A 53,648-nucleotide genomic window follows, 5' to 3' on the forward strand; every position below is an offset into this window, starting at 1 on the left:
CGCGCCAGCTCGCTCTCGCCGCCGAGCACCACGACCGGCGCCGCGCTGTGCCGCGCGACGTAGGCGACCTGGTCCGGGCTGAGGGTGGCGTAGGCGGTGCACGGGATCGCGGACAGGTGCGCCGCGGCGAGGTCGGCGACGATGTGGTCGGGGCAGCCGGGCGCCATGATCAGCATCCGGTCACCCGCGGTGAGGCCGAGGCCCGCCAGCCCGCGCGACACCTCGGCGATCGCGGTGCGGAACTCCGACCAGCTCAGCGTCGGCTGGCCTTCGAGGTCGAGCGAGGTGATCGCCGGCAGGTCCGGGTACTCGGCGGCGTTGCGCTGCAGCAGCCGCGGGATCGTCAGGCCTTCGGTCTGCTCGGCGACGGACGGGGTGGTCAACGCTGGCCTCCTCGGTGCTGCGGATGGCCACACTGTAGGGGCTCCGGCGCCGGGTGGATAGAGAATCGCGGCCACGTCAAACACCCCCTTTACCCGCCTTCGCGCGGTCAGCTCCCCACGACCGTCCACAGTGCACACGGGCGCCGGCGCGCGAACCGCGCTTCAATGGAAGGACTACCGACTCCGGGGGGAAGCGATGACGCGTTCGGCTCGTGCACTGCTCGACGAGATCCAGAAGGAGCTCGCGCCGCGCGACGACGACAACCGACTGGTCCCGTTGATCACCGCCGGTCGCGCGCCGCGCGCGGTGTTCGCCGCGTTGGCCGCGGAGGAGAAGCGGATCACGCTCAGCGACTGGCGGAGCTTCCACGCGCTCGCCGCCCGCGCGGACGAGCCGAACGCGCGGACCTTCTTCGGCGGCCTCGCGCCGGGGGAGCAGCAGGCGAACGGGATGCTCGACGCGTTGGTCAAGGCCGCTGGTCCGGACCACGGGAAGGAACGCCCGCGCGCGGGTTGCCAGGCGTACCCGGCGTACGTCGCCTGGCTCGCGCTGAACGGCGAGTCGTCGGCGACCGCGGCGGGGATCTACGCGAACTTCGCCGCCTTCGGCCGGTACTGCGCGGACGTCGCCAAGGGCATGCGGAAGCACTACGGCTTCGGCGACGACGCCTGCGCGTTCTTCGACTTCTTCGCGGCGGATGTGCCGGAAATTGAAGAACAAGCGCTCGCCGCGATCCAGGCCGGCCTCGACGCACACCGGCTCGACGAGCGCGAAGCGCACCTCTACGCCCGCCTCTTCCAGAGCTACGAGCTCCAGTTCTGGAACACCCTCGCCGACGAGTTCCCGGGCTGACCGTCGCGGAACCGGTACCGGGGCCGTCGAAGGTGTCTGGACCACCGCGTTCGCGGAATGGCGGGAATTCCGGCTACTCGCCCGGTGAATCCGCGGCGAAGATGTCGAACGCCGTGCATTTCCGCTTTCCGGAAGGCCGTTGGCCCGAACGAAGCGGGCATGGGGTCCCGCGCCGGCGGGCCCGTGACCTTTCTCACCGAACGATTCACCGCGTTCGTCCGTAGCGGACCCAGCGCCGGGCGGGGCGCGAACGACCGTCGGTCACAGCGTGCACCTTTGCCACGGAACGGAAGTAGCGCTGGGACGAACGTCACGACTTTCGGTGGTGGACTTTCCAAGCGCAGGCAGCAAGTGTGGAAGGGTCACCGTTCCAAGATCACGTTATCGCCACGGACTTGACGCGCCCTGGAGGGCTGCCTAACGTCGTCGCGGGCGAAGCAGACCACGGTGATGTTGATCCGGCTGGTCGGAATCCGGGTGTTGACCGCCTCGGGCGACCCGAAACCATGTACTGCCGGAAGGAAAACGGACCCAGGTGAAGCAGATTTCTCTTCGACGCAACCGGGGATCCTCGATTCGGAAGCGCGTGCTCACGATCGCGCTCATCCCCAGTGTGGCCCTGCTCCTCGTGGGCGTGGCCCTCGCCGGCTACCTCATCTACGACGCCGTCACGGGCCGTGACTACGTCAACCGGATCCGGGGCTCGGAAGCCCCGTCGATCCCGTTCTTCGGCGCGCTGCAGCAAGAGCGCCAGGCGACCCTGAGCCTGCTCGCGGGTCAGGGCAACCAGCGCGCGGTGCTCGCGGCCGTCCGCCCGAAGACGGACCAGAACGCCGCGAAGACGATCGAGTACCTGAAGGACAGCTTCGCGGGTTACGACGACACCCCGCCGAGCGTGCAGAAGAACATCGCCACGTTCTTCGGGCTCTTCCAGCAGCTGCCGCAGACGCGGCAGGCGGTCGACAGCGGCCAGATCCAGATCGGCCAGGCGTACACCTTCTACAACAAGATCATCGACCAGTTCACCGACGGCCTGGCCGGGCTCGCGCAGAACGCCCGTGGCGCGCAGAACGCGTTCGACCGGCTGACCGCGATCCCGATGTTCACCGCGGCCGAAGAGATGCAGCGCAGTGACGCGCTCGCCGCCGCCGGGCTCGCCGCGGGCGGGCTGAGCAACGAGGACTTCCGCACCTACGTCGGCCAGGTCGGCGCCTACCACGCGCAGCTCGACGCGTCGGCGCCGAAGATGATCCCCGAGGTCAAGGCGAAGTACGACCAGCTGCTGGCGAGCCAGCCGTGGCAGACGGTGACCCAGGTCGAAACCGCTTTCCTGCGCGGTGACCTGACCAAGCTGCCGGTGGCGCAGGACCAGTGGCGCACGAGCGCCCGGCTGGTCGGCGACGCCCTGTCCGGCATCTTCGTGCTGCAGAGCTCCAACGCCAGCCAGGCCGCGATCAACGACGCCGACTCGACGTTCACCGAGTCGCTGATCGCCGGTGTGATCGCCGTGCTGTTCGCGGTCTTCGTGGTGTTCGTCGCCGTCCGGCTGTCGAACCGGCTCATCGGCCGGCTGCACCGGCTGCGCGAGGACACCCTCGACGCGGCCGAGGTCCGGCTGCCCGAGCTGGTCGCCCGGGTCCGCGCGGGCGAGCCCGTCGACCTCGAAGAGGGCGGGCACTTCCTCGACCACGGCACCGACGAGATCGGCCAGGTCGCCGACGCGTTCAACAAGGCGCAGCAGACCGCCATCGCGGCCGCCATCGACGAGGCCAAGACCCGTGAGGGCACCAAGACGGTGTTCCTCAACATCGCCCACCGCAGCCAGGTCATCGTGCACCGCCAGCTCAAGGTGCTCGACCAGGCCGAGCGCAAGCAGGAGGACCCGGAGCAGCTGGACACGCTGTTCCAGCTCGACCACCTCTCCACCCGCGCCCGCCGCAACGCCGAGAACCTGATCATCCTCGGCGGCGGGCAGCCGGGCCGGCAGTGGCGCAACCCGGTCGGGCTGGCCGAGCTGGTCCGCGGCGCGTCCGCCGAGACCGAGGACTTCGCCCGGGTCAAGACGGCGGCGCTGCCGCAGATCGCCGTCCGCGGTCCCGTCGTCGGCGACCTCGTGCACCTGCTCGCCGAGCTGATCGACAACGCGACGTCGTTCTCCCCGCCGCAGTCGCGGGTCGAGGTCCGCGGCAACGTGGTCGGCAAGGGTGTCGTGATCGAGGTCGAGGACCAGGGCCTCGGGCTCGAGCCGGACCAGACCGAAGAGATCAACGTGATGCTGGCCGACCCGCCGGACTTCGGGATCATGGCGCTGTCGGACGAGCCGCGCCTGGGCCTGTTCGTGGTCGCGCGGCTGGCCGCCCGCCACGGCATCCAGGTGCACCTGCGGGAGTCGGCCTACGGCGGCACCCGGGCCATCGTGCTGGTGCGCACCGACCTGCTGGCTCCCTTGGCGGAGTCCGAGCCGGAGCAGCCGATCACCCCGCCGAAGCCGGAGCTCGTGCCGAACCCGGTCGAGGCCGACGGCAACGACGAGGTCATGCCGCTCAAGCGGCAGCCGCGCCGCCCGGCGCGCCACCGCACCGAGCCGCCGATGGCCGTCCCGCCGGCACCCGTGGCCCCGCCGGCCCCGGTGCAGCAGCCGCCGTCCGCGCCGACGCCGGTCCCGGTCGGCGTCGTCTCCGAGCCGGTGAGCCAGCCGACGCAGGCCCAGCCGACCCAGGCGCAGCCGGTGGCCCCGGTCCGGCCGCCCTCCCCGCCGTCCCGGCCCGCGCGCCCGGCGCGCCCGGCCGCGCAGCAGCCGGTGTGGCCGCCGCAGGAGCCGCGGGCCTCGGTGCCCGAAGGACGGCCGCAGCAGCCGCGCCGCCCGGAGGCGCCCGGCCGCCCGCCGCTGCCGCAACGGCGACGCCAGCAGAACCTCGTTCCTCAGTTGAAGGAAGATAGGCCCGCACAGGAACGCGAAGAGGTCAGGCTGGATTCGCCGGAGGCCGCCCGCAGCAGGCTGTCCGCCTTCCAGCAGGGCACCCGCCGGGCCCGTGACGAGGAACCCGCCGAGAACGACGACAGGTACGGAGAGCGCGAGTAATGGCCAACTCAGGCGTCAGTGAGCTCGACTGGCTGCTGGACGACCTCGTCAAACGGGTCGCCGGGGCGGATCGCGCGGTGGTCCTGTCCTCGGACGGCCTGCTCATCGGGAGGTCCGGGAACCTCTCCGAGGAGGACGCCGAGCACCTCTCGGCGGTGGCTTCGGCGTTCCAGAGCCTGGCGCGCGGCACCGGGCGGCACTTCGGCGGCGGCAACGTCCGTCAGACGATGGTCGAGATGGACCACGCGTTCCTGTTCGTGACGGCCGCGGGGCGGGGCGCCTGCCTCGCCCTCCTGGCGCGGGAAGACGCGGACATGGGCCTCGTCGCGTACGAGATGAACCTGATGGTGAAGCGGGTCGGGCAGGTACTCACCTCGGCTCCGCGGACCGGCGCCGGCGTCCAGCCCACGTCGCCATGAGCGGACGGCACGAAGCCTGGTTCGACGACGAGGCCGGCCCCCTGGTCCGGTCCTACGCGGTCACGGGCGGCCGCACGCGGTCGGACACCCTGGGGCTCGACCTCATCACGCTGGTGGTCGCGCTGCGCACGGCGCACGAAGCGGGCATGCTCGAACCGGAGTACGCGCGGATCATCGCCCTGTGCCAGCGGCCGGTGTCGGTGGCCGAGGTGGCCGCGCGGGTCGATCTCCCGCTGCCCGTGGTGAAGGTGATGCTGAGCGATCTGATCGAGCAGAACCTGGTGCTGTTCCGTACCGCGGCGCCGGCGCACGAATCCCCCAACAAACACGTACTCCAGGCGGTTCTTGATGGCATCCGGAAACTCTGATCCCCGGCGGAACCTGACCGCGACCGCGGTCAAGGTGCTCATCGCCGGCGGCTTCGGGGTCGGCAAGACCACGATGGTCGCCTCGGTGAGCGAAGTGCCGCCGCTGCGCACCGAAGAGGTCATCACCACCGCGTCCGAGGGTGTCGACGACCTGTCGGGCATCGAGCAGAAGACGACCACGACGGTCGCGCTGGACTTCGGCCGCATCACGATCAACCCCGACCTGATCCTGTACCTGTTCGGCACGCCCGGGCAGGACCGGTTCTGGTTCATGTGGGACGAGCTGGCGGAGGGCGCGCTCGGCGCCGTCGTGCTGGCCGACACCCGCCGGCTGGACAGCTGCTTCGCGGCGGTGGACTTCTTCGAGCGCCGGAACCTGCCGTTCGTCGTCGGCGTGAACTGCTTCGACGGCGCGTACCGCTACGGCACCGAGGAGGTCCGGCAGGCGCTCGACGTCGGCATGGACGTCCCGCTGCTGCTGTGCGACGCCCGCGAGCGGGAGTCGACGAAGCAGGTGCTCACCAGCCTGATGGAACACGTGATGGCGCGGTCCGACCTGGCAGCCGCCCAGGGCGGGTACTGATTGAACCTCATTCCGGTCAGGCCGGCGCTACGGATCGCAACGCGCTCGCACGTAGTGACCGTTGCGCCGGCCGACGGCTGAATGAGGTTCACAGGACCGCGCTCGGGGGTCTTCTACCGGCGACGCTTGATGAGCGTGTCGACGGCGTAGCGGCCCGGGCCGATCGCGGCGAACAGCAGGAAGATCCACGCGTAGACGGCGGCGGGCTCGCCCATGTTCTGCAGCGGCAGCAGGCCCATCGGGGCGTGCACGGTGAAGTAGGCGTAGGCCATCACACCGGACAGCAGCAGCGCGGCGGGCCTGCTGGCCAGCCCGACCAGCAGGAACAGGGCGCCGACGAGCTCGAAGACGCTGCCCCACCAGCCGGGGAACGAGCCGAACGGGACCCCGCCGCCGCCCTGGCCGTCGACGCCACCGAAGAAGCCGAATCCCTGCAGGCCGTGGAAGCCGAACAGGAACGAGATCACGATCCGGCTCGCGGAGACGACCAGGCCGGTCACCGGAGCGGTCTTGGTCTCGGTGCGGGTGGCGGCGGTCTGGGTCTTGGGGGCGATCGTGGTGGTCATTTGGGGTTCCTTCCCTGGGTTCTTCCTTGCCTTCTGCCTACGCGTCGAGTGGGTTCCCGCCGGATCGACAACCCCGCGGAACTTTTTTCGCGGGGTTTCGGCAGACTGGGTGGATGGCGGGCAAACGCAGTGCCGGGCTCCTGCTCCACCGCGGGCGGGGCGAGGCCGTCGAAGTGCTGCTCGGGCACATGGGCGGGCCGTTCTGGGCGAAGAAGGACGCGGCGGCGTGGTCGCTGCCGAAGGGCGAGCTCGAGCCGGACGAGGAGCCGCAGGCGGCCGCGCGGCGCGAGTTCGAAGAGGAGCTGGGCCTGCCCGCGCCTTCGGGTGAGTACGTGCTGTTGGGCGAGGTGAAGCAGTCGGGCGGCAAGGTCGTGACGGCGTGGGCGGTCGAGGCCGACCTCGACCCGGCGGCGGTGGTGCCCGGGACGTTCAGCATGGAGTGGCCCCCGCGCTCGGGCCGGCAGCAGGAGTTCCCCGAGGTGGACCGGGTCGAATGGTTCCCGCTCGAGGTGGCGCGCGAGAAGCTGCTGAAGGGCCAGCTGCCGTTCCTGGACCGGCTGCTCGCGCTAGCGGGTCAGTAGGTCCTCGAGCGGCTTGGCGGTGAACGACGGCAGCACGACGTCCGCCCGCCCGAAGTCGAGGCTCTCGGTGATGGCGTTCGGCACGGCGACGCAGGTCAGTCCGGCGGCCTTGGCGGCGGTGACGCCGTGCGGAGTGTCCTCGAAGGCGATGGCTTCGTTCGCGGCTGTGTCCAGTGCGGCGATCGCGGCCAGGTAGAGGTCCGGGTCGGGCTTCGCCTTGTGGCGGTCCCCGGTGAGCACGGCGTCGAAGTAGCCCGCGATGCCGAGCCGTTCGAGGTGCGGGTTCACCCAGCCCCCGGACGAGCTGGAGGCGACGGCCAGCTTGAGGCCGTGCGCCTTGGCCGAGTCGAGGTAGCTCCGGACGCCGTCGCGAGGCCCGAGGGTTTCGAGCAGCTCGAAGACCCGGGCCTTGGTCCGCGGCCGCAGCGCCTCGGTGTCGACGCCCGGAACGAGCTCGGCGAGCAGGTCGAACATCGCGGGCGTGGTGTGCTGCGTGCCGATGACGGCGTACCAGGCGTCGAGCGGCAGTTCGGTCCCGTGCGCCCGGAAGGTTTCCTGCCAGGAGCGAAGGACGGCGGACTCGGTGTCGGCGAGGGTCCCGTCGAAGTCGAAGACCAGGGCGCGGGTGGGCACGTTTGCACCCTGCCCGGTGGGTGATCGCTCAGGCAAGGGAGGTGTGACGAGCCCGAAAGGCGGCGAGGGCCGCTTCTCCGCGCAGGGCGAAGACGATCTCCTCGATCGGACCGGGCTCGGCCTCGGTGACCGTCGCCAGCGCGATCCCCGCGGCCGACTCGAGCGGCCAGCGGTAGATCCCGGTGGAGATGGCGGGGAAGGCGACCGTCTTCGCGCCGAGCTCCCCGGCGACCTTCAGCGAGTTGCGGTGGCAGTCGGCGAGGAGCCCGGAGCGGTCCTCGGAATCCGACCACACCGGGCCGACGGTGTGCACGACCCACCGGGCGGGCAGGTTCCCGGCGGTGGTCGCGACGGCCTGGCCGGTCTTGAGGCCTTTCCCGTAGTGCCCGGCCCGCAGCTTCCGGCACTCGGCGAGGATCTCGGGGCCACCCTTGCGGTGGATGGCCCCGTCGACCCCGCCGCCGCCGAGCAGCGACGAGTTGGCCGCGTTGACCACCACGTCGACCGCTAGGGTCGTGATGTCGGCGTCGACAATAAGGATGCGCACGAGATCGATCCTGCCGGACATACTGGCTCGGTGCTGCTGGATTTCATCGCGGAGCTGGCCACCGAGGAGTACCTGCTGGCTCCCGGGGATCCCCTCGCCGAAGCCCGGCAGAACACCTGGCACGTCGGGGCGTCCCCGGAGCAGCGGGCGGAGCTGCCGGGTGACCGTGTCGTCGCCGCGTTCGAAGCCGTGGCCTCGTCCCTCGGCGGGCCCGCGACTTTCTACGTCTGGCACGACGAGCAGGTCGGCGCCCTCAAGGCCTCGCTGTCGTCGCTCGGCCCCGGCGAGCTGCCCTTCGGGGCCGAGTACGAGCCGGTCGGCGAACTCGGGCCGATCGTGGAAGCTTTCCTCGCCGACCCGAGCCCCGGTTCCGTGCCGTGGAGCGCGCTCGAACCCGTGTCCACGGAGGAGCCCGAGCCGGCGCTGCCGCCCTTTCCTGTCTGGGTCCGGGTGATCGCCGGCTAGCCGAGGAAGAACTTCGCCAGGACCGGAGCCAACGCCGGGGCCTTCACGATGTGCGTCTGGCCCGGCAGTGTCCGGTACTTCGCCGACGGCAGGACCTTCGCCAGCGACGCCACGCCGTTGCGCATCCAGGCCGGGCTGCGGTCGCCGTCGATGGCCAGGGTCGGGACCTTCACCTCGGGCCAGGCCGCCGGCAGGGGGTTGCCCGACTGGTGGTCGCCCATCACCGCCGTGTCGTACGGGATCGTGTGGGCCACCTTCTTGAGCTTGCCCCAGAACGGCATGATCCGCATCGTCGCGACCGTCGCCTTGCCGAGGCCGACCCCTTCGGTCATGAACATCTTGACCGCCTTGCCGCGCTTCCCCGCGCTCAGCGCCGCGTCGAGCCGGGCCGGGTAGTCGGCCGGGACGCGGGGGCGCGTGTCGTCGACGACGAACGGGGGTTCGTACAGCGCCAGCTTCGTCACCGGGAGGCTGCGGGCCGCCTCGAGCGCGAGCCCGGCGCCGGAGGAGATGCCGAACAGGAACACCTCGCCGCCCGCCTCCTTGGCGAGCGCGGCGAGGTCCTCGACCTCACGCTCGACCGAGTACGGCCCGCCTTCGGTGCTTTCGCCCCGGCCGCGGCGGTCGTAGGTGTACACCGTGAACTGCCCGGCGAGCTCCTTCGCGAGCGCGTCGTTGGGGGACGAGCCGCGGTAGCTCATCGCGCCGTCGACGAGGACGAGCGCGGGGCCGGACCCCGTGCGGGTGTAGGCGATCTTCGTGCCGTCGGCGGAAACCGTCGTGCTCATGGGAGTTCTCCTTTCAGGCGACGGGGCGCCGGATCAGGTGGGCGGACGTCGTCGCGAGCCACGTCCAGGCGATCACGACGGCCGCCCAGAAGCCGAGGATGACGGCCGGGCTCGTCGATCCGGACGCTACGCCCGCGAAGCCTACGAGGAACGCCAACCCGCTGATCCGCGAGTACCACGCCCGGGCGGGCGTGAGGTGCGAACCGATCGCGAAACAGGCCGCGACCAGGGCGGCGAAGCCGATCCCGCCGCAGACGAAGTGCAGCGTGCCGTGCCAGCTGACCGACGCGGGCGGCCCGGCCGGCGTGCCGAGCGGGAAGCCGTCCTGCGGGTCGGCGCGGAAGGCGCCGGCGCAGATCAGGCTGACGCCGTAGACGGCGAGCAGTCTCGGCCCCCACCGGCCGGGCAGGGCCCGCCGGATCCCGGCGGCGGCCGCGAGCGTGAGCACGCCGGTGACGACGAAGTTCGTGATCTGGACCCAGCCGAGCGACCCGTTCGACAGGACGCTCGCCGGGTGCCGGGTCAGGTCGAAACCGGCCCGGGTCACGGCTTGGAGCAGTCCGGTGAGGACGAAGACGGGTCCGGCGAGGATCCCGCAGGTCAGGAGGGTGCGAGTGGTCGAAGGGGTGAGGGACTGGGGGCGGATCGCGGTGGTGGTCATGGCGGACAGCCTGGCATCCGACGATCGAAACTGTCAAGACAAAAAAACTTGTCGGTGGCGGAGTGGCCCAGAGGTGGCCTTGGCGCGTCGAGCGCCCAAGGCCACCTTCAGACGAGGTCAGGCCGCGCGCAGGGTGAGGAGCGTGATCTCGCTCGGCGCGAAGATCCGGAACGGCGGCCCCCAGAACCCGGTGCCCCGGCTGTTGTACAGCTGGGTCGGGCCGTGGCGGGTCAGGCCGGACAGCGTCGGCTGGTCGAGCCGCACCAGCAGGTGGAACGGCCAGATCTGGCCGCCGTGTGTGTGGCCGGAGATCTGCAGGTCGACCGCCGCCTCGCGGGCCTGGGTCACCTGCTTGGGCTGGTGGGCCAGGAGCACCACCGGGACGTCGGCCGGGCGGTCGGCCAGGGCGCGCTCGAGGTCGGGGCCGTGGCCGGGCAGGCCGGACGACGTGCCCGTCGGGTCGTCGATGCCGGCGAACAGGATCCGGTCGCCGCCGCGCTCGAGGAGCGTCGAGCGGTTGTGCAGCGTGTCCCAGCCGAGGCCGGCCATGTGGTCGAGCCAGGCCTGCGCCTCGCCGAAGTACTCGTGGTTGCCGGTGATGTAGAACCGCCCGAGCGCGGCCTGGACGCCGCCCAGCGGGTCGACCTGCTTGCGGCGCTTCGCCACCGCGCCGTCGGCGAGGTCGCCGGCGTGGCAGACGACGTCCGCGTCCAGGGCGTTCACCGCGGCGACGACCTTCTCCGACCACTTCGTCCGGTCGATCGGGCCGAAGTGCGTGTCCGTCAGCACCGCGACGCGCAGGCCGTCGAGGCCCGGGCCGAGCCGCGGGACGACCACGTCGGTCGCCTTCACCGGCGGCACCCGCATCGCGACGCGGTTCCCGTGCACGAGCAGGCCGGCCGCGACCAGCAGGGTCGCGCCCGCGACGATCCGCGACCGCGCCGGGTCGTCGACGCCCAGCAGCGCGACCCGCAGCACCAGGCTCAGGATCGACCAGCTGAACAGCACCCAGATCACGGCCAGCAGGGAGTCGCCGAGCCGGGCGCCGCCGTCACGCTGGCGCTTCCCGTGCCCGAAGACCATCGCGACCGGCATCGTGACCAGGCCCGCGGCCAGCACCGCGGTGCCGGCGATCGTGCCGGCGGTGCCCCAGTCCGGCGCGAGGACGAGCGTCCACCACGGCACGCCGAAGAGCAGGAGCAGCGCCAGGATCGGCACGACGACTAGTTGGCCTCTCATCGAACCAGGTTACAGCCCATCGGGCTGTTAGCACTTCGGCTACCCTGGAGCGGAGGGAAGGGGGACGGCTGCCGTGAACACGTTGCTGGAGCTGGCGTTCCCCGTCGTGGCCAGCCCGACCGCGCTGGTCGCCTTCGCCTCCCTCGCCGCCGCGAGCCTCCTGGTCGTGCTGCTGGTCGGCAGCACCCACCGCAGTGAGCTCGCCCTCTGGTCGGCGCCGGTGCGCAGCCGCGCCACCGCCCTGCGCCGCCGGGCCCGGCGCGCCGAGTCGATCCGGCTCCGCGATCCCGGCAGAGCCGGGCGAAGCAGGCCACGAGCACCCGGGTTCCGCAGCACGGCTGCGTAGGAACCTTCTTCGACGCAGCCATTCCGCGTACCCCCGTTCCTTCCACTCGTGCGGAGTGCTGCCCATGTTCGGCTTTCTCGACGTGCCCGTTTCCGGCGCGTACCACCTGATCCACTGGCTGCTCGCGGCCACGGCGTTCACCGGCCCGCTGTCCACCGCGCTGGCCATCGTCCTGTTCACCCTCGGCGTGCGGCTTCTGCTGCACCCGCTCGCCCGGTCGGCGGCCCGCGGCGAACGCGCCCGGGCCGTCCTGATGCCCGAAATCCGGGCACTCCAGGAGAAGCACGGGAAGGACCGCGAACGGCTGGCCGCGGAGATGACCAAACTGCAGCAGGAGTCCGGGACGTCGCTGTTCGTCGGCTGCCTGCCGATGCTGCTGCAGCTGCCGTTCTTCACGATCATGTACCGGCTCTTCACCACGGCGACGATCGGCGGCGAGCCCAACTCGCTGCTCGGCGCGACCTTGTTCGGGACGCCGCTGGGCGCGCACGGCCTGGCCGGCAGCCCGCTCGTGTTCGTGATCGCGGCCGGGCTCGCGGTGGTCGCGTGGTTCTCGGTGCGCTGGCAGGACCGCCACCGCGACACCACCGCCGAGGTGCCCGGCGGGAAGCTCTTGCGGCTGCTGCCCTACGGCACCGTGCTGGCGACGCTGATCGTGCCGCAGGCCGCCGGGATCTACCTGCTCACCACCACCGCGTGGAGCGCGGCCGAGCGGGCGTTGTTACGACGCGGCTCGTAGGCGTCGCCAGTTCTCGACGGCTTCCTCGGCGTCCACGAACGCCACGGTGAGCGGCGGGCCGGTGTGGTGGTTGAGGTAGGCCTGGCGGATCCGCGTGTTGAGGTCTTCGACGAGCTCCCGCACGTCCCGTTCGGTCCGCTGCCCGGCGAGCTTTTCGGGCAGGTCCTGCACTTCGCGCTTGAGCGCGAGCGCCGGCGGCAGCAACGCCTTCGTGTCGTGGCCGCCGGCGCGGACCTGCCGGAGCACCCAGTCGGTGGCGGCGTCGTTGCCGGTGGGCCTCGGCAGCGGCTTGCCGGCGCCGGGCAGGTCGTCGAACTCGCCGCGGTCGTGGGCTTCGCCGATCTGGCGGTCCACCCACCAGCGGAAGGACACCTTGGGCGGCTTGCGTCGGGTCATCTCCTCACACCCCCTCGTCCGCTTCCCAGGGTAGTCTCCCGGGCGGAGGAGCGAGGGGAACGCATGACCGCCGAACGCACTGGCGCCGACGACGTCGACCGGACGCTCGCGCTGCTCTGGCGCGCCCGGGGCGGCGCGGCCGAACCGACCCGGGGCCGCCGTCCGACGCTGACGATCGAGCGGATCGTCGCTGCCGCGATCACGGTCGCGGACGCCGACGGGCTGGCCGCCGCGTCGATGCACCGGGTCGCCAAGGAGCTCGGCGCGGGCACGATGACGCTCTACACCTACGTGCCCGGCAAGGCCGAGCTGGTCGACCTGATGGTCGACGACGTGCTCGTCGAGCGGCGGCTGCCCGGCCCGGGCGAGCCGCGGCCGCGGGACTGGCGCGAGCAGGTGGCGTTGTATGCCCGGCGGACCCGCGAGGCGTACCGGAACCACTCGTGGCTGTGCGAGGTTTCGCGCGTCCGGCCGCCTTTGGGCCCGGGTCAGCTGGCCGGACAGGAGTACCTGCTGTCCATCATGGACGAACTGGGTTTGCCGCCGCGGCAGGCAGTGGCTGCGGCCAACGGGATCGGTACGTACGTCGACGCGAACGCCGCGCTCGGCGCGGAGAACACGCGGCTGGAGCGCAGCACCGGGCAGTCGACCGAGTCCTGGTGGCACCAGCGGTCTTCGTTCTGGGAGAACTACTTCGTGGTCGACGCGCACCCGTCGATGAACCGGATCTGGCTCGGCGGCGGGTTCGACGAGAGCGCGAAGACCCAGGGCGAGTCGGCGTACGAGTTCGGCCTGAACCGCATGCTGGACGGCATCGAAGCCCTCGTGAGTGATAAGTAGGGTTCTAACCCGAATTACCACTCACGACGCTAGCGGCGGACGCGCCACCTCGACCGGCGCCGCTCCTGCCGGGGCACCGCCGGCTCCGGCAACGTCGTGTCCCCACGCAGGACGTCGCGGCAGACCGGGTCGAACCGGCCGGGCGCCTCGATCATCGGGGCGGCCAGCACCACGTGGCCGCACACCGCGCGGAACCGTCCGTCGTGCCGGCCCGCCGCGAACTCGTCCTCGGTGACGGCGTGGGTGTAACCGTCGGTGTCGCAGCGGATGTGCACGAGGAACGGCTCCACCGGGCTCACCCCGCCGGGCTCGTCGTCGTGCTGGTTTCGGTCGGCGTGCTCGCCGAGTCCGCCGGCGTGGTGGCGGTGGTGCTCGGCGGCGGGGTGGTCGTGGTGCTGGTCGCGGGCGGCGGCGTGGTGGGCGTCGTCGGCGTGGTCGGGTTCGTGGACGTCGGTTTGGTCGACGTCGGCGTGCTCGACGTCGGGCTGCTGCTACTGGTCGGCGGGGTCGACGTGCCGGGCAGCGAGCCCGGCGGCTGCGCGGTCACCGGCGGCGCCGGCGGGGCGGGGACGCCGACCGGGGCGCCCGCGGCGGCGGCGTCCGGGGCGGCGGGCGCGCCGATGGGCACCTCGCTGTCGGGGAGCTGGGCCACCCCGCCGCGGTAGGCCGCTGCCCACGCCATCACCGTGTCCACATAGGACTGGGAGTTGTTGTAGCGGCGCACGGCGATGCGCTGCCCGGCGTCGGTCGAGAGGTCGAGCCCGCCCGAGCACAGGTAACGCGCGGTGGCCAGCGCCTCGTCGTAGATGTTGTTCGGGTTCGACACGCCGTCGCCGTTGCCGTCGGAGGCGTACCCGCGCCACGTCGACGGGATGAACTGCGTCGGGCCGACCGCGCGGTCCCACACCGGGTCGCCGTCGTACTTGCCGCCGTCGGTGTCCGCGATCGCGGCGAACGCGCCGGCGCCGTTGAGCACCGGGCCGAGGATCGGCTCCAGGGTGTCGCCGTTGGCGTTGACGTACCCGCCGCGCGCGTGGTTCGACTCGATCCGGCCGATGCTGGCGATCAGCGCCCAGTCGAGGTGGCAGTTCGGCTGCTCCTTGGCGAGGATCGCGGCGGCGTTCTGGTACGCCTTGAGCATGCTCGCCGGGATGCCGACCGGCCCGGAGATGCCCGCCGAGCCGGCGCGCCCGCCCGGCACGACCAGCGGTGTCGGCAGCGGCGGCTGGGGCAGGCTGCCGTCGACGGCGATCGGCGGCATCACGATGTTCGGCTGCTGCAGCGGCGCCGCCTGGTCGGGCAGCTTGGTGCCGGCGTCGGCGATCACGACCGGCGCGGGCAGGCCCGTGGTCAGTGTGGGCAGCACGACGAGCGCCCCACCGGCGAGCGCGACGGCGGCCCGGCGGACCGTGCGCGAGCTCTTGCGACGTGGCCGGTGCTTCGGCATGGTCGTCCCACTTCCCTCGATACTCCGCTGATCGCCTCACCCGATCGGCCCCACCCACCGGTACTGGCCGGTAGGAGCAAGCTATCCGATGGAACCAAACTTTGGCGAATGGCACAGCAAAATCGGTGCGTCCAAGAGAAGTTCGTCCGGATGGCACAAAACCTTCGTCGGGAATCTGTCACATTCACCAAGACTTAACGCGTGCCTGAGGAGAGTTTGTCCAGCAGGACACCGGGCACGGTGATCCCACGGTGCGTGACGTCCGAAGAAAACCGCCGGACGAGCGAATCCGACGGCGTCGCGGTGAACGTGACGACTTCGCGGTGCAACGCCGGCTTCAGCCGCCGGAGCGCGCCGGCGAAGGTGCGGGTCAGGGCCGTCGTCGGGACCAGGGCCACGCCGAGCCCGGCCGCCGCGAGCTGAGCCGCCGTCCCCGCCTGCTTCGTCCGCATCACCGCGCCGAGCGCGCTTCCGCGCCGCGCCGCCTCCTCGTCCAGCCAGCCGCCGAGGCCGTTGTCCGGGTGGTAGTGCACCACCGGCAGCTCGGCCAGCTCCGCCATCGTCAGCGCGGTCCGCGTCGCGAGCGGGTGGTCGGCGGCCAGCGCGACGACGATCTCCTCGCGCCCCACCACTTCGGCCGGCCCGCTCCAGCGGCTCGGCCGCGGCCCGACGGCGACGTCCGCTTCCCCCGCCTCCAGGGCCCTGACCAGCGCGTCCGCGCTCGTGGTCTCCGTCAGCGTGATCACGACGTCCGGGCGGCGCCGGTGCCAGGCCCGCAGCACCGGCGCGAGCAGCCCGGCGGTCATCGTCTCCGCGCACGCGATCCGCAGGGTGCCGCCGCCCCCGCCGGCCACCGCGCGGCCGGTCCGGACCAGGCGGTCGGCGGCGGCCAGCGCGGCTCGCGCGTCTTCGACCACGGCCCGGCCCACCGCGGTCGGCCGCACCCCGCGGGGCAGCCGTTCCAGCACCGGCGCGCCCAGTTCCCGTTCGAGCGCGCCGATCTGGTGGGACAGCGCGGGCTGCGAGAGGTGCAGCCGCGCGGCCGCCTCGGTGACCGATCCCGCGTCCAGCACCGCGACCAGGCACTCGAGCGCGCGCAACGTAGGCATCAGCGGATTCTATCGCAGCCATCGAAAACATTCGGATCGTGACGGGATTGTTCCGGGGCCGCCGCGCGCTGGAACCGGGGTGCGAGACGAAAGGAGCACGGAAATGTCGTTCGAAGGAAAGCGGCTGGTGGTGGTCGGCGGGAGTTCGGGCATCGGCCGCCGGATCGCGGCGGACGCCCGCGCGGCGGGCGCCGAAGTCGTCTTGGCCGGGCGGAATCCAGCGAGTGTGCGCGAGCCCGGAATGCGCGCCGCATTCGCGGATCTCGGCGAGGAATCGTCGCTGAAAGCGCTTGCCGAAGAAGTGGGTGAACTCGACTACCTGGTCTCGCTGGCCTCGGCGCCGGCGAACGGACCGCTCACGACGCTGGACCGCGACGCGGTCACGAGGGCTTTCGACGCCAAGGTGATCGGCCCGCTGATGCTGGCGAAGCACTTCGGCCCGCGGTTCCGCGAAAACGGGGCCATGGCGCTCTTCTCCGGGTTCGCCGCCTGGCGCCCGGCCCGCGAACGCGCCGTCATGGTCACCACGAACGGCGCCGTGGCGTTCCTCGCGGAAGCGCTCGCGGTGGAGCTCGCGCCGGTCCGGGTCACCGCGATCTCGCCCGGCATCGTCGACTCCGGCGCGTGGGACCGCCTCGGGGAAGGGAAGGCCGAGCTGTTCCGCCGGACCGCGGAGACGAACCCGGCACGCCGGGTGGGCGGGCCCGCGGACATCGCGGCGGCGACCCTGCAGGCGCTGGTGAACCCGTTCGTCACGGGCACGGTCCTGCACGTGGACGGCGGCGCGCGGCTCGCTTAGGAACGCAGGGTGAACGAGCCTTTACACGAGCCCCGCCCATTCCTATGATCGGCCGACCGGACGCACCGCCGTCGTCCGGTCGGCCCAGGGTGGAGGGTTTGATGGCACGCAGGGTTTCGCGCGGCGACGCGGTCACGGTCGCCGAGCTGCTGAACCGGTCCGCGGCGGAGGACCGTGACCGGCTGCCGGGCGCGCAGGCGCGGCACCGGGAAAAGCCGCAGGTCATGCGTTCGCTGGCGCGGTTGCGGGTGTTCTCGGTGGTGGCCGGCGCGCTGGCGCTGACCGGCGGGGTCGCCACGGCGATGTCGATGCCGACGCAGCGGAGCGCGGGTGCGGTCTGGCCGCCGGTCGGACTGGAACCCGTGGCCGTCCCGCTGGTTCCTTTTCCTGGCGAAGTGACAGTTCCGCCCGCTAAGCCGACTCCGGAATCCGTGGCGCCGCCAGTGGAGCAGCACGAAATAGTTCCGGCCGCAGTGGTTCAGGAATCGAATTCCGGAGTCGCGCCCGCCCATCGCGGAAAGCTCGCGAAAGCGGTCAAGATCGTCGGGAAGGCAAAACCGAAGCAGCAGCAGCCGCCGAAGCAGGCGGCTCCGGTGCGGCACACGATCCCGGACGTCCCGGCGTGGTCGTCCGGCCGGCCCCACCAGCAGCAGCGCCACCACGGTGACCACCACGGCCGGCATCGGTGCTGACTTCGCGGACCTCAGGGGCCGAGCGGGATCTGGTACTGCATGAACCCCTTGTCGAGCGCGACCTGGTCGTACAGCCGGCGGGCGGTCGAGTTCGACGTCTGGGTGTGCCAGTAGACGCGCACACAACCCTGCTCCCGAGCCCAGTCGGCGACGGCTTCGATCAGCGCCCGGCCGACGCCGCGCCCGCGGGCCCGGGTGTCGGTGAACAGGTCCTGCAGGTAGCAGACGTCCGCCGAAGTCGTGCTGGCGTGGGTGAGGAAGTGGACGATGCCGACGAGCTCACCGTCGAGACGCGCGCCGAGCGCGTGCAGCCGCTCGCCGGTGCCGAACTCGGCCCACGCGCGGTCCATCAGCTCGGGCGCGAGCGTCCGGCCGTAGAACGTGTTGTAGCCGGCGAACAAGTTTTCCCAGGCCGGCCGGTCTTCCGCGGTGAGGCCCCCGATTCGGATCATGCGGCGAGGCTAGCCCGGCGGTTGACCGGTTCGGTGAACACACCGGACACAACTGGTGAGTAAGGTGACGGACCCGAATCCGATTCATAGAATCACCAGCCATCAGGTCCGGTCGTGAAGCAGCGGAGGTTGTTGATGGCGAGCACGGCGCACCGTGCCAGTGGCAGGCCCGTCACGGTGGGGGAGCTGATGCTCCGGCCGGACGTCCACGGCAGACGTCGGCCCGAAGACCTCGAAGTCCTCGAACTCGCCTACCGCATGCGCCGCCGGGTCGGCCCCGAGCCGGCCGCGGTCCCCGCCGTGTCGACGCGTTCCCGCGCGCTGGCCGTCGTGACCGGGCTCTGGCGGCGCAAGCCCCGGTAGCCGGTCTCCTTCCGTAGGCCACCCTCGTCGAGGGTGGCCTTTTTTGTGCCCGCGGCTGCACGTGTGCGCGCCCGCTCTGTGCAAAGTTGCTCGATACGACGATTGACGATGCACAAAACTGCACCTACCGTGACAGCTGTTGCGCACAACCGGCACGGATGGGGAGTTCATGAGCGGGACCTTCATGGCGGCGGAGATCGCCAGCCAGCCCGGCTGCTGGCGTGAGGCGGGCGGGTTCGCCGAGGCGAACGCCGGCCTGCTGCCCGCGCCGGGCGCCCGGGTGGCGATCGTCGGCTGCGGCACGTCGTGGTTCGTCGGCCAGGCGTACGCGGTGCTGCGCGAAACCGCCGGGCTCGGCGAGACCGACGCCTTCGCCGCGTCGGAGTTCCCGGTGGGGCGCGCCTACGACCACGTCCTCGCGCTCAGCCGCTCGGGGACGACGACCGAGGTGCACACGCTGCTCGCGAAGCTGCGCGGCCGCACCCGGACCACGGCCATCACCGGGGTGCCCGCCGAGATCGAGGGCGCCGCCGACACCGTCGTCGACCTGTCCGCCGTGGACGAACGGTCGGTGGTGCAGACCCGGTTCGCCACCACGGCGCTGGTGATGCTGCGCGCGCACCTGGGCGAAGACCTGACCGAGGTCGTCGCCCAGGCCGAGCAGGTGCTGGCCGAGCCGCTGCCGGAGTCGCTGGTCGGCGCCGGGCAGTTCAGCTTCCTCGGGACCGGCTGGTCGGTCGGGATCGCGAACGAGGCCGCGCTCAAGTTCCGCGAGGCGTGTCTGCTGTGGACGGAGTCCTACCCGGCGTGGGACTACCGGCACGGCCCGATCAGCATCAGCGAGCCGGGCCGGGTGACCTGGATGTTCGGCAGCGCGCCGGACGGGCTCGCCGACGACGTCCGCCGCGCGGGCGGCACCTTCGTCCAGAGCGGCCTCGACCCGCTCGCCGACCTCGTCCGGGCCCAGCTCGTGGCCGGCGCGATCGCGCGCCGCAAGGGCCTGGACCCGGACAACCCGCGCAGCCTCACGAGATCCGTCGTCCTCACATGATCGTCACCGTGACGCCGAACGCGGCGCTCGACGTCACGTACACAGTGGACAGCCTGGTGCCGGACACCGTGCACCGGGCGCGCGACGTCCGGCGCCGGGCGGGCGGCAAGGGGGTCAACGTCGCCCGCGTGCTGCACACGCTGGGCGCCGACGTCCGCGCGATCGCCACCGCCGGCGGGGCCACCGGGGCCGAGCTCGCGGCGGACCTCGGCGCCGCCGGGCTGGCCGCGGAGCTGGTGCCGATCGCCGGGGAGACGCGCCGCACGACGACCGTCCTGTCCGCCGTGGACGGTTCGGTCACCCTGCTCAACGAGCCGGGCCCGGAGCTGAGCGCGGCGGAGTGGGCGCTGCTGGCCGAGCGGGTCCGCCGCCGCGTCCCGGACGTGCTGGTCTGCTCCGGCAGCCTGCCCCCGGGCGCGCCACCGGACGGCTTCGCCCGGCTGCTCGGCGACCGGCCGTCCATCTTGGACACCTCCGGCGCCGCGCTGCTGGCCGGGCTGGCGGGCCGGCCGTCCGTCGTCAAGCCGAACGCCGACGAGCTGCGCGAGGTCACCGGCCTGAGCGACCCGGTCGCGGCGGCGCGGGAGCTGCGCCGCCGGGGCGCGGGAGCCGTCGTCGTCTCACTTGGCGCCGAGGGCCTGCTCGCGGTCACGGCGTCGGGCACCTGGCACGCGACGCCGTCCACCGTCCTCACCGGCAACAGCACCGGGGCGGGGGACGCCGTGGTCGCGGCGCTCGCGCTCGGGCTCAGCCACCGCGAGCCGTGGCCGGAGATCCTCCGCCGGGCCGTCGCGCTCTCCGGCGCGGCCGTGCTCGGGCCGCTCGCGGGGGACGTCGACCTCGAGCACTACCACCGGGAACGGGGGCTGGTCGCCGTGCGCGCCCGGCCGGAACAGGAGTTGTGATGCCTCTGGTGGGCACCGGGGAGATCGTCGCGGCCGCCGCGGCGGCCGGGCGGGGCTGTGGCGCGTTCAACGCGATCCAGCTCGAACACATCACCGCGATCGTCGAAGGCGCGGCGCTGGCGGACGCGCCGGTGATCGTCCAGCTCAGCCAGAACGCCGTGCGGTACCACGGCGCGCTGGCGCCGATCGGCGGCGCGGCGCTGGCCGTCGCGCGGGCGGCGGAAGCACGGGTCGCCGTGCACCTCGACCACGCCGAATGCCGCGACCTCGTGCGCGAAGCCGTCGCACTCGGGTTCGGGTCGGTCATGTTCGACGCGTCCAAACTGGACTACGCCGACAACGTCCGCGAGACCCGCGAGATCGCCGCGTTCTGCCACGACCACGGCGTCTGGGTGGAGGCCGAGCTCGGCGAGGTCGGCGGCAAGGACGGGGTGCACGCGCCGGGCGCGCGCACGGACCCGGCCGAGGCCGCGGAGTTCGTCGCGGCCACCGGGGTCGACGCGCTCGCCGTCGCCGTCGGCAGCTCGCATGCGATGCTGACCCGGGACGCCACTTTGGACTTCGATCTGATCGCCCGGCTGCGCGCGGAGGTGCCGGTGCCGCTGGTGCTGCACGGCTCGTCCGGGGTGCCCGACGAGGGCCTCGCCGAAGCCGTGCGGGCGGGCATGACGAAGGTCAACATCGCCACCCAGCTCAACAAGGTGTTCACCGCGGCCGCCGCGGGAGACTGGCGCGCGCACCCCGAACGGGTCGACCCGCGCAAGTACCTGGGCGCGGCCCGCGACGCGGTAGCTGGTGAAGTGCGCCGATTGTTAGGTGTCCTCATGTTGACAGATGCGTGAAAGCGAACAAAACTGCGCACTAACGCGCAGAACGAGCGCAATATTCGATCTCGATCCTGGTGGTGGCGGATGCGACGAAGCAAGGTCTTGGCGTGTGCGGCGGGGGCCTCGCTCCTCCTGGCGGGCTGTGGTGGGGGCGCTGACACGGGCAGCGGGACCGGCGAGAACGCGCTGCCCGGGGTGGAGCAGTACCTCAACGCGCCGTGTCCGGAAGCGGCGGTGAAACCGGCTTCGGACAAGGAGTTCACGTACTGGGCGATGTGGACGGCCGACGAGCCGCAGGGCAAGGTCCTCCAGAAGGCGTTCAAGTGCTTCCAGGACAAGACCGGCGTCAAGGTGAACGTCCAGTGGCTCGGCCGCAAGGCCTACACACAGAACCTGGTGCCCGCGCTCAACACCGACGCCGTGCCGGACCTGTTCGACCAGGACGTCAGCAAGGTCGGCGCGGCCATCGCGACGCCGGGCGGCACGCAGAGCGTCGACGACGTCTTCGCGTTGAAGGTCGGCGAGGGGGACAAGACCGTCAAGGACGTGCTGTCGGCGAGCTCGTACGACTTCCCGCAGAACAAGGACCGCGAGGGCCACAACTTCATGGTCCCCTACACCGTCCAGTCCAGCGCCTGGTGGTTCAACAAGGACACCGCCGGCGACGTCCAGCAGCCGAAGTCGATGGACGACCTCGTCGCGCTGTTCGACAAGGCGAAGACCGACGGCAAGGCGGCGATCAGCCAGGACGGCGACATCCCGTTCTACAACATGTACTTCTTCACCCAGCTCGCCGAGCGGTACGTCGGCGCGGGCGGGCTGAACAAGGCGGCGTCGGACAAGACCGGCCAGGCGTGGAAGACCGACCCGGGCTTCCTCAAGGCCGCGACTGAAACCGCGAAGCTGCCGAAGTACTTCATCGACGGCTGGGACGCGGCGAAGTTCCCGCAGGTGCAGCAGCGCTGGGCCGACGGCGACTCGCGCTACCTCTACGTCGGCACCTGGGCGCCGAGCGAGACGCGCGAGTACCTGGACAAGCAGGGCGCCGGGACGAAGATCAACTACGGCTCGTTCCAGTTCCCGATGCCCGCCGGCGCCACGCACGACACCGTCGAGCAGATGTCGATCGGGTTCGCCGTGACCAAGAAGGCCAAGCACGCCGAGGCGGCCAAGGCGTTCATCGCCTACTTCCTCAACAAGGACATCCTCTCGGGCATCCCGGCGGTGGCCGACAACCTCGTGCCGCGCGCCGACCTCGCCGTGCCGGACGACCTCAAGCAGGTCAAGGCCGCGATGGACGACCCGAAGAAGGAGCACGTCCTGCAGTACGACGGGATCGACGGCATCGCCGGCGGCAAGTGGCAGACCGACGTCTTCGACCCGGCCGACACCGCGCTGCTCAAGGGCCAGCTGAGCCCGCAGCAGTTCGTGGACCAGCTGGCCGCGAAGGGCGCCGAGTTCTGGAAGAACCAGAGCTGATGGCCACACTCACGTCAGCGCCGGCGTCGCGGGTTTCGGAGACCCGCGACGCCGGCGGTGCGCACCTGCGCCGCAAGAAGCGGCTGTTCTGGCCGTTCGCCGCGCCGGCTTTGGTGCTGTACCTGGCTTTCCTCGTGCTGCCGACGCTCGCGACCGTGGTGCTGAGCTTCACCAGCTGGGCCGGCGCGGGGGACACCCCGAAGCCCAACGGTGTCACGAACTACACGCAGATGTGGGCGAGCGACTCGTTCCAGTACGCCTTCCGCAACACGCTGGTGTACGTCTTCCTCGGCGGCATCGGCACGTTCGCGCTGGCGTTCCTGTTCACGATGGTGCTGCGGGACATGCGCGGCGGCAAGGTCGTCCGCGCGATCCTGTTCTTCCCGAACATCGTCGCGCCGGTCGCGCTCGGGATGTTCCTCGGGTTCGTGTTCAAGTACCAGCCGGGCAAACAGGGGCTGGCGAACTACGTGCTGGAGCACGTCGGCGCGGACGCGGCGAAGTTCCTGGCACCGTCCAATGTGACCGGTGTGGTGACGGCGTCGCTGATCTGGGCCAGCTCGGGCTTCTACATCACGATCCTGATGGCCGCGGTCGATCGGATCCCGCCGTACCTCTACGAGGACGCCGAGCTGGGCGGCGCGTCGCCGTGGCAGAAGTTCCGCAACATCACGCTGCCGATGACGTGGGACGTCGTCGGGGTCGCCGGTGTGCTGTGGACGATCAACGCGCTGAAGATCTTCGAGCTGGTGTTCGTACTGGCCGGGCCGGGTACCTACGCGCCGCCGAACCAGGCGTGGACGCTCGGGGTCTACGTGTTCGACCGGACCTTCGGTTCGAACGGCACCCCGGACTTCGGGGCCGCCTGTGCCTGCGCGGTGGCGATGATCGTGCTGGTGTCCGTGCTCGTCGTGCTCCTGAGGCGGTTGATGCGTCGTGACGCTATCCAGTTCTGAGGTCCGCGTGCGCCGCGTGCCGCGCAAGCCGCGGCCGGCGCCGGGGTCACGCCGCCTGAGCCCGTTGCGCCTGCTGGGTTCGGTGATCGTCTGGGCGTTCACCGCCGGCAACGTGCTGGTGCTGTACTGGCTGGTCACGGCCGCGTTCAAGACGCCGGTGGAGATCTTCACCAAGCCGTTCGCGCTGCCCTACCAGTGGTTCCACCTCGGCAAGCCGTTCCGCAACTTCGTCTACGCGTGGAACAACGCCGGGTTCGGCGACGCCGTGCTGACGACCGTGGTGCTGGTCGGGCTCGCGACGGTGGCCACGGTCGCCGTGTCCGCGCCCTGCGCGTACGCCCTGACCCGGCTCGGGGTGCGCGGGTCCGGGCCGATGACCAACGTCGTCGCGATCGGCATGGGCGTGCCGTTCCAGACGGTGATCATCCCGCTGTTCGTGGTGCTGAGCCGCGTCCACCTGGACAACGAGTACGGGCTGTTCCTGCTGTACGTCGCGTTGTCGATCCCGTTCACGGTGTTCCTCCTGACGGGGTTCTTCCGGTCGTTGCCGGACGAGCTGGAGGAAGCGGCGGCCCTGGACGGCGCGTCGCCGACCCGGACGTTCTTCTCGGTGATGCTGCCGCTCGCGCGCGGCGGCCTGATCACGGCGTTGACGCTGAACGCGATCGGCCTGTGGAACGAGACGCTGCTGGCGATCGTGTTCCTCAAGGACCAGGCGCACTTCACGCTGTCCCGCGCGCTGTTCACCTTCTACGGCGCGGCGAGCTACCAGTCGGAGTACGGCGGCCTGATCGCCGGCGTGGCGATCGTGGTGCTCCCGATGCTCGTGCTGTACCTCGTGCTCGCCCGCCGGATCATCACCGGCCTGACCCTCGGCGCCGGAAAGTAGGACCTGATGGCCACGGTGACCTTCACCGACACAACCCGCTTCTACGCCGGAGTGGACCGCCCGGCGGTCGACGGCCTCGACCTTTCGGTGGCCGACGGCGAGTTCCTCGTGCTGGTCGGCCCGTCCGGTTGCGGCAAGTCGACCACGCTGCGGATGCTCGCCGGGCTCGAGGGCGTCGACGACGGGGCGATCCACATCGGACCGCGCGACGTCACCGCGTTGCCGCCCAAGGACCGCGACATCGCGATGGTGTTCCAGAACTACGCGCTGTACCCGCACATGACGGTCGGGGAGAACATCGGCTTCCACCTGAAGCTGGCCCGGGTGCCCGTGGACGAGCGGCGCAAGCGGGTCGCCGAAGCCGCGGCGCTGCTGGACCTGACCGAGTACCTGGACCGGAAGCCCGCCCGGCTCTCGGGCGGGCAACGCCAGCGCGTCGCGATGGGCCGGGCGATCGTGCGTGAGCCGAGTGTGTTCCTGATGGACGAACCACTGTCCAACCTGGACGCCAAGCTGCGGGTCCAGACGCGCACGCAGATCGCGTCGCTGCAACGCCGGCTGGGTGTCACGACGTTGTACGTCACGCACGACCAGGTCGAGGCGATGACGATGGGCGACCGGGTGGCGGTCCTCAAGGACGGGATCCTGCAGCAGGTCGACACGCCGATCGGCCTGTTCGCGCGGCCGGTGAACGTGTTCGTGGCGGGGTTCATCGGCTCCCCGGCGATGAACCTGCTGGAGACCACAGTGGACGGTCCGTGGTCGGTCCCGCTCACGCCGGCCCAGCGGTCGGCGCTGACCGGCCCGGGCCTGGTGGTCGGGGTGCGCCCGGAGGGCTGGACGATCGGCTCTGGTGTCGACGCCGTGGTCGAGGTGGTGGAGGAGCTGGGCAGCGACCAGTACCTGTATTGCCGGACGGACTCGCAGGTGCTGACCGTGCGCACGCCGGGGATGTCGCCGTGGCAGCGCGGGGAGCGGATCAAGCTGGCCCCGCAGCCGGACGCGGTCCACCTGTTCGACGCGGCCACCGGTGACCGGCTGCCGTGACGCGCCTGTACCGCACGTCGGTGGAGCTGCCGGCGGCTTCCCTCGGGCCCGAGAACCCGCTGCCCCCGCTGGCCGCGCCGCCGGTGTCCTCGGTGTCCAATGTGGACGAGCTGCCGCCGGACCTGGCGCAGGGGATCGGTTACGGACGGCTGGACACCGTGCTGCCCTGTCTCCTGCAGGACGGCTACACGCGTGACCGCACCCCGGCGTCCGTTCCGGCGTTGGTGCTGGAGAACGACCACGTGCGCGCGACCGTGCTCCCGTCCCTGGGCGGCCGGCTGTACTCGCTGGTCCACCGCGGCCGTGAGCTGCTGTACCGCAACCCGGTGTTCCAGCCGGCCAACCTGGCCCTGCGCGACGCGTGGTTCGCCGGCGGCGTCGAATGGAACCTGGGCAGCACGGGCCACACGACGCTGACGTGCGCGCCGATGTTCGCGGCCGCGGTCGAGGGCCCGGACGGCTCCCCGGTGCTGCGGCTGTGGGAGTGGGAGCGCACGCGGGACCTGCCGTTCCAGCTGGACTTCTGGCTGCCGGACGGCTCGGAGCACCTGCTGGTGGGCGTCCGCCTGCGCAACCCGCACCCGCACGACGTCCCGGCGTACTGGTGGTCGAACATCGCCGTGCCGCAGACGCCGGACACACGGGTGCTGGCGCCGGCTTCGCAGGCCTGGCACTACGGGTATTCGGGCCGGCTGGACCTGGTGGACGTCACTCCCGAGCTGACGTACCCGGCGCGTTCCCCGGCGGCTGCGGACTACTTCTTCGAGTGCTCGTCGCCGTGGATCGCGGCGGTCTCGGCGTCCGGGCACGGCCTGGTGCAGCTCTCGACGTCGCGGCTGCGGGGCCGGAAGCTGTTCGTCTGGGGCGAGTCGCGGGGCGGCCGCCGCTGGCAGGAGTGGCTGGCGCCGGGCGCGGGCGGCTACCTGGAGATCCAGGCGGGCCTGGCCCGCACGCAGCTGGAGCACCTGCGCCTCCCGGCGGGCGAGTCGTGGGACTGGCTGGAGGCGTACGGCCCGGTCTCGGCCGATCCGGCGGTCGTCCACGGGACGGACTGGGCGGCGGCGACGTCGGCGATCGAGTCCGGCCTGCCGTCGTTGGCGGATCACCACTCGGCGCTGCGGTCGATTCTCGACTCCGAGCCTGGTCCGTTGCTGTTTTCGGGCTCGGGTTGGGGCGCGCTGGAGGCGCGTCGGACGCCGATGTGCTTGCCGGGAACGCCGTTCCCGCCATCTTCGCTGGGGGCGTCGCAGGAGCCTTGGCTTTCGCTGCTGGACGGCCTTTCGCCTGCTGGGGACCCGCTTCTGTTACCGCCGCCGACGCTGGTCAACCGGTACTGGGCGGACTTGCTGGAGCACACGGCGGACAACTGGCTGACGTGGTACCACCGGGGTGTCGCCCGCTGGGCGGCCGGGCGTCGCGCGGAGGCGGTCGCTGCGTGGGATTCGTCTTTGCTGGCAGCCGAGAATCCGTGGGCGTTGCGGTGTTTGGCGGCGGTGTCACAGGATCCGCCGGAGTCGGCTCGGTTGTATCTGCGGGCTTGTGCGCTGGCGCCGTCGGTGCGTCCGTTGGTGCTGGAGGCGGTGTCGGCTCAGCTGGCGGCGGAAGAGCCTTCGGCGGCGGCTTCGTTGCTGGCCGGGTTGCCGGTTGACGGGCGCGTGGCCTTGCTGACGGCCCGGACCCGGCTCGCGCTGGGCGATCGTGCCGGCGCGCGGGCGGTGTTCGAGGAGGGATTCGAGGTGGCGAACGTCCGGGAGGGCGAGACGTCGTTGTCGGACGTGTGGGCGGCGGTGTCGGATGATCCGCTGCCGGCGCGGTACGACTTCCGGATGACGTGAACCGGCGTGCCGCGTGCGGCGGACACCGGCGATGCAGCATACTGCTCGAAACGGTGGCCAACAGTGCAACGTCATGCGCGCTGGGCCGCCGAGAGCAAGCTAGGGAGTACCGCCGATGGCCCGGCACGAACGGTTGAGCACCCTGCTGGACATGCTGGGGCAGCGGGAAAAGATCGACGTCGAGGACGTGGCCGCGGAGCTGGACGTCTCCGCGGCCACGATCCGGCGCGACCTGGACCACCTGGCCGAGCAGCAGCTGCTCACGCGCACCCGCGGCGGTGCGGTCGCGAACGACCTCGCCTACGACCTGCCGCTGCGCTACAAGACGGCCCGGCACGTGCCGGAGAAGCAGCGGATCAGCGCCGCGGCGGCCGCGTTCGCCGCGAAGGGCATGGTCGTCGGCCTGAACGGCGGCACGACGACAGCGGGCGTCGCGCGGGCGCTCGCGATGCGGTCGGACCTGGCCACGCGGGGCGACGGGCCAGGCATCACCGTGGTGACCAACGCGCTGAACATCGCCCACGAGCTCGCGGTGCGGCCGAACGTCAAGATCGTCGTCACCGGCGGGGTCGCGCGGCCGCAGTCGTTCGAGCTGAGCGGGCCGCTGGCGACGCGGGTGCTCAGCGAGCTGACCATCGACCTGCTGTTCCTCGGGGTGGACGCCTTCGACCCGGAGGCCGGCGCGTTCGCCCACCACGAAGGTGAGGCCAGCATCAACCGGTTGATGGTGGAACGCGCCGAGCGGGTGGTCGCCGTCGCGGACGGCTCCAAACTGGGCCGCCGCGCGTTCGCCCGGATCTGCGAGACGACCCAGGTGCACGCGCTGGTCACGGACACCGACGCCGACCCGGAGGCGTTGCGCGCCTTTGAGGCGGCGGGTGTCGAGGTCAACGCCGTCTGACGTCGCAGCCGCCCGACGGCAGCTTGACCAGCAGGCCGGCCGCGCACGGGTCGCCGCCCGTGCGCAGGGACGCCAGGCGGAACGGGCCGGTGCAGTGGTCCGGTGTGGTGTTCTGGCAGAGGACCATGTCGTTCGCGCCGATGGTCAGCGTGACCAGGCGGGTGTCGCGGTGGCTTCGCAGCTACCGCACCGCATAGTCGGCCTGGCGCCGGGGTAGGCGGTGTGCAACGGATAGGCCTCCCGGTAGCCGTTGCTCGGCAAACATGCTCCCTTCGCGGGCCGGAACCGGTTGTGCTCGGTCCCGGCCCGCGGTGGAAGCCTCAGAAACCGATCGTCGACGGCGGTTTCGGCCCGGCGATGCGGGCTTCGGCGCTGCCCGGCTCGACGGCCGCGCAGTGTGTGCCCTTGGCCGGGAGCTTGCCGGTGATCAGGTAGTCGTCGGTCGCCTTGGTCACGCACGGGCTGTTCTTGAAGTACGCGCCGTGGCCCCAGCCGTCGTAGGTGAGCAGCGTGCTGCCGCTCTGGCGGGCGGCGGCCTGCGACCACGCGTACGGTGTCGCCGGGTCGTGCCTGCTGCTCACCATCAGCAGCGGCGGCGCGCCGTGCACCTGCAGCGGGTGCTGCGGGTTGCTCGCCTTGTTCGGCCAGCCGATGCAGCCGGTGACGGCCTGCCAGCCGAGGGAGTTGACCTTCACGTCCGGCGCGAGCGCCGCGGCCGTCCGCCGGTAGGCCTCGAGCTCGGCGAAGTTGTGCACCGGCAGCCGCCAGTCGTCGCAGAAGACGCTCTGGAACACCGTGTTGACCGGGACGTCTTCCTTGAGCTGGGCCGACGCGGCCGGCTTGGTGCCGTCCGCGAGCGACTTGAGCCGCGTGGCGAGCGCGTCCCAGGAAGGCCCGTAGAACGCGCCCTGGAACATCGAGGCGAGCGACAGCGGCGTGATCGGCTCACCGCTCGTCGGGTCCTTCAGCTCCCCGCGCGCGGCCTTGTCCTGCAGCGCACGCGTGAGCTTCGAGACGTCCCGGCCGTGCAGCGCGCAGGTCGGCGTCCGGTCGCACCAGGCCGCGAACTGGCCGAACTCCGCCTGCACCGACTGCGTTTCGCTGTTCAGGAACTCCCATGCCGTGTGCTGCGAGTGGTCCATGTTGCTGTCGAGCACGAGCGCGCGGACCTTGTCCGGGAACAGCTCGGCGTACTGCTGGCCCATCAGCGTGCCGTACGAAACGCCGTAGTAGGTCAGCTTCTTTTCACCGAGCGCGACGCGGATCGCGTCCATGTCACGCGCGACGCTCTTGGTGTCGGCCAGCTGCCCCAGCGGCCCGCTGAGCCGGTTGCAGCTTTCGCCCAGCTTGCGGTTGTACTCCGCGAGCTGCTCGAACTCGGCCTGGTTGCGCGGCACTTGCGGGTGGTCGGCGATCACTTCGTCGAGCCCGCACTTGATCTGGGTGCTGTCGCCGACGCCGCGCGGGTCGAAGCCGACGGTGTCGAACCGCTTGGTGACCTCGGGCGAGAGCGTCCAGCCCTCCTTGACCTGGCCCGCGCCCGGGCCGCCGGGGCCGCCCGGGTCCATCAGCACCGACCCGATGCGGGCGGCCGGGTCGGTCGCCTTGCGCCGCGCGAGCGCGATGGACGTGGTGCCCTGGTCCGGATGGGCCCAGTCGAGCGGCACGGTGACCGTGCCGCAGTCGACACCGGGCGCGTCCGCGCACGGTTTCCAGTCGACGCCTGCCGCGGCCGAAGCCGGCGCCGCCGTCAGGATGCTCCCCAGTACGGCCGTCGCCGCCGCGGCCGTCACCAGCCGCCTCGATACCCCCGACATTGCCAGCCCTTCCCCTTACCGACAGTGTTTGCTCGGCTCCAGGTAATCACCAATCCGGTGATCGCGCCAGGTTCCCTGGTGGATCAGGCCGTGGTGTCCACTGTGGAGGATCGCTCCGCGCGGCGGAGCCACGCCGCGGCCGCCGTGCCGAGCACGCAGAGCGCGCCGAGCACCCCGAAAGCCCAGCCGAAGCCGGTCGCCGCGTCCACGGAGAGGCCGCGCGACAACACGATCACGCACGCCGCGCCGCCGACCGCGCCACCCAGACGCAGCACGATGTTCACCAGCGCGGTCGCGTGCCCGAGCTCGCCGGCGGAGACCGACGCGTACGCCGCCGTCGACGCGGGGATGATCGACAGCCCGAGTCCCGCGCCGCGGACGACGAGCAGCGCCTGGATCAGCACCATCGGCGTCTCCGGGCCGAGCCACGGCAGCGGCACGGTGCTCGCCAGCACCACCAGTGACCCGGTGAGCGCGATGGCGCCGCCGCCGTAGCGGTCGGTGAGCCGGCCGGCCACGAGCACGAACACCGTCGTGGCCAGCCCCATCGGCGCGAGCAGGACCCCGGCTTCGGCCGGCCCGGCGCCGAGCCGGACCTGGAACCACAACGGCAGCAGCAGGACCGCGCCGAACATCCCGGCGCCGGCGAGCAGGACCGCCGCCAGCGCCGAGCCCATCACCGGCCGGGCGGCCAGCCGCAGCTGCAGCACGGGGTGCCGGGCGCGCAACGACCACCACGTGAACAGCACGAGCAGCGCGGCGCCGGCGGCCGCGAACCCGCCGTTGAGCTCGGTCAGCGCGTACACCAGCAGCGGCAGGCCGAGCGACACCATGACCAGGCCCGGCCAGTCCACCGGCGGCGGCTGTTCCCGGTCGCCGCGCGGCACGTACTTCAGCGCCAGCGCGAAGGCGGCCAGCCCGATCGGCAGGTTCAGCCAGAACAGCACCGGCCACGAGAAGTGCGCCAGCAGCAGCCCGCCGACACTCGGCCCGATCACGGGCGCCAGCCCGACCACCAGGCCCAGCGTGCCCATGGTCCGGCCGAGCCGTTCGGGCCCGACGGCCAGCCCGATCACCGTCTGCCCGGCGGCGACCATGACCCCGGCGGCCATGCCCTGAACGGCCCGGACGCCGATCAGCGTCCCGGCGTCCGGAGCGAGCGCGCACGCCACCGACGTCACCAGGAAGGCCCCGAGCGACCACAGCCAAAGCCGCCCGGCCCCGAGCCGCTTCACCAGCCACGGCGTGAGGGGGAGCGCGGCGGAGAGGCCGAGCAGGAAAGCGGTCGCGACCCACTGGATTTCGATGAGGCTGACCCCCAGGCGCAGCCTCATCGACTCCAGCCCGACCGCGACGATCGAGCCGTCCATGTTGCCGAGGAAACCGCCGAGCGCCATGACGCCGGAGGCGATCCAGACGGTGCGGGGGATCGGAGGAGCTGTCATGGTGGCGACGGTAAAAGCTGAAGCAAGGTTGAAGTCAACCGCGTGCTCAGCGGCCTTCGGCTTTCGCGCTGGGGCGTGTCTGGCGGCCTTGGTCCAAGATGACCGCGGCTTCCGGGACGTCCGCGCGAGCCGCGGCGCTTGCGGTGTCGGGCCTGATCGGTCGGCGCGGGCTGATGCGCCCGCGCGATCGTGGAATCGGCCAGGCCGCCAAGCCCGCAGCGTCAACTCGGCCTGAGCAGCCCCCGGTTTCCACGCTAGCCGCAGGCACCGACAGTCCCCTCAGCCGCGGGTGAACTCGTCCAGGGTGATCCCCAGCAGCTCGCACACCCCGCGCAGCTCGGCCCGGTGGTCACCGGGAACCGCATGGATATGGTTCGCCCCGAACCTCGAGAGAAACGTCGACGCCGGCGCGTCGAGCCGGGCGAACGCGTGCGGCCATTCCGGAGTGGACTGAGCCTCGAGCGCGGAAGTCGTTTCCTCGTCGTAGTTTTCGAACTCACCCAGCATCAGCTGCAGCCGGTACCGCCCGTCCAGCCGCGTCAGCCTGGCGAGCGTCATCCGCCCCGGCGCGGCGATGTGGTGCACCGACGCTCCACCCGCCGGGAAGAAGAACACCTCCGGGTGGAGCGTCACGCGGGCCAGGTTCTCCGCCGGGTCGTCGCTGCGGGCGGCGAACCACGTTGCGTGCTGGCCCGAGTTGCAGAGATCCCACATATCCCGGGAAGCGTGGTAGTGCCGGACGTCGGCGAACAGCACCGGTGTCCCCGACAGGTGCTTCATCAGCTGCATCGTGAGCGCGCCGTCCATGTCGGCCTCGGTCGCGCACACGTGCGTCTCCTTGGGCCCGTTCCAGTCGTACGGGTCGTTGAGGAACGCCTCGGCGACGTCCATCGTCGCGAAGTGCTGCGTCAGCTCGGGCTGGCCCTTGATGCCGGTGAAGTCCAGGTGCCACTCGTCGATCAGGGACCGCATCGCGACGTACGAGCCGACCTGCCGTTCCAGCAGCTCCGGCGTCAGCTTGACGCCGTCGTAGCGGACGGTCGCGTGCTGCTCCAGCCACTCACGCGCCTTCCGCTTCTCCGCCGGGTCGGCGGCCTCCGCGCGCCGGACGATCTCCCACTGGTCGATCTCCTCGACGTCGACCCCGAACTGCCGCTGCCACTGGTCGGTGTTGGCGACCGCGGTGTTCATCCCCATCGGGCGGCCGCCGATCCGGCCGAACGTGCTGCCGCGCAGCTTCGCGACAGCCCCCGCCGCGCGGGCCCGGACGCCGATCGCCGCGATCAGCCCGCCGTCCGACGGGTCACCCCAGAGCCGCGTGTGCGCCCGTCCGATCTGGTCGAGCGCGCCGCCCGCGGCGAGCATCCCGACCATCCCGGGCTGCACCGGATCGACGTTGGCCACCAGCACCAGCGGTCCGCTCAGCGCGCCGGCGGCCAGCATCGTGAAGTGCGGGAACGCCCAGACGCAGTAGTGCAGCACGGTCAGGTCCACCCCGGCCGCCTCGATCTCCCGGGCGACCGAGGTGGCCAGCCTGCTGTCCGACACCGGCGCCGAAGCCCGGACGACGTCGTGGCCCGCTTCGGCGAGAGCCGCGACCAGACGGTCCTCAGTGTCCCGGATGAAGTCCGAGATTCCGTTGTGGACGTAGTCACGGCCGTCGGAGAGGTTGATGACGCCGATGCGTGCCATGGCGGATCCCTTCAGCGGTTGGCCTTCGTGTACACCTCGGCGGCGTTCGCCTGGGTGACGAGCTGCGTCTGCAGCCTCACCGTCTTCTCCGGCTTGGCGCAGTCGACGAGGATGCTCTTCGCGGACGCCACGGCCTCGCGCCCGCCGGTCGGGTAGACGAACGTCGCCGCGAGCCGCCCGGCCTCGACCGCCTTGATGCCGCCGGACGGGATCGGCAGGCCGTCGATGCCGAGGAACTTCACCTTCCGGTCCAGGCCCGCGGCCTTCGCGGCGAGGTAGGCGCCTTCGGCCATCGGGTCGTTCTGGGCGTAGACGGCCTGGATCTCCGGGTGGGCCTTGAAGATCGCGTCCGCCTGCTGCTGGCCCTTCTCGCGCAGCCAGTCACCGTCCACAGTGGTCACGATGTCGATGCCGCGGCCCTCGATGCCCTTCGCGAAGCCGTCCTGGCGCTCCTTGGCCGGCGTCGACCCGGCGAGCCCGCGGATCTCGGCGATCTTCCCGCCCTGCGGCAGCACCTTGTCGGCGAGGTACTGCCCGGCCTGCCGGCCGATGTCGACGTTGTCCGCGCCGATGAACTGCGTGTACGCGTCCCCGTCGACCTTCCGGTCGAGCACCAGCACCGGGATGCCCTTGTCGTAGGCCTTCTTGACGACCGCGGTCAAGGGCGTGGCCTCGTTCGGGCTGATGACCAGCAGGTCGATCCGCTGGGTCAGGAAGTTCTCGACGTCGGCGACCTGCTTGGCGTTGTCCTGCTGGGCGTCCGCGAAGTTCACCGTGAACTGCGGAACCGTCTTGGCGGCTTTCGCGATGTCGTCGTCCATCTGCTTGCGGTAGGGCTCGCCGACGTTGGCCTGGCTGACCCCGATGGTGAACTTGCCGCCCGCCCCCTTGCAGGCGGCCGCGGGTGTCGACGTGCCCTGCCCCGAGTTTTCGTGCGTCGTGCCGCAGGCGGCCGCGGTCAGGACGAGGGCGAGCGCGGGTATCACGAAGTGCTTGCCGGACATTTCTCTTCTTCCCCTCTTCGGCGGTTCACGGTGTGGGCCGCAGCCGCTGCAGGCCCGCGGCGACCACGATGACCAGGCCCTTGATCAGGAGCTGCACGTTGGGGTCGACGCTGTTGAGCGCCAGGATGTTGTTGAGCACGCCCAGCAGCAGCGCGCCGGCGACGGTGCCGGACACCGAGCCGCGCCCGCCCGCGAGCGCGGTGCCGCCGATCACGACCGCGGCGATGGCGTCGAGCTCGTACCCGCTGCCGTCGTTGGGGCTGCCCTGGTTGAGCTGGCCGGCGTGGATGATCCCGGCCAGCGCGGCGAGCAGCCCGCTCAGTCCGTAGACCAGCACCTTGACCCGGGTGACGGCGATGCCGGAGAGCCGCGCGGCCTTCTCGTTGCCGCCGATCGCGTAGACGTAGCGGGCGAACGCGCTGGTGCGCAGGAACACGATCGCGGCGACGGCGACCACGGCGAAGATCACCGCCGGGACCGGCACCAGGCCGTTGAACGTGCGTTCGCCGAGCAGGGAGAACGCGACCGGCGCTTCGCCGGGGCCGTCGCCGTAGGAGATCTGGACCCCTTGGCCGCCGGACCAGATCCGCGCGAGCCCGCGGGCGACCTGCAGCCCGGCGAGGGTGACGATGAACGCCTGGATGCCGAACACCGCCGACGCAACGCCCTGCAGCAGCCCGAAGAGCAGGCCCGCGGCGAGCACGAGGAGCACGGCGGGCAGCACCCCGAAGCCGTTTTCGACGAGCAGCACGGCCGAGCCGACGGCGGCGAGCCCGAGCACGGCCCCGACCGACAGGTCGATCCCGCCGACCAGGATCACGAACGTCATGCCGACGGCGATGATGCCGATCTCCGAGATGGCGCGCACGACGTTGAACAGGTTCTCGCTGTCGAGGAAGAGCAGGTCACCGTCGTGCGACGGCGAGAACACGACCGCCGCGACCAGCACCAGCGCGAGGCCGAACAGGCTCTGGAAGCGGAACAGCGTGTCCACGACGGCGGCACGCCGGGTCGGGATGAACTCCGTGGTGGTCATCGTGTTTCCCCCATCGCCGCGGCGAGCAGCTCGGCCTCGCCGGCGTCATGCGTGTCGAGCTCGCGGCCGGTGCGGCCGTCCTGCAGGACGACGACCCGGTCGCACAGCCCGACCAGCTCGGCGGGCTCGGACGACGCGAGCAGGACCCCGATGCCGCGGGCGGCCGCGGCGGCCAGCAGCTGGTAGATCTCCGCCTTCGCGCCGACGTCGACCCCGCGGGTCGGCTCGTCGAGCAGCAGCAGCGCCGGTTCGGTGAGCAACGCCCGGCCGAGCACGACCTTCTGCTGGTTACCGCCGGAAAGCGTGCCGACCGCGGCGGCCGGCGCGCCCTTCACCTTCAGCTCGCCGAGGATCTTCGCGACGGTGGTGTTCTCACGCCGTCGGGTCACCACACCGGCCGTCGCCAGCCGGTCCACAATGGACAACACGGCGTTCGCGCGGACGGAATGGTCCAGCGCCAGCCCGCCGATCCGGCGGTCTTCCGGCACCAGCGCGAGCCCGAGCTTGACGGCGTGCCGGGGCCGCGCGGCCGGATTTCCTTTCCCCGCAGGAAGATCCGCCCGTGCCACCGCCCGGGTGTCCCGGCGCCGAAGAGCGTCTCCAGCAGCTCGGTGCGGCCCGAGCCGAGCAACCCGCCGACCCCGACGATCTCCCCGGCGCGGACGGTGAGCGAGATGCCCGCGGGCTCGCGGCGGCCGGGCCGTTGCCGCCTCGGGCGCAGCGCGAAGTCGTCGAGGCGGAGCAGCTCGTCCCCGGTTTCGCCGTGTTTGAGGCGGAAGAGCGCTTGGACCGGCCGGCCGATCATCGCCTCGGTGACCTGCCCGACGGTCAGGTCGCGCGCGGCGAACCCGGCGGCGACCCGGCCGTTGCGCAGCACGGTGGCCCGGTCGGCGATCCGCCCGATCTCCTCGAGCCGGTGGGAGATGTAGACGATGCCGGCGCCCGCGTCCCGCAGTTCGGTGATCACCTCGAACATCCGCTCGACCTCGGCGCCGGTGAGCGCGGACGTCGGCTCGTCCATGACCAGCACGCGGGCGTCGAGCGCGAGTGCCTTGGTGATGGCGACGAGCTGCTGCTCACCGGTGCGCAGCTCGCCGACGGCGCGTCTCGGGTCGAGCGTGATCCCGATGCGGGCCAGCAGTTCGCGCGTCTCGCGGTGCATCCGCTGCCGCGCGAGCGTGCCGGCCCGGGTGCGCGGCTCGCGGCCGAGGAAGACGTTGGCGGCCACCGAAAGCCCGGGCACGAGGTCGAGCTCCTGCGGGATCATCACGATCCCGCGGCGTTGCGCGTCGGCGGGGCCGCCGAAGACGACCGGCTCACCGTCGACGGCGATGGTGCCGCGGTGCCCGGTGACGTCGCCGGAGAGGATCCGCATCAGCGTCGACTTGCCGGCGCCGTTTTCCCCGAGCAGCGCGTGCACCTCCCCGCGGCGCACGGTGAAGTCGACGTGGTCGCAGGCGAGCGTGCCGCCGTACGCCTTGCTGACACCGGTCAGCTCGACCAGCGGGGTGCCCGGCTCTTCCATGACACCCCTCGCGTCGGCGGAAGCTGGGAGTAATCGATTACTCGACGCTAGGGGCGGAGCCGGGGTGTGTCAAGCGTCACTTCGGGCGGTCTCCGGGGCGGAAACCCCGAGCTTTCACGTGAAAGCTCGGGCTCTCATCGGGTGGAGCTGCCCCGGATCACGAGCTGGGCCGCCATCGTCGTGGTCGACGCCGGGCGCGTGCCGCCGTCCCCGATGCGGTCCAGCAGCAGGCGCGCCGCGAGCTGGCCCATCGCGTGGGCGGGCTGGGCGACCACCGTCAGCGCCGGCGAGATCAGCGTGGCCCACGGCGCGTCGTCGAACGACACGATGCCGACGTCACGGCCCGAGCGCAGGCCCAGCTCGGCCATCGCCTGCAGCACACCGACGGACATCGTGCTGCTGGACACCAGGAGCGCGTCCGGCGGCTCGGGCTTCGCCAGCAGCTGCGTGGCGGCCTCGTGCCCGCCGGACTCGCGGAATTCGCAGCGGCGCACCAGTTTTGCCGAGTATTTCCGGCCCGCGTCGCGGAGTCCGTCGCGGTAACCGTCGAGCCGCTCGTCGGCCGTGGTGATGCCCTGCGGGCCGGCGATGCAGCCGATGCGGTCGTACCCCTGGGAAACCAGGTGCCGCACGGCTTCCCGGGCGGCGGCGCGGGAGTCGACGAGAACGGCGTCGCAGTCGGCCGAGCCGAGCCGCCGGTCGACCGTCACGATCGGGGTGCGGTGCGCGGTCAGCGGCCGGACGTCGCTGTCGCCGGTGGTCGGCGACATGATCACGCCCGCGAGCCGTTCCTGCGCCGCGACCTCGACGTACCGGCGCTCCTTGGCCGTGTTCTCGTCGGAGTTGCAGAGCATCACCGAGAACCCCGCGGCCTGCGCGGTGTCCTCGACCCCGCGCGCGATCGCCGTGAAGAACGGGTTTTCGACGTCGGAGATGATCAGCGCCAGCACCGCGGTTTCCCGGCGGCGCAGGCTGCGCGCGAGGCCGTTCGGCGTGTAGCCGAGCTCGGCCACCGCCCTGGCCACCCGTTCGGCCAGCACCGGGTCCACAGTGGACTTGCCGTTGAGCGCCCTCGACACGGTCGCGGTCGAGACCCCGGCCAGCGCCGCCACGTCGGAGATCGTCGCCACCCGCGTCCTCGTTCTCTCGGTCGTTGACAGTGCCCCCGGCACACCATAGCGTGGTGGTAATCGATTTCCCGCAGGGTGAGTCCGTGGAGGGGCGGATGACGGGACTGCTGCTCGGCGTGGACATCGGCACGGCCAGCTCCAAGGGTGTGCTGGTGGACCCCGGTGGCGCGGTCCTCGCCCGGTCGGTTCGTGAGCACACCGTCTCGACTCCGCGGCCCGGCTGGTTCGAGCACGACGCCGAAACGGTCTGGTGGGCCGACTTCACCGGGATCGTCGCGGACCTGCTGCGCGCCGCCGGTGGCCGGCCGCTCGCCGGGCCCGGGATCAGCGGCATCGGGCCGTGCCTGCTCCCGGCGTCCGCCTCGGGCGAGCCGCTGCGACCGGCCATCCTCTACGGCGTCGACACGCGCGCGGCCGCCGAAATCGCGGAGCTGACCGAGGAGTTCGGCGCGGCCGAGATCCTGGCGCGCGGGGGTTCACCGCTGACCAGCCAGGCGGTCGGGCCGAAGGTGCGCTGGCTGGCCCGGCACGAGCCGGACGTCTACGCGCGCACGGAGAAGCTCCTGATGGCGAGCTCGTTCCTGGTGCACCGGCTGACCGGCCGGTACGTCCTGGACCACCACTCGGCGAGCCAGTGCACCCCGCTCTACGACCTCGTCGCCGGCGAGTGGGCGAAGGACTGGGCCGAGCGGGTCGCGCCCGGGCTGCCGCTGCCCGAGCTGCTGTGGCCGACGGAGGTCGCGGGTGAGGTCACCGCGGCCGCCGCTGCGCGGACCGGGCTGCCCGAGGGGTTGCCGGTCACCGCCGGGACGGTCGACGCGTGGGCCGAGGCCGCGAGTGTCGGCGTTCGCGAGCCGGGTGACGTGATGGTCATGTACGGCAGCACGATGTTCCTGGTCGAAGTGGTCACCGAGCCGCGGCCGCACCCCGGCCTGTGGGGGACACGCGGAGTCGTCCCGGGCAGTTTCACGCTCGCGGCCGGCATGGCGACGTCCGGCGCGGTCACCGACTGGCTGCGCACGCTGACCGGCGCGTCCTACGAGGACCTGGTCGCCGAGGCGGCGTCGGTGCCGGCGGGCAGCCGGGGACTCCTGCTGCTGCCGTACTTCGCGGGGGAGCGGACGCCGCTGTTCGACCCGGACGCGCGGGGTGTCCTCGCGGGGCTGACCACCGCACACGGGCGCGCCGAGGTCTACCGCGCGGCGCTCGAGGGCATCGCTTACGGCGTCCGGCACAACCTGGAGGCGATGGCTTCGGCGGGCGGCGCGGCGCGGCGGCTGGTGGCGGTCGGCGGCGGGACGAAGGGCGGCCTGTGGACGCAGATCGTGTCGGACGTGACGGGGCTGCCGCAGCAGATTCCGGCCGAGACGATCGGGGCCTGCCTCGGTGACGCGCTGCTGGCGGCGGAGGCGACGGGGGTGGCGGTCGATCCGGCGCGGGGCAACCCGATCGCGACGACGGTGACGCCGGATCCGGCGGCCGGCAAGCGGTACGACGAGTTCTACCGGCACTACCGGGCGCTGTACGAAGCGACGAAGGAGACGGCGCACTTCCTGGCGGCGCAGCACCACGCGTCGGCATCCTGAGTGAGACCGGGCGCTCGCCCTGGTGTCAGTCGGCCGACCGGCGCCTGGCCGGACTCCGCTTCCGGCGGCCCGCCGTCCGGCTCCGGTAGTGCTCCAGGGCCGCCACCGACTCCGTGACCTGCTCGAAGCTCGGCAACGCCCGCACGTTGGCCACCAGCGTCATGTCCTTGCGGGGGATCTCGACGAAGCACACCTCGACGCCCGCCCGCGCGGCGTGGGCGGCCACCTGGGCCTGCCACGTGGCGAGGTCGTGGTCGTCGCCGAGCCATTCGTGCAGGTAGACGCACCACTTGCCGCGTTGGAGCTCACCCGCGATGGCTTCCTGGCCGACCAGGTACGGCTCGTTCACCCGGTCGGCCACGGCTGTTCCCCGGAACACCAAAGCACTGCTTCCCTCCTGCACTCCGGTGGCGACCCAACCACCGGAAAGCGCTATCTCGGACAGTCACCTCCCCGCTTCCGCCGAGCAGCGCGAACCCCGGCGACCGATGGTGGAGCGCCTGGGACGCCGCCAACATACAGCGGCTTACCTTTCCCAGCAACCGTTTGCCCGGCGGCGGAGGTGCGGATGACGTGTGCAGGGATCGCGTGCGGATGCACGTGCCCACCGAGCGTGTTGTTCACCTGAACAGTTGCCGGAATAGAACGGGGAAATGTCTGGAACGGAAACGGAGAACGGTAGCGGAAATTCCCGGAGTGTGCACAGTGGACGGTTTCGGTGATCGAACGGGCGCGCAGCGTGAGCCCCGACGGAAGTCGGGAGCCGGGGCTTCTGAACCGGTTCGGCGGGTGACAGTGCGCAAAACCTGCGCTATACAGAGCCCGTCATGCGTGTTCATGCGCGAAAGGTGTCTCTAATGAGCAGAGTTGCGCAGTCGCTCGGCTGTCTGGCTGCTGTTGCCGTGCTCGGGCTGTCGCCCGCCGTCGCCCAGGCCGCGGCGCCGTCCGGCCGGCTCGGCGACCTGACCGGGATCTCCGCCGACGGCCCGACGGTGACGCTGGAGTCGGGAGCCGCCGCCGTGCGCGTGAGCTTCCCCGCCGACGGCGCCGTCCGGGTCTGGCTCGCCCCCGACGGAACCTTCACCGACCCGGCCGGCGACAAGATCGTCCGGCCGAAGACCACGCCCCCGGCCACGCCGAAACGCGTGGATAAGGGCTCCTACTGGGCCATTTCGACCCCCAAGGCGACCCTGCGGGCCTACAAGCACCCGCTGAAGTTCGCCCTCTACGACGGCGCGGACCGCAAGCAGCTCTGGGCGGAGTCCGCGCCGCTGTCCTGGACCGGCACCACGACCACGCAGAGCCTGGCCAGGACCGCGACCGAGCAGTTCGTCGGCGGGGGTGAGCAGAACGGCCGGTTCAGCCACCGCGACCAGACGATCAAGATCTTCGCCGACGACAACTGGAACGACGGCGGCGCGCCGAACTCGCAGCCGTTCTACGCCTCCACCGCTGGTTACGGCGTTTTGCGCAACACCTTCGCGCCGGGCAGCTACTCGTTCACCAGCCCGGTCGAGACCACCCACGACGAACGCCGGTTCGACGCGACCTACGTCGTCGGCGCGAGTCTCAAGGACGTCGTCTCCGGGTACACCGACCTGGTCGGGAAACCGTTCCTGCCGCCGATCTACGGGCTGGAAACGGGGGATTCGGATTGCTATCTGCATAATGCAAATCGCGGGGAACGGCACACGCTCGACGCGGTGAAGGTCGCCGACGGCTACACCGAGAACGGCATGCCGAACGGCTGGATGCTGGTCAACGACGGTTACGGCTGCGGGTACGAGAACCTGCAGCAGACCGGTGAGGGCCTCCGGAAGAACAGCATGCAGCTCGGGCTCTGGACCGAGGACGGCGTCCCGAACCAGTCCGACGAGGTCAAGGCGGGTGTGCGGGTCCGCAAGCTGGACGTCGCCTGGGTCGGCCCCGGCTACCAGTTCGCGCTCGACGCGTGCGACACCGCGTACAAGGGCATCGAGGACAACAGCGACGCGCGCGGGTTCGTCTGGCAGCCGGTGAGCTGGGCCGGCGCCCAGCGCTGCGGCGTGCTGTGGAGCGGTGACCAGTCCGGCTCGTACGACTACATCAAGTGGCAGATCCCGACGTACGCCGGCGCGACGACGTCCGGCATCGCCTACAACACCGGCGACATCGACGGCATCTTCGGCGGCAGCCCGCAGACCTACGTCCGCGACCTGCAGTGGAAGGCCTTCCTGCCGACGGCGATGACGATGGACGGCTGGGCGTCGTCGGACAAGCAGCCGTGGCGCCAGGGTGAGCCGTACACCTCGATCAACCGCAAGTACCTGCTGCTCAAGGAGCGGCTGCTGCCCTACACCTACAGCTACTCGGCGCAGGCGCACCGGACCGGCGTCGGCCAGGTGCGGCCGCTGGCGCTGGAGTACCCGGACGACCCGAACGTCTGGACCGACAAGGCGAAGTACGAGTTCCTGTCCGGAACGGACTTCCTGGTCGCGCCCGTCTACGAGAAGTCCAACGTGCGCAACGGGATCTACCTGCCCAAGGGCACCTGGGTGGACTACTGGAGCGGGAAGACCTACACCGGGCCGACCACAGTGGACGGTTACGACGCGCCGCTCGACACGCTCCCGCTGTTCGTCCGCGCCGGGGCGGTTGTGCCGATGTGGGCCGAGGGCACGACGTCGTGGCAGACGCGGGACAAGTCCCTTTTGGACCTGGACGTCTACCCGCAGGGCAAGGGCAGCTTCACCCTCACCGAGGACGACGGCGTCACCCGCGGTTACCAGCGTGGTGAGCAGGCGAACCAGACGTTCACCGTCGACGCGCCGAAGTCCGGGCCGGGGACGGTGACCGTCGGGATCGGCGCGAGCACCGGCACGTACCCGGGGAAGCCCGCGGCGCGGAACTACCAGCTGTCCGTCCACACGGGAGCGAAGCCCGCCGTCGTCCAGGCGGGAACCGGGATCCTCCGGCAGTACGGGAGCAAGGCCGAGCTGGACAAGGCGGCGTCGGGCTGGTGGTACGACACGGCCGCGCAAGGCGTGGTGCGGGTGAAGACCGGCCAGGTCGGCGCGGGTGACCGGCAGGACGTCCGGCTCTTCGGGGCGAGCGCGGTCGGCGGGTTCTTCCCCGAGGACAACAACGGCACTGCCACCCTGACGCTGCCGTCGCTGGCCGCGCCGGGCCAGGCCACCGCGGGAACGGTGAGCTTCACCAACGGCACGCCGTTGCCGGTGCGGGACGTGAAGATCTCGTTGCAGGGCAACGGCTTCCACGTGAACGCCCCCGCCGTGCCGAAGCTGGTGTGGCCCGGTCAGACGGTGCAGGCGCCGGTGACGCTGACCCCGGACGCCGGGCTGAAGCCCGCGGACTACCAGGTCACGGCCACGGCGACGTACCAAGCCCGGCTCGGCACGCACCAGGCCGCCGACTCCTCGACGGTCACCGTCCCGTACGCCTCCTTGGCCGCGGCGTACGGGAACGTCGGGGTCACGGACGCGGCCCACGTCACGGCCGGGAACCTCGACGGCGGTGGCAGCAGCTTCCGCGCCGAGGGACTCGCCGAGCAGGGGCTGAAACCGGGGGCCGAGTTCACCGCCGCCGGGGCCCGGCTGACCTGGCCCGCGGCCGGGGACGGCAAGCCGGACAACGTCGTCGCCGCCGGGCAGACGGTGGCCGTGCGCGGGACCGGCTCGAAGCTCGTGCTGGCCGGCACCGGCACCGGGACGGCGAAGGGCGCCGTTGTCGTCCAGTACGCCGACGGCAGCACCAGCCAGGCGGACCTCGGCCTGCCGAACTGGTGCTGCGCCGATCCCGCCCAGTACGGCGCGACGACCGTGGCGACCGTCCTGGGCAAGAACACCCAGGCCGGCCCGGCCTACCCGACCACGCCGTACCGCGTGTTCGCGAACTCCGTGCCGCTGACCGCGGGCAAGGAGGTCGTCGCGGTGACGTTGCCGGCGAACTCGGCACTGCACGTGTTCGCCGCGAGCGTCGCCTGAAGGAGGTTCGGCGACCCGCCGAAGTAGGCGCCGTCCGTGACGTACAGCGTGTCGTCACGGACGGCGACCGCGGTCGGGTTGGCGAGTCCGTCCGAAGTGGACAGAATGGTCCGGACGCCGTCGCGGCCGATCGTGACCACGCGGTTCTCCTGGTTGACCGCGGCGACCACGGTGCCGCCGTGGAACGCGAAGTCGTCGACCGGCCCGAGCCCGGACACCACGACCCGGCCGGGGCCGCCGCCCAGCGGGAACCGGACCAGGGTGCCGCGGTCCAGGTTGGACACCCAGACCGCGCCGTCGTGGACCTTGATCCCGTTGGCGCCGAACCCGCCCGCCGGCGCGAGCAGCTCGCCGGTGGCGAAGGCGGTGACGCGCCCCCGTGGCGTGACCCGCCAGACCGTCGAACCGAAGGAGTCGGCGACCAGGAGGTCACCGGTGGCGGGGTCGCGGGCGACGCCGTTCTGGAAGCCGGCCGGCGGCAGGGCGGCGACCCGGACCGGCGCCGATCCGGGCCGGACCCGGTAGAGGCCGGTGGCCGGGGTGCCGGTCGAGACGGCGACGTACAGGTCGCCGCCGGGCGCCCGCACGATGCCGCCGAGGAACAGTCTCTTGTGGACGACCGGGACGTCGCCGTCGTCCGGCACCGGGATCCGGGCGATGACGTGGACGCGGCCGTCGGGGGTGACCCGGCCGATTTCGCCGGTGTAGGCGAAGGCGAGGTCGGCGGAGCCGTCCGGCTCCAGGGTGATGTTCTCGGGCTGCTGCCCGGCGGCGGGGGGCACGATCCTCGACGCCGCCTGGGCGGGCGTGGCCGTCAGGGCGAGGGCGGCCGCGGCCAGCACAACGCCGATCTGCTTGAGACGCAAGGGAAAACTCCGGTTCGTGAGGGAACGGCGAAAAGAACCCCAGATCGCCGTGTCCTCGACGGTAGGCCCGGTGCGCCTCCGGTCACCAATAGCTCAGCCTTGGCCTGCCATCGGAAATCCGATAGCTACAGGTCGCGGGCGAAACAGAGTGAGATCGCTTCGCCGATATACGGACCGTAGGCGTCGATCGGCTCGTAGCCTTCGCGCTGGTAGAAGCGGATCGCGTCCGGCTGCCCGGCGCCGGTTTCCAGCAGCAGCCGCTTGATGCCGAGGTCGCGCGCGTGGTCCTCGAGGGCGCGCAGCAAGGCGGTCGCGACGCCGGTGCCGCGGGCCGCCGGCTCGACGTACATGCGCTTGACCTCGCCGGACCCCGGGCCGAGCGGCCGGAGCCCGCCGCAGCCGAGAGCGACCCCGTCGGCGTCGCGCGCGACGAGGAAGACCGCGACGGTGTCGGCGGTCGGGGGTGCGCCGGGTTCGTGGTTGTCGGTGCCGTAGCGCGCGTCCAGTTCGGTGCGCTGGGCTTCGCGCAGGCGGACGGCGTCGGGATCGTCCCAGCTCACCGGGGTGATCGCGAACGTGCAGTCGAGCATGGGAAGGTACCCCCGTTTCGTAACAAGCGTTACCGTAGCACCTGTTACGCTTCCGGGGAAGGAGGTTTTGTGCCGAGACAGCGTGACGTGGGGGCGCAGCGGGAGCTGCTGTCCAACGCGGTGTGGCAGGTGCTCGCGGAGCACGGCCTGCCGGGGCTGACGCTGCGCGCGGTCGCCGAGCGCGCCGGCTGCACGACGGGCCTGGTGCTGCACGCGTTCCCGACGAAGAAGGCGCTGCTGCTGCACGCGCGCGACCTGCTCTACGACCGCACGGCCGCCCGCGCCGACGCCGCGGAAGCCGCGGCCACCGACCCCGCCGAGGCGCTGACGGCGGTCCTCGGCTGCGCGGTGGACCAGCTGCACGGCCATTACGAGGAGTCCCGCGTCTGGGTGGGCTTCCTGGCGGCGGCCCTGGCCGACGACGACCTGGCCGAGCGCCACCGAGCGGCGAACCACTCGTTCCTGGCCCGCGTCCGGCGCCTGGTGGCGGTCTGCCGTCCCGAGTGGACGGACGAGCGCCTCGAGCTGACGACGAAGAGCCTGGTGGGCCTGGTCGAGGGACTCAACGTACTGGCCGCGGCCGACCCGGCGGCCTACTCGGTGGCGGTGCAGCGGGATGCCCTCACGAGGGCACTCGCCGAGGTGGCACCCGCGCCGGCATGACGTCGAGGTCCGCCATGGCGCGGACCGCGCCGAGTGCGAGCAGGCCACCGACGGCGCCGACCACCGCGATCGTGGTGCCGATCGAGCCGGTGCCGAGCAGCGCCTGGCCGACCGCGAGACCGGTGCTGCCGCCGAGCTGCTTGAGCAGGTTCAGCCCGGCCGTCGCCGCGCCGGTGTCCCGCCGGTCGACCGACATCTGCGCGGCGATGGCGATCCCGCCCATCGCCGGCGCCGACCCGAGCCCGATCAGTCCGGCGCAGGTGATGGTCAGCCACACCGGCAGCGCGTCGATCGCCGCCAGGGACGCGGAAGCCGCGGACATCAGCACGGCGCCGCCGGTGAGCAGGCCTTTCACGTGCCCGGTCCGGAGCACGACCAGTGCCGTGAGGCGGTTGCCCGCCAGCATCCCGGCCATCAGCGGGAGGACCATGAGCCCGGACGCGGTCGCGTCGTACCCGCGTACCTGCTGGAAGTAGAGGCCGAAGAGCAGCCCGGCGGGCATGGTCGCGGCGGTGAACAGGAACCCGGCGACGGTCACGGCGCTGAACGTCCGGCTGCCGAACAGGCGCAACGGCACGATCGGCACGTCGGCGCGCCGTTCGACGAGCACGAACGCGGCCAGCAGGGCGAGTCCGGCCGGGAGCAGCGCGTTCGAACGCCCGGTGCCGAGGCCGACGAGGATCAGGGAGATCGCGGCGGTGAGCAGCAGGACGCCCGCGACGTCGAACCGGCCGGTGTCGCGCTCCTCGGGGCGCCGGTGCGGGACCAGTGCCGCCACGACGGCGATCGCGGCGGCGCCGACGGGCAGGTTGACCAGGAAGATCCAGCGCCAGCCGGCGTGGTCGGTGAGCAGGCCGCCTTCGAGCGGGCCGCCGATGAAGCTGACCACCATCAGGCCGGCCATCAGCGACTGCATGCGGGCCATGCCGGTGGAGCGCTCGGGCGGGTAGAGGTCGCGGACGAGCGTCATGCCGACGGTCATCAGCGCGCCCGCGCCGATGCCCTGGACCGTGCGGAACGTGATGAGCTGCGGCATGTCCCTGGCGAGCGCGCACAGTGCGGAGCCGACCAGGAAGAGCGTCATGCCGGTCAGCAACGGGAGCCTGCGGCCGTGCAGGTCGGCGAACCGGCCGTAGACCGGGATCGTGACGGTCGAGGCCAGCAGGTACGCGGTGGTCACCCAGGTCAGGCTCCCCGCGCCGTGCAGCTGTTCGGCGATCTTCGGCATGGCCGTGCTGGTGGCGGTGCCGTCGAGCGCGCCGAGCAGGACGCCGGCGAGGGTGGCCAAGAGGATCAGGAGCCTTCGGCGCTCAGTCATAGGTCAAGTTTGACCGGTAAGGTTAGACCTGTCAAAGATGACGAGCATGTCGCTGCGCCACGCCGTCCTCGCCACGCTCCTGCCGGGGCCGCAGAGCGGCTACGACCTGGCCAAGAAGTTCGACGACGTCATGCGCGGCGTCTGGTACGCCCGCCGCAACCAGATGTACGGCGAGCTGGCGAAGCTGACCGAAGCGGGCTTCGCGGAGGAGGTCGCCGAGGGCCCGCGCGGCCGGCGGACCTACCAGGTCACCCCGGCCGGCCGCGCGGAGCTGCGCCGCTGGCTGGTGGACGTCGAGCCCGACCGGACGGTGCGCGACGAGTCCACGCTCCGCGCCCTCCTGGTGTCCACTTTGGAGCGTGCGGACGCGCTTTCGGTGCTGGCCAGGGAAGAGCGTGTCCTGACGGCGGAGCTGCGGCCGTTGCGCACGTACCTGAAAGAGCTGGCGAAGACGGAGCACCCGACCGACCCGCAGGCGATGGGCCTGGAACTGCGGGCCCGGATGCTGGAGGCGATGCTCGGCTGGATCGCCGACGCCCGCGACCGGGTCGAGGCCTCCTAGGCCGCCGGGCCGAAGCGGCGGCGGTAGGCGCTCGGGCTCAACCCCGTGTGCCGCCTCAGCTGCTGCCGCAGGTTCGCCGCCGTGCCGAAGCCGCTGGCCGATGCCACCCGGTCCAGCCGGAGCTCGCCGCGCTCGATCAGGCGGCAGGCCAGCGTCACGCGTTCCGTGGTCAGCCACGCCAGCGGTGTCGTGCCCAGCTCCGCGCGGAACTTCCGGTGCAGCGTCGCCGGGCTGGTCGCGGCGCGGGCCGCCAGGTCGGCGACCGTCAGCGGCTCGTCCAGCCGGCCCAGCGCCCACGCCAGTACCGGTGCGAGCGACGTGTCCGGCACCGCCGGCACCGGGCGCGCGATGAACTGCTGCTGCCCGCCGTCGCGGTGGCCGGTGAACACCAGCCGGCGGCTGACGGCGTTGACCACCTCGGCGCCGTGGTCGCGCTGGATGAGGTGCAGGCCGAGGTCGAGCGACGCCGCGCTGCCGGCCGCCGTGAGGACGTCACCCTCGTCGACGAACAGGACGTCCGGCTGCCAGCGCACCGCCGGGAAGCGCGCGGCGAACTCGGCGGCCCACTGCCAGTGCGTGGTCGCGCGTCGCCCGTCCAGCACGCCGGCCTCGGCCAACGCGAACGCGCCGGTGCAGAAGCTGACGAGCCGGGCGCCCCGGGAGGCCGCGCGGCGGATCGCCGCGATGATCGCCGGGTCCGTGGGCACGCCGGTGTCCGGTCGGGCCGGCGCGATCAGCGTGTCCGCCGTGTCGGCGGCCTCGAGCCCGGCGACCCCGGTGAGGGTGAACATGCCGAGGTTCATCCGCACGTCCGGGGTCGCTGCGCAAAGCGTGAAGTCGTACCAGGGCCGATCCAGCTCAGGCCGCCGCAGCCCGAACAGCTCGGTTGCGACCCCCATCTCGAACGGGTTCGACTCCGCCGTCACGATCGCCACGACCCGGTGCGAGAATTCTTGCGGCATGTGCGATTCCTAGCACTCCCGCGACCGGAACACCAGGTCGACGATGGTGAGCATGAACCCGATCGACCTGAACGAAGTCCTCGCGAGCTTCGACGCCGCGTGGAGCCCGCGGATCGTCACCCGCGTCAACGACTACGACATCCGGCTCGCGCGGTTCGACGGCGAGCACGTCTGGCACGTCCACGAGGACACCGACGAGTTCTTCCTGGTCCTCGACGGCGAGATCGAGATCGGCCTGCGCGACCCGGACGAGCGGGTCGTGACGCTGGCCCGCGGCCAGGTGTTCGTGGTGCCGAAGGGCACGTTCCACAAGCCGTCGTCGAAGGCGGGTGCGAGTGTGCTCCTGGTGGAACCGGCCGGGACGCTCTCGGTCGGCGACGAGCACGACGAGGTGCCGGACCACGTCGACGTGACCACCGGCCACCTGGTCTAACGTCGGAGGATGCTGACTGTCGTACCGGTCGACCAGGCGTCCTGGGCGGACCTGCAGGCGATCTTCGGCGACCGCGGCGACCCGGCCCGCTGCCGCTGCCAGTACTTCAAGGACACCCCCGCGCAGTGGAAGTCGGGGACGGCCGAGGAGCGCGCAGAACGTCTCCGCGAGCAGACGGCCGGCCACGCGACCGGGCTCGTCGCCTTCGTCGACGGCGAGCCCGCCGGCTGGTGCGCGGTCGAACCGCGCACCGCTTACCGGCGGCTGCTCGGCAGCCGCGTCGTCTGGGACGGCCGGGACGAGGACAAGCAGGACGACGGCGTCTGGGCCGTGACGTGTTTTGTCACCCGCAAGGGGTTCCGGCGGCGCGGGGTGAGCGCCGCGTTGGCGAAGGCCGCCGGGGACTTCGCCCGCGAGCGGGGCGCCCGCGCGGTCGAGGGTTATCCGATCGTCGTCGAGCCCGGGCAGCCGGTCGCCTGGCCCGGTGAGCTGTTCGTCGGCACCACCGGCGTCTTCGCCGCCGCGGGGTTCACGGAGGTGAGCCGTCCGACCGCGCGGCGGGTCGTCATGCGGCTGACCTGCTGAGTCCTTCTGGAAAACGGGGTACTCTCGGCCGCATGAAACGGACCTCGTTCGCGCAGTGGCCGTGCTCGATCGCGCGCACCATGGACCTGCTGGGGGACTGGTGGACCCCGCTGGTCCTGCGAGACGCCTTCTACGGCGTACGCCGCTTCGACGAGTTCCAGGAGGCGCTCGGCATCGCGCGCAACACCCTCGCCGACCGGCTGAAGCGGCTGGTCGAAGAAGGGCTGCTGGAGAAGGTCGCCTACCAGACCGAGCCGGTGCGCTACGACTACGTGCTCACCGACAAGGGCCGCGACTTCTACCCGGTGCTGCTCGCGATGACCCGCTGGGGCGACAAGTGGCTGGCGGGCGAGGCCGGCCCGCCGATCACCGTGCACCACACGGCCTGCGGACACGACACGCACGCCGAGATCGTCTGCGCGGAGTGCCGTGAGCCGATGACACCGGACGACACCCGGATGCGCCGTGGCCCCGGCTTCCCGCCGCGGCTGGCGCAGCGCCCGGACGTCGAGGCTCGGTTCGCGCGGCAGGAGTGACGTTGACAGCTTAGGTCTATCTACGCAACTATCGTGGTCAGAGGCTCACTGAGAGGGGTGCGACCACGATGGAGTGGACCGGCGCGCGGTACGCGGACAAGCCGACGGCCGAGGTCTCGACCTGGATCGACGCCGCGCCGGAGGTGGTCTGGCCGGTCGTCTCGGACATCGCGGTGATGCCGTCCCTGAGTGCCGAACTGCAGTCCGTCGAATGGCGTGAGGTCGGCCGGACGTTCGTCGGCAAGAGCAAGCACGACGCGTTCGGCGAATGGGAGACGACGTCGTACGTCGTCGAGTGCGAAGCCCCGCGCGTGTTCGCCTGGGCCGTCGCGGACCCGGCCGAGCCGAGCGCGATCTGGAAGTTCACCCTCGAAGCCGACAACGGCGGCACCCGGCTCTCGCAGTGGATGCAGATGGGCCCGGGGCGCTCCGGGCTGTCGTTCGCCATCGACCGGATGCCCGAGAAGGAGCAGAAGATCGTCTTCGTGCGCCTGCGGGAGTTCGAAACCGCGATGACCGGCAACCTCGCCGCGATCAAGGAGCGGGTGGAAGGCCGGTGAAGACCGCGACGACGGTCGAGTTCTCGCAGGACTCCCGCACGACGCTGGACTTCGTGCTGGAGGCGGAAAAGCTCGGCCTCGACGTCTGCTGGGTCGCCGAGGCGTGGGGCTCGGACGCGCCGTCCGCGCTCGGGTACCTCGCCGCCCGCACCGACCGGATCCGGCTCGGCTCCGGCATCATCCAGCTCGGCACGCGCACGCCGGTCGCGATCGCGCAGGCCGCCCTGACGCTGGCCGACCTCTCCGGCGGGCGGTTCTCCCTGGGGCTGGGCCCGTCCGGGCCGCAGGTGATCGAAGGCCTGCACGGCGTCCCGTTCGCGAAGCCGTTGACGCGCATGCGCGAGACCGTCGAGATCATCCGCCGGGCGTTCGCCGGCGAGAAGGTTTTGTTCTCCGGCAAAACGTTCGAGATCCCGCTGCCCGGCGAGGCACGCCCGATGCGGCTGTCCACGGCGCCGAACCCGGACATCCCGATCTACCTCGCGACGCTGTCGCCGAAGCTGCTGGAGCTCACCGGCGAGGTCGCGGACGGCTGGCTCGGCACCAGCTTCGTCCCCGAAGGCGCCGACGCGTACTTCGGGCCGCTCGACGCCGGGCTCGCGAAGGCGGGGCGCACGCGTGAGGACATCGACGTCTGCCAGGGCGCCGAAGTCGCCTTCGCCGACAACGAAGACGAGCTGCGCGTGATGGTCGGCGGCCGCAAGAAGGAGCTCGCCTTCAGCCTCGGCGGGATGGGCTCGGCCACCACGAACTTCTACAACAACGCCTACAGCCGCCAGGGCTGGGCGGACGTCGCCGCCGAGGTCCGCGAACGCTGGCAGGCCGGCGACCGCGACGGCGCGACCGCGCTCGTCACCGACGAGATGGTGCTGGCCACGACGCTGATCGGCACCGAAGAGATGGTGCGCGAACGGCTGCGCGTCTGGCGCGACACCGGGATCGACACGGTCCGGCTGTACCCGGCAGGCGAAACGCTGGAAGCGCGCCTGACGACCTTGGGCCGCGCGCTCGACCTCCTGTGAGTGACCGTCGCGAGTGGACGGTCCGGGCCGGTTGCCGGTTTATAGTGGCCCATGCGCAAGATTGTTTCGAACCTGTTCATCTCGCTCGACGGCGTGGTGGAGGCGCCGGACCAGTGGTCGCTGCGGTACTGGACCGACGAGATCGGCCGGGCCGTCGGCAGCGGGATGGCCGCCGCCGACGCCATGCTGCTCGGCCGCGTCACCTACGAAGGGTTCGCCGAGGCGTGGCCCGGGCGGACCGCCGAGGACGACGAGGGTGCCGAGTTCATGAACAACGTCCGGAAATACGTGCTTTCGTCGACCTTGTCCGAGGTCGGCTGGAAGAACTCGACGCTGCTGACCGGTGACCCGGCCGAGGCGGTCCGGGCGCTGAAGGCGTCCGCCGGCGGCGACATCATGACCAGTGGCAGCACGACCGCGGTGCGCTGGCTGCTGACCGAGGGGCTGGTCGACGAGCTGAACCTGCTGCTCTACCCGGTCGTCGTGGGCCGGGGCAAACGGTTGTTCCCCACTGACGGGCCCGGGTTTCCGCTGGTGCTCAAGAAGTCCTCGACGTTCGGCAACGGCGTCGTCCAGCTGACCTACACGCCCGCATGAGCACGCCGTTCCGGATCGAGGTCCCCGAGGCCGAGCTCGAGGACCTGCGCGCGCGGCTGCGCCGGACCCGCTGGCCGGAGGCCGAGCCGGTGGACGACTGGAGCCAGGGCACGCCGCTGGCCTACCTGCGTTCCCTGTGCGACTACTGGGCTTCCGGCTACGACTGGCGTGCCGTGGAAGCCCGGATGAACCGGTTTCCGCAGTATCGCACGGAAATCGACGGCCTGGGCATCCACTACCTGCACGTGCGGTCGCCGCGTCCGTCCGCCCTCCCGCTGCTGCTCACGCACGGCTGGCCGGGCTCGTTCCTCGAGTTCGGCAAGGTGATCGAGCCGCTCGCCGAGGAGTTCCACCTGGTGATCCCGTCACTGCCGGGCTACGGCTTCAGCGACAAACCGGCGTCGCCGGGCTGGGGCATCGAGCGCATCGCGGCGGCGTGGGCGACGCTGATGGCCCGCCTGGGCTATTCCCGCTACGGCGCCCAAGGCGGCGACTGGGGGACGTCGATCACGACGTCACTGGCCCAGCAGGACGCGGCCCACCTGGCGGGCATCCACCTGAACCCGCCGATCGCGGCGCCGGACCCGTCGACGTTCGACGACCTGACGCCCGCCGAGCGAGCGTCACTGGCGGCGTTGGAGCACGCGCAGCGCTGGGAGGACGGTTACTCGGTGCTGCAGTCGACGCGCCCGCAGACGGTGGGTTACGGGCTGCTGGACTCCCCGGCGGGCCTGTGCGGCTGGCTGGTCGAGAAGTTCCACGCCTGGTCCGACGGCTTCCCGTTCACCCGCGACGAGCTCCTCGACGACGTGACGCTGTACTGGCTGACGGGCACGGCGACGTCGTCGGCGCGGTTGTACTGGGAGAGCATCCGGAAGGTGCAGCGCTGGTTCTCGGAGGCGACGGACGACACGGTGGACGTGCCGGTGGGGTGTTCGATCTTCCCTGGCGAGATGCCACGACCGTCCCGTCGCTGGGCGGCGCGGCGGTACACGGACATCCGGCATTGGAACGAGCTGGACCGAGGCGGCCATTTCGCGGCTTACGAGCAGCCTGAGTTGTTCGTCGACGAGGTGCGGACGTTTTTCCGGATGGTCGCTTAGTGGACCTCCAGGGTGTGGCGGGCCGGACGGTCGCCACGGTGTGGGAGATCCTCAACCGCGACGGCGAGCCCGCGGAGCTGCAGGTGACCTTCGCGGACGGGTCCTGCCTCGCCTTTACTGTGTGGACGGACTGGTCCCTGCGCGCCGAGCTTCGAGCTGAGCCTGGCTTGCCCGGCTACTTGTGGCCCCCGGCCGACCACACGCGGCGGGAAGTGAAGATCCCGGCGTCGGCGATCGACCGGCTGTCCGAGCTGCACAACGAGGTCGGCGAGCGCAACGGCGCCGACCTGGAGATCGGCGGCACCGTCCTCGCGCTGCGGTCCTCCGGCGGAAGCCTCGTCGTCACGAAGACGACCGTCTGAAGCCCTTCGGGTCGGCGAGGTACCGGTCCA

At 71.5% G+C, this 53,648-nt stretch carries 60 protein-coding genes (2 of these 60 running past the window's edge); 34 read left to right on the top strand and 26 right to left on the bottom strand.

Going from position 1 to position 53,648, the window contains the following annotated elements; all coding sequences use genetic code 11:
• Positions 1–383 carry the 5' portion of an AMP-dependent synthetase/ligase gene (locus tag ACZ63J_RS27765; RefSeq protein WP_465402149.1) on the bottom strand. Its footprint begins 1,474 nt before the window's first position, so 383 of the gene's 1,857 nt are visible here — the first part of the coding sequence; it begins with the start codon at positions 381–383; its stop codon lies beyond the left edge, outside the window.
• A gap of 196 nt (positions 384–579) precedes the next feature.
• Between ACZ63J_RS27765 and ACZ63J_RS27770 the strand changes: the two genes are divergently transcribed.
• The 5 genes from ACZ63J_RS27770 (at position 580) to ACZ63J_RS27790 (ending at position 5,688) form a co-directional block, all read left to right on the top strand.
• Complete coding sequence (locus ACZ63J_RS27770) at positions 580–1,236, top strand: transcriptional regulator (RefSeq protein ID WP_465402147.1); 657 nt, start codon at positions 580–582, stop codon at positions 1,234–1,236.
• A 586-nt stretch (positions 1,237–1,822) separates the two neighbouring features.
• Positions 1,823–4,318 (top strand): sensor histidine kinase, encoded by a 2,496-nt coding sequence (locus ACZ63J_RS27775; protein ID WP_465402146.1) that lies wholly within the window; start codon positions 1,823–1,825, stop codon positions 4,316–4,318.
• On the top strand, positions 4,318–4,737 hold the full coding sequence (locus ACZ63J_RS27780) for a roadblock/LC7 domain-containing protein (RefSeq protein ID WP_395925796.1): 420 nt from the start codon (positions 4,318–4,320) through the stop codon (positions 4,735–4,737). The genes ACZ63J_RS27775 and ACZ63J_RS27780 overlap by 1 nt, the downstream gene beginning before the upstream one ends.
• Positions 4,734–5,105, top strand: a complete 372-nt coding sequence (locus tag ACZ63J_RS27785) for a DUF742 domain-containing protein (RefSeq protein ID WP_465303095.1) — start codon at positions 4,734–4,736, stop codon at positions 5,103–5,105. Before ACZ63J_RS27780 ends, ACZ63J_RS27785 begins: the two co-directional genes overlap by 4 nt.
• Entirely contained in the window at positions 5,086–5,688 is a 603-nt protein-coding gene (locus ACZ63J_RS27790) for a GTP-binding protein (protein ID WP_465303097.1), read from the top strand. The genes ACZ63J_RS27785 and ACZ63J_RS27790 overlap by 20 nt, the downstream gene beginning before the upstream one ends.
• Before the next feature lie 113 nt (positions 5,689–5,801).
• On the opposite strand, the gene ACZ63J_RS27795 is transcribed toward ACZ63J_RS27790, so the two are convergent.
• Positions 5,802–6,254 carry a DoxX family protein gene (locus ACZ63J_RS27795; RefSeq protein ID WP_465439661.1) on the bottom strand — a complete coding sequence of 151 codons (453 nt, stop codon included), beginning with the start codon at positions 6,252–6,254 and terminating at the stop codon, positions 5,802–5,804.
• Positions 6,255–6,367: 113 nt separating this feature from the next.
• On the opposite strand from ACZ63J_RS27795, the gene ACZ63J_RS27800 reads away from it, so the two are divergent.
• Complete coding sequence (locus ACZ63J_RS27800) at positions 6,368–6,835, top strand: NUDIX hydrolase (RefSeq protein ID WP_465402142.1); 468 nt, start codon at positions 6,368–6,370, stop codon at positions 6,833–6,835.
• On the opposite strand, the gene ACZ63J_RS27805 is transcribed toward ACZ63J_RS27800, so the two are convergent.
• Positions 6,821–7,468, bottom strand: a complete 648-nt coding sequence (locus ACZ63J_RS27805) for an HAD family hydrolase (protein ID WP_465402140.1) — start codon at positions 7,466–7,468, stop codon at positions 6,821–6,823. The genes ACZ63J_RS27800 and ACZ63J_RS27805 overlap by 15 nt on opposite strands.
• Before the next feature lie 28 nt (positions 7,469–7,496).
• Positions 7,497–8,036 carry an O-acetyl-ADP-ribose deacetylase gene (locus ACZ63J_RS27810; protein ID WP_465402138.1) on the bottom strand — a complete coding sequence of 180 codons (540 nt, stop codon included), beginning with the start codon at positions 8,034–8,036 and terminating at the stop codon, positions 7,497–7,499.
• Positions 8,037–8,045: 9 nt separating this feature from the next.
• Here ACZ63J_RS27810 and ACZ63J_RS27815 point away from each other — a divergent pair, with 9 nt between their 5' ends.
• Positions 8,046–8,480, top strand: coding sequence for a hypothetical protein (locus ACZ63J_RS27815; protein WP_465402136.1), 435 nt, complete (start codon positions 8,046–8,048; stop codon positions 8,478–8,480).
• Here the strand turns inward: ACZ63J_RS27815 and ACZ63J_RS27820 are convergent.
• From ACZ63J_RS27820 to ACZ63J_RS27830, 3 genes are all read right to left on the bottom strand, one after another.
• Positions 8,477–9,268: an alpha/beta fold hydrolase gene (locus ACZ63J_RS27820; RefSeq protein ID WP_465402134.1), complete on the bottom strand. Its 792-nt coding sequence runs from the start codon at positions 9,266–9,268 to the stop codon at positions 8,477–8,479. The genes ACZ63J_RS27815 and ACZ63J_RS27820 overlap by 4 nt on opposite strands.
• A gap of 13 nt (positions 9,269–9,281) precedes the next feature.
• Positions 9,282–9,929 (bottom strand): DUF998 domain-containing protein, encoded by a 648-nt coding sequence (locus tag ACZ63J_RS27825; RefSeq protein WP_465402132.1) that lies wholly within the window; start codon positions 9,927–9,929, stop codon positions 9,282–9,284.
• A gap of 117 nt (positions 9,930–10,046) precedes the next feature.
• A complete protein-coding gene (locus ACZ63J_RS27830) occupies positions 10,047–11,168 on the bottom strand; it encodes a metallophosphoesterase (RefSeq protein WP_465402131.1) in 1,122 nt (373 codons plus the stop codon).
• A 73-nt stretch (positions 11,169–11,241) separates the two neighbouring features.
• Between ACZ63J_RS27830 and ACZ63J_RS27835 the strand changes: the two genes are divergently transcribed.
• Together ACZ63J_RS27835 and ACZ63J_RS27840 are read left to right on the top strand one after the other, a co-directional pair.
• The gene (locus ACZ63J_RS27835; RefSeq protein WP_465402129.1) at positions 11,242–11,514 is read left to right on the top strand and encodes a DUF6412 domain-containing protein; all 273 of its coding nucleotides are present in this window, start codon (positions 11,242–11,244) and stop codon (positions 11,512–11,514) included.
• Between the two features lie 64 nt (positions 11,515–11,578).
• Positions 11,579–12,253 (top strand): YidC/Oxa1 family membrane protein insertase, encoded by a 675-nt coding sequence (locus ACZ63J_RS27840; RefSeq protein ID WP_465402128.1) that lies wholly within the window; start codon positions 11,579–11,581, stop codon positions 12,251–12,253.
• Here ACZ63J_RS27840 and ACZ63J_RS27845 read toward each other — a convergent pair.
• The gene (locus ACZ63J_RS27845) at positions 12,236–12,649 is read right to left on the bottom strand and encodes a DnaJ family domain-containing protein (RefSeq protein WP_465402126.1); all 414 of its coding nucleotides are present in this window, start codon (positions 12,647–12,649) and stop codon (positions 12,236–12,238) included. The two genes, ACZ63J_RS27840 and ACZ63J_RS27845, sit on opposite strands and share 18 nt — an antisense overlap.
• Before the next feature lie 63 nt (positions 12,650–12,712).
• Between ACZ63J_RS27845 and ACZ63J_RS27850 the strand changes: the two genes are divergently transcribed.
• Positions 12,713–13,489 carry a TetR/AcrR family transcriptional regulator gene (locus ACZ63J_RS27850; protein WP_465402124.1) on the top strand — a complete coding sequence of 259 codons (777 nt, stop codon included), beginning with the start codon at positions 12,713–12,715 and terminating at the stop codon, positions 13,487–13,489.
• 29 nt (positions 13,490–13,518) lie between these two features.
• Here the strand turns inward: ACZ63J_RS27850 and ACZ63J_RS27855 are convergent, their stop codons facing one another.
• From ACZ63J_RS27855 to ACZ63J_RS27865, 3 genes are all read right to left on the bottom strand, one after another.
• The gene (locus tag ACZ63J_RS27855) at positions 13,519–13,779 is read right to left on the bottom strand and encodes a hypothetical protein (protein WP_465336464.1); all 261 of its coding nucleotides are present in this window, start codon (positions 13,777–13,779) and stop codon (positions 13,519–13,521) included.
• Positions 13,780–13,784: 5 nt separating this feature from the next.
• Complete coding sequence (locus ACZ63J_RS27860) at positions 13,785–14,936, bottom strand: lytic transglycosylase domain-containing protein (RefSeq protein WP_465402123.1); 1,152 nt, start codon at positions 14,934–14,936, stop codon at positions 13,785–13,787.
• Between the two features lie 194 nt (positions 14,937–15,130).
• Positions 15,131–16,045, bottom strand: a complete 915-nt coding sequence (locus tag ACZ63J_RS27865; RefSeq protein ID WP_465402122.1) for a LysR family transcriptional regulator — start codon at positions 16,043–16,045, stop codon at positions 15,131–15,133.
• 103 nt (positions 16,046–16,148) lie between these two features.
• Between ACZ63J_RS27865 and ACZ63J_RS27870 the strand changes: the two genes are divergently transcribed.
• Positions 16,149–16,844 (top strand): SDR family oxidoreductase, encoded by a 696-nt coding sequence (locus ACZ63J_RS27870; protein ID WP_465402120.1) that lies wholly within the window; start codon positions 16,149–16,151, stop codon positions 16,842–16,844.
• Positions 16,845–16,945: 101 nt separating this feature from the next.
• Positions 16,946–17,536 (top strand): hypothetical protein, encoded by a 591-nt coding sequence (locus ACZ63J_RS27875; protein ID WP_465402118.1) that lies wholly within the window; start codon positions 16,946–16,948, stop codon positions 17,534–17,536.
• Between the two features lie 11 nt (positions 17,537–17,547).
• Here ACZ63J_RS27875 and ACZ63J_RS27880 read toward each other — a convergent pair whose 3' ends face one another.
• Positions 17,548–17,988, bottom strand: a complete 441-nt coding sequence (locus tag ACZ63J_RS27880; RefSeq protein WP_465402117.1) for a GNAT family N-acetyltransferase — start codon at positions 17,986–17,988, stop codon at positions 17,548–17,550.
• Between the two features lie 135 nt (positions 17,989–18,123).
• Between ACZ63J_RS27880 and ACZ63J_RS27885 the strand changes: the two genes are divergently transcribed.
• From ACZ63J_RS27885 to ACZ63J_RS27930, 10 genes are all read left to right on the top strand, one after another.
• Positions 18,124–18,351, top strand: coding sequence for a hypothetical protein (locus ACZ63J_RS27885; protein ID WP_465402115.1), 228 nt, complete (start codon positions 18,124–18,126; stop codon positions 18,349–18,351).
• Between the two features lie 169 nt (positions 18,352–18,520).
• Complete coding sequence (locus tag ACZ63J_RS27890; RefSeq protein ID WP_465402113.1) at positions 18,521–19,402, top strand: SIS domain-containing protein; 882 nt, start codon at positions 18,521–18,523, stop codon at positions 19,400–19,402.
• Positions 19,399–20,307: a 1-phosphofructokinase family hexose kinase gene (locus ACZ63J_RS27895; RefSeq protein WP_465402111.1), complete on the top strand. Its 909-nt coding sequence runs from the start codon at positions 19,399–19,401 to the stop codon at positions 20,305–20,307. The genes ACZ63J_RS27890 and ACZ63J_RS27895 overlap by 4 nt, the downstream gene beginning before the upstream one ends.
• Positions 20,307–21,149 carry a class II fructose-bisphosphate aldolase gene (locus tag ACZ63J_RS27900; protein WP_465402109.1) on the top strand — a complete coding sequence of 281 codons (843 nt, stop codon included), beginning with the start codon at positions 20,307–20,309 and terminating at the stop codon, positions 21,147–21,149. The genes ACZ63J_RS27895 and ACZ63J_RS27900 overlap by 1 nt, the downstream gene beginning before the upstream one ends.
• Positions 21,150–21,218: 69 nt before the next feature.
• Entirely contained in the window at positions 21,219–22,613 is a 1,395-nt protein-coding gene (locus ACZ63J_RS27905; RefSeq protein ID WP_465402107.1) for an ABC transporter substrate-binding protein, read from the top strand.
• Positions 22,613–23,569: a carbohydrate ABC transporter permease gene (locus ACZ63J_RS27910; RefSeq protein ID WP_465303141.1), complete on the top strand. Its 957-nt coding sequence runs from the start codon at positions 22,613–22,615 to the stop codon at positions 23,567–23,569. Before ACZ63J_RS27905 ends, ACZ63J_RS27910 begins: the two co-directional genes overlap by 1 nt.
• Positions 23,570–23,576: 7 nt before the next feature.
• Entirely contained in the window at positions 23,577–24,458 is an 882-nt protein-coding gene (locus ACZ63J_RS27915; protein ID WP_465439663.1) for a carbohydrate ABC transporter permease, read from the top strand.
• A gap of 6 nt (positions 24,459–24,464) precedes the next feature.
• Positions 24,465–25,505: an ABC transporter ATP-binding protein gene (locus tag ACZ63J_RS27920; protein WP_465402106.1), complete on the top strand. Its 1,041-nt coding sequence runs from the start codon at positions 24,465–24,467 to the stop codon at positions 25,503–25,505.
• The gene (locus ACZ63J_RS27925; RefSeq protein ID WP_465402104.1) at positions 25,502–27,340 is read left to right on the top strand and encodes a DUF5107 domain-containing protein; all 1,839 of its coding nucleotides are present in this window, start codon (positions 25,502–25,504) and stop codon (positions 27,338–27,340) included. Before ACZ63J_RS27920 ends, ACZ63J_RS27925 begins: the two co-directional genes overlap by 4 nt.
• 115 nt (positions 27,341–27,455) lie before the next feature.
• Positions 27,456–28,241 carry a DeoR/GlpR family DNA-binding transcription regulator gene (locus tag ACZ63J_RS27930; protein ID WP_465402102.1) on the top strand — a complete coding sequence of 262 codons (786 nt, stop codon included), beginning with the start codon at positions 27,456–27,458 and terminating at the stop codon, positions 28,239–28,241.
• On the opposite strand, the gene ACZ63J_RS27935 is transcribed toward ACZ63J_RS27930, so the two are convergent.
• From ACZ63J_RS27935 to ACZ63J_RS27975, 9 genes are all read right to left on the bottom strand, one after another.
• Complete coding sequence (locus ACZ63J_RS27935) at positions 28,228–28,368, bottom strand: hypothetical protein (protein WP_465402100.1); 141 nt, start codon at positions 28,366–28,368, stop codon at positions 28,228–28,230. The two genes, ACZ63J_RS27930 and ACZ63J_RS27935, sit on opposite strands and share 14 nt — an antisense overlap.
• Positions 28,369–28,561: 193 nt before the next feature.
• A complete protein-coding gene (locus tag ACZ63J_RS27940; protein WP_465402098.1) occupies positions 28,562–30,058 on the bottom strand; it encodes an alpha/beta hydrolase in 1,497 nt (498 codons plus the stop codon).
• An 83-nt stretch (positions 30,059–30,141) separates the two neighbouring features.
• The gene (locus ACZ63J_RS27945) at positions 30,142–31,503 is read right to left on the bottom strand and encodes a DHA2 family efflux MFS transporter permease subunit (protein WP_465402096.1); all 1,362 of its coding nucleotides are present in this window, start codon (positions 31,501–31,503) and stop codon (positions 30,142–30,144) included.
• Between the two features lie 279 nt (positions 31,504–31,782).
• Positions 31,783–33,195 (bottom strand): L-fucose/L-arabinose isomerase family protein, encoded by a 1,413-nt coding sequence (locus ACZ63J_RS27950; protein WP_465402095.1) that lies wholly within the window; start codon positions 33,193–33,195, stop codon positions 31,783–31,785.
• Positions 33,196–33,206: 11 nt separating this feature from the next.
• Entirely contained in the window at positions 33,207–34,199 is a 993-nt protein-coding gene (locus ACZ63J_RS27955; protein ID WP_465402093.1) for a substrate-binding domain-containing protein, read from the bottom strand.
• Positions 34,200–34,224: 25 nt separating this feature from the next.
• A complete protein-coding gene (locus ACZ63J_RS27960; RefSeq protein WP_465402091.1) occupies positions 34,225–35,235 on the bottom strand; it encodes an ABC transporter permease in 1,011 nt (336 codons plus the stop codon).
• A complete protein-coding gene (locus ACZ63J_RS27965) occupies positions 35,232–35,624 on the bottom strand; it encodes an ATP-binding cassette domain-containing protein (protein WP_465402089.1) in 393 nt (130 codons plus the stop codon). The genes ACZ63J_RS27960 and ACZ63J_RS27965 overlap by 4 nt, the downstream gene beginning before the upstream one ends.
• On the bottom strand, positions 35,621–36,760 hold the full coding sequence (locus ACZ63J_RS27970) for an ATP-binding cassette domain-containing protein (RefSeq protein ID WP_465402087.1): 1,140 nt from the start codon (positions 36,758–36,760) through the stop codon (positions 35,621–35,623). Before ACZ63J_RS27970 ends, ACZ63J_RS27965 begins: the two co-directional genes overlap by 4 nt.
• A gap of 134 nt (positions 36,761–36,894) precedes the next feature.
• Positions 36,895–37,890 (bottom strand): LacI family DNA-binding transcriptional regulator, encoded by a 996-nt coding sequence (locus tag ACZ63J_RS27975; protein WP_465402085.1) that lies wholly within the window; start codon positions 37,888–37,890, stop codon positions 36,895–36,897.
• Between the two features lie 95 nt (positions 37,891–37,985).
• Here ACZ63J_RS27975 and ACZ63J_RS27980 point away from each other — a divergent pair, with 95 nt between their 5' ends.
• On the top strand, positions 37,986–39,476 hold the full coding sequence (locus tag ACZ63J_RS27980; RefSeq protein WP_465402083.1) for an FGGY-family carbohydrate kinase: 1,491 nt from the start codon (positions 37,986–37,988) through the stop codon (positions 39,474–39,476).
• A gap of 25 nt (positions 39,477–39,501) precedes the next feature.
• On the opposite strand, the gene ACZ63J_RS27985 is transcribed toward ACZ63J_RS27980, so the two are convergent.
• Positions 39,502–39,837, bottom strand: coding sequence for a hypothetical protein (locus ACZ63J_RS27985; protein ID WP_465336489.1), 336 nt, complete (start codon positions 39,835–39,837; stop codon positions 39,502–39,504).
• A 496-nt stretch (positions 39,838–40,333) separates the two neighbouring features.
• Here ACZ63J_RS27985 and ACZ63J_RS27990 point away from each other — a divergent pair, with 496 nt between their 5' ends.
• Complete coding sequence (locus ACZ63J_RS27990; protein WP_465402081.1) at positions 40,334–43,459, top strand: glycoside hydrolase family 31 protein; 3,126 nt, start codon at positions 40,334–40,336, stop codon at positions 43,457–43,459.
• Positions 43,460–44,450: 991 nt separating this feature from the next.
• Here the strand turns inward: ACZ63J_RS27990 and ACZ63J_RS27995 are convergent.
• Positions 44,451–44,915, bottom strand: a complete 465-nt coding sequence (locus ACZ63J_RS27995) for a GNAT family N-acetyltransferase (RefSeq protein WP_465402080.1) — start codon at positions 44,913–44,915, stop codon at positions 44,451–44,453.
• Between the two features lie 69 nt (positions 44,916–44,984).
• Here ACZ63J_RS27995 and ACZ63J_RS28000 point away from each other — a divergent pair, with 69 nt between their 5' ends.
• A complete protein-coding gene (locus ACZ63J_RS28000; RefSeq protein WP_465402078.1) occupies positions 44,985–45,578 on the top strand; it encodes a TetR/AcrR family transcriptional regulator in 594 nt (197 codons plus the stop codon).
• Here the strand turns inward: ACZ63J_RS28000 and ACZ63J_RS28005 are convergent.
• Positions 45,538–46,896 (bottom strand): MFS transporter, encoded by a 1,359-nt coding sequence (locus ACZ63J_RS28005; RefSeq protein WP_465402076.1) that lies wholly within the window; start codon positions 46,894–46,896, stop codon positions 45,538–45,540. The genes ACZ63J_RS28000 and ACZ63J_RS28005 overlap by 41 nt on opposite strands.
• A gap of 37 nt (positions 46,897–46,933) precedes the next feature.
• Between ACZ63J_RS28005 and ACZ63J_RS28010 the strand changes: the two genes are divergently transcribed.
• Positions 46,934–47,458, top strand: a complete 525-nt coding sequence (locus tag ACZ63J_RS28010; protein ID WP_465402075.1) for a helix-turn-helix transcriptional regulator — start codon at positions 46,934–46,936, stop codon at positions 47,456–47,458.
• On the opposite strand, the gene ACZ63J_RS28015 is transcribed toward ACZ63J_RS28010, so the two are convergent.
• Positions 47,455–48,420 (bottom strand): helix-turn-helix domain-containing protein, encoded by a 966-nt coding sequence (locus ACZ63J_RS28015; protein WP_465402073.1) that lies wholly within the window; start codon positions 48,418–48,420, stop codon positions 47,455–47,457. The genes ACZ63J_RS28010 and ACZ63J_RS28015 overlap by 4 nt on opposite strands.
• Positions 48,421–48,463: 43 nt before the next feature.
• On the opposite strand from ACZ63J_RS28015, the gene ACZ63J_RS28020 reads away from it, so the two are divergent.
• From ACZ63J_RS28020 to ACZ63J_RS28055, 8 genes are all read left to right on the top strand, one after another.
• Positions 48,464–48,853, top strand: a complete 390-nt coding sequence (locus ACZ63J_RS28020; protein ID WP_465303179.1) for a cupin domain-containing protein — start codon at positions 48,464–48,466, stop codon at positions 48,851–48,853.
• A gap of 9 nt (positions 48,854–48,862) precedes the next feature.
• The gene (locus ACZ63J_RS28025) at positions 48,863–49,438 is read left to right on the top strand and encodes a GNAT family N-acetyltransferase (RefSeq protein ID WP_465402071.1); all 576 of its coding nucleotides are present in this window, start codon (positions 48,863–48,865) and stop codon (positions 49,436–49,438) included.
• A 32-nt stretch (positions 49,439–49,470) separates the two neighbouring features.
• Positions 49,471–49,974 carry a winged helix-turn-helix transcriptional regulator gene (locus ACZ63J_RS28030; RefSeq protein ID WP_465402069.1) on the top strand — a complete coding sequence of 168 codons (504 nt, stop codon included), beginning with the start codon at positions 49,471–49,473 and terminating at the stop codon, positions 49,972–49,974.
• A 68-nt stretch (positions 49,975–50,042) separates the two neighbouring features.
• Positions 50,043–50,534 (top strand): SRPBCC family protein, encoded by a 492-nt coding sequence (locus ACZ63J_RS28035; protein WP_465402067.1) that lies wholly within the window; start codon positions 50,043–50,045, stop codon positions 50,532–50,534.
• Positions 50,531–51,556, top strand: coding sequence for an LLM class flavin-dependent oxidoreductase (locus ACZ63J_RS28040; protein WP_465336498.1), 1,026 nt, complete (start codon positions 50,531–50,533; stop codon positions 51,554–51,556). The genes ACZ63J_RS28035 and ACZ63J_RS28040 overlap by 4 nt, the downstream gene beginning before the upstream one ends.
• 51 nt (positions 51,557–51,607) lie before the next feature.
• A complete protein-coding gene (locus tag ACZ63J_RS28045; RefSeq protein WP_465402065.1) occupies positions 51,608–52,153 on the top strand; it encodes a dihydrofolate reductase family protein in 546 nt (181 codons plus the stop codon).
• Positions 52,150–53,256 (top strand): epoxide hydrolase family protein, encoded by a 1,107-nt coding sequence (locus tag ACZ63J_RS28050; protein ID WP_465402063.1) that lies wholly within the window; start codon positions 52,150–52,152, stop codon positions 53,254–53,256. The genes ACZ63J_RS28045 and ACZ63J_RS28050 overlap by 4 nt, the downstream gene beginning before the upstream one ends.
• Positions 53,256–53,618 carry a hypothetical protein gene (locus ACZ63J_RS28055; RefSeq protein ID WP_465402061.1) on the top strand — a complete coding sequence of 121 codons (363 nt, stop codon included), beginning with the start codon at positions 53,256–53,258 and terminating at the stop codon, positions 53,616–53,618. Before ACZ63J_RS28050 ends, ACZ63J_RS28055 begins: the two co-directional genes overlap by 1 nt.
• On the opposite strand, the gene ACZ63J_RS28060 is transcribed toward ACZ63J_RS28055, so the two are convergent.
• Positions 53,599–53,648 carry the end of a hypothetical protein gene (locus ACZ63J_RS28060; RefSeq protein WP_465402059.1) on the bottom strand. The gene runs 205 nt beyond the window's last position, so 50 of the gene's 255 nt are visible here — the last part of the coding sequence; its start codon lies beyond the right edge, outside the window; it ends in the stop codon at positions 53,599–53,601. The two genes, ACZ63J_RS28055 and ACZ63J_RS28060, sit on opposite strands and share 20 nt — an antisense overlap.

The organism is Amycolatopsis sp. NPDC104863 (assembly GCF_055582965.1).

What these genes read in the sequence shown, in the direction of transcription:
- ACZ63J_RS27940 (WP_465402098.1), bottom strand. Translation starts at nt 30,058, where the DNA reads ATGTCGGGGGTATCGAGGCGGCTGGTGACGGCCGCGGCGGCGACGGCC.
- ACZ63J_RS27825 (WP_465402132.1), bottom strand. Translation starts at nt 9,929, where the DNA reads ATGACCACCACCGCGATCCGCCCCCAGTCCCTCACCCCTTCGACCACT.
- ACZ63J_RS28050 (WP_465402063.1), top strand. Translation starts at nt 52,150, where the DNA reads ATGAGCACGCCGTTCCGGATCGAGGTCCCCGAGGCCGAGCTCGAGGAC.
- ACZ63J_RS27895 (WP_465402111.1), top strand. Translation starts at nt 19,399, where the DNA reads ATGATCGTCACCGTGACGCCGAACGCGGCGCTCGACGTCACGTACACA.
- ACZ63J_RS28025 (WP_465402071.1), top strand. Translation starts at nt 48,863, where the DNA reads ATGCTGACTGTCGTACCGGTCGACCAGGCGTCCTGGGCGGACCTGCAG.
- ACZ63J_RS27880 (WP_465402117.1), bottom strand. Translation starts at nt 17,988, where the DNA reads ATGATCCGAATCGGGGGCCTCACCGCGGAAGACCGGCCGGCCTGGGAA.
- ACZ63J_RS28035 (WP_465402067.1), top strand. Translation starts at nt 50,043, where the DNA reads ATGGAGTGGACCGGCGCGCGGTACGCGGACAAGCCGACGGCCGAGGTC.
- ACZ63J_RS27840 (WP_465402128.1), top strand. Translation starts at nt 11,579, where the DNA reads ATGTTCGGCTTTCTCGACGTGCCCGTTTCCGGCGCGTACCACCTGATC.
- ACZ63J_RS27960 (WP_465402091.1), bottom strand. Translation starts at nt 35,235, where the DNA reads ATGACCACCACGGAGTTCATCCCGACCCGGCGTGCCGCCGTCGTGGAC.
- ACZ63J_RS27780 (WP_395925796.1), top strand. Translation starts at nt 4,318, where the DNA reads ATGGCCAACTCAGGCGTCAGTGAGCTCGACTGGCTGCTGGACGACCTC.
- ACZ63J_RS27800 (WP_465402142.1), top strand. Translation starts at nt 6,368, where the DNA reads ATGGCGGGCAAACGCAGTGCCGGGCTCCTGCTCCACCGCGGGCGGGGC.
- ACZ63J_RS27980 (WP_465402083.1), top strand. Translation starts at nt 37,986, where the DNA reads ATGACGGGACTGCTGCTCGGCGTGGACATCGGCACGGCCAGCTCCAAG.
- ACZ63J_RS27790 (WP_465303097.1), top strand. Translation starts at nt 5,086, where the DNA reads ATGGCATCCGGAAACTCTGATCCCCGGCGGAACCTGACCGCGACCGCG.
- ACZ63J_RS27905 (WP_465402107.1), top strand. Translation starts at nt 21,219, where the DNA reads ATGCGACGAAGCAAGGTCTTGGCGTGTGCGGCGGGGGCCTCGCTCCTC.
- ACZ63J_RS28030 (WP_465402069.1), top strand. Translation starts at nt 49,471, where the DNA reads ATGAAACGGACCTCGTTCGCGCAGTGGCCGTGCTCGATCGCGCGCACC.
- ACZ63J_RS27885 (WP_465402115.1), top strand. Translation starts at nt 18,124, where the DNA reads ATGGCGAGCACGGCGCACCGTGCCAGTGGCAGGCCCGTCACGGTGGGG.
- ACZ63J_RS28005 (WP_465402076.1), bottom strand. Translation starts at nt 46,896, where the DNA reads ATGACTGAGCGCCGAAGGCTCCTGATCCTCTTGGCCACCCTCGCCGGC.
- ACZ63J_RS27850 (WP_465402124.1), top strand. Translation starts at nt 12,713, where the DNA reads ATGACCGCCGAACGCACTGGCGCCGACGACGTCGACCGGACGCTCGCG.
- ACZ63J_RS27770 (WP_465402147.1), top strand. Translation starts at nt 580, where the DNA reads ATGACGCGTTCGGCTCGTGCACTGCTCGACGAGATCCAGAAGGAGCTC.
- ACZ63J_RS27955 (WP_465402093.1), bottom strand. Translation starts at nt 34,199, where the DNA reads ATGTCCGGCAAGCACTTCGTGATACCCGCGCTCGCCCTCGTCCTGACC.
- ACZ63J_RS27830 (WP_465402131.1), bottom strand. Translation starts at nt 11,168, where the DNA reads ATGAGAGGCCAACTAGTCGTCGTGCCGATCCTGGCGCTGCTCCTGCTC.
- ACZ63J_RS27865 (WP_465402122.1), bottom strand. Translation starts at nt 16,045, where the DNA reads ATGCCTACGTTGCGCGCGCTCGAGTGCCTGGTCGCGGTGCTGGACGCG.
- ACZ63J_RS27970 (WP_465402087.1), bottom strand. Translation starts at nt 36,760, where the DNA reads ATGGAAGAGCCGGGCACCCCGCTGGTCGAGCTGACCGGTGTCAGCAAG.
- ACZ63J_RS28015 (WP_465402073.1), bottom strand. Translation starts at nt 48,420, where the DNA reads ATGCCGCAAGAATTCTCGCACCGGGTCGTGGCGATCGTGACGGCGGAG.
- ACZ63J_RS27875 (WP_465402118.1), top strand. Translation starts at nt 16,946, where the DNA reads ATGGCACGCAGGGTTTCGCGCGGCGACGCGGTCACGGTCGCCGAGCTG.
- ACZ63J_RS27810 (WP_465402138.1), bottom strand. Translation starts at nt 8,036, where the DNA reads ATGTCCGGCAGGATCGATCTCGTGCGCATCCTTATTGTCGACGCCGAC.
- ACZ63J_RS27870 (WP_465402120.1), top strand. Translation starts at nt 16,149, where the DNA reads ATGTCGTTCGAAGGAAAGCGGCTGGTGGTGGTCGGCGGGAGTTCGGGC.
- ACZ63J_RS27845 (WP_465402126.1), bottom strand. Translation starts at nt 12,649, where the DNA reads ATGACCCGACGCAAGCCGCCCAAGGTGTCCTTCCGCTGGTGGGTGGAC.
- ACZ63J_RS27860 (WP_465402123.1), bottom strand. Translation starts at nt 14,936, where the DNA reads ATGCCGAAGCACCGGCCACGTCGCAAGAGCTCGCGCACGGTCCGCCGG.
- ACZ63J_RS27930 (WP_465402102.1), top strand. Translation starts at nt 27,456, where the DNA reads ATGGCCCGGCACGAACGGTTGAGCACCCTGCTGGACATGCTGGGGCAG.
- ACZ63J_RS27950 (WP_465402095.1), bottom strand. Translation starts at nt 33,195, where the DNA reads ATGGCACGCATCGGCGTCATCAACCTCTCCGACGGCCGTGACTACGTC.
- ACZ63J_RS27945 (WP_465402096.1), bottom strand. Translation starts at nt 31,503, where the DNA reads ATGACAGCTCCTCCGATCCCCCGCACCGTCTGGATCGCCTCCGGCGTC.
- ACZ63J_RS27935 (WP_465402100.1), bottom strand. Translation starts at nt 28,368, where the DNA reads ATGGTCCTCTGCCAGAACACCACACCGGACCACTGCACCGGCCCGTTC.
- ACZ63J_RS27890 (WP_465402113.1), top strand. Translation starts at nt 18,521, where the DNA reads ATGAGCGGGACCTTCATGGCGGCGGAGATCGCCAGCCAGCCCGGCTGC.
- ACZ63J_RS27900 (WP_465402109.1), top strand. Translation starts at nt 20,307, where the DNA reads ATGCCTCTGGTGGGCACCGGGGAGATCGTCGCGGCCGCCGCGGCGGCC.
- ACZ63J_RS28045 (WP_465402065.1), top strand. Translation starts at nt 51,608, where the DNA reads ATGCGCAAGATTGTTTCGAACCTGTTCATCTCGCTCGACGGCGTGGTG.
- ACZ63J_RS27785 (WP_465303095.1), top strand. Translation starts at nt 4,734, where the DNA reads ATGAGCGGACGGCACGAAGCCTGGTTCGACGACGAGGCCGGCCCCCTG.
- ACZ63J_RS27910 (WP_465303141.1), top strand. Translation starts at nt 22,613, where the DNA reads ATGGCCACACTCACGTCAGCGCCGGCGTCGCGGGTTTCGGAGACCCGC.
- ACZ63J_RS28010 (WP_465402075.1), top strand. Translation starts at nt 46,934, where the DNA reads ATGACGAGCATGTCGCTGCGCCACGCCGTCCTCGCCACGCTCCTGCCG.
- ACZ63J_RS27995 (WP_465402080.1), bottom strand. Translation starts at nt 44,915, where the DNA reads ATGCTCGACTGCACGTTCGCGATCACCCCGGTGAGCTGGGACGATCCC.
- ACZ63J_RS28020 (WP_465303179.1), top strand. Translation starts at nt 48,464, where the DNA reads ATGGTGAGCATGAACCCGATCGACCTGAACGAAGTCCTCGCGAGCTTC.
- ACZ63J_RS27990 (WP_465402081.1), top strand. Translation starts at nt 40,334, where the DNA reads ATGAGCAGAGTTGCGCAGTCGCTCGGCTGTCTGGCTGCTGTTGCCGTG.
- ACZ63J_RS27820 (WP_465402134.1), bottom strand. Translation starts at nt 9,268, where the DNA reads ATGAGCACGACGGTTTCCGCCGACGGCACGAAGATCGCCTACACCCGC.
- ACZ63J_RS27795 (WP_465439661.1), bottom strand. Translation starts at nt 6,254, where the DNA reads ATGACCACCACGATCGCCCCCAAGACCCAGACCGCCGCCACCCGCACC.
- ACZ63J_RS27920 (WP_465402106.1), top strand. Translation starts at nt 24,465, where the DNA reads ATGGCCACGGTGACCTTCACCGACACAACCCGCTTCTACGCCGGAGTG.